Source organism: Brucella ciceri (assembly GCF_041930145.1).
GTDB lineage: Bacteria > Pseudomonadota > Alphaproteobacteria > Rhizobiales > Rhizobiaceae > Brucella > Brucella intermedia.
Window position 1 is genome coordinate 457138 of record NZ_JBHEEV010000001.1, and the last position, 57671, is coordinate 514808.

Sequence of the window (57671 nt, forward strand, 5' to 3'; positions counted from 1 at the left end):
ACTTCCGGACCGCTTGTTTCGCCCTGCACACGCACGGGCCAGACGATGACGTGCAGCGGATAACGGTCTGCAATCCGGTGAATAACGTCGCGAATGACTGCCCCGGTTGGAGAAGTAACCACCCCGATCACACGAGGCATGAAAGGGAGGAGTTGCTTGACGGCGGGATCGAAAAGGCCTTCCGAAGCCAGCCGCCGTTTGCGTTCTTCCAGAAGCGCCATCAAGGCGCCCGCGCCGGCGGGTTCCATCTGTTCGATGACAATCTGATACTTTGAAGAACCCGGATAGGTCGTGAGCTTGCCAGTGGCGATGACCTCCATTCCTTCTTCAGGACGGAAGCGCAGCCGACTCATCGAGCCGCGCCAGATCACGGCCTCAAGACGCGACCGATCATCTTTCAACGCGAAATAGGCATGGCCCGACGAATGCGGACCACGATAGCCGGAAATTTCGCCGCGCACGCGCACATGCCCGAACACATCCTCGACCGTGCGCTTCAACGCGCCGGAAATCTCGGACACGCTATATTCAGCGACATTGGACGATGCGCCGGTAAAACTCGAATCGGAACCCATGCTCATCCCATCATAGGCAACCAGGTGGCATGGCTGGTCAAGAAGCCATGCGGCGATTTACTGCTTCGTCACCAGCCTGGCAGCAATTCGTTGGCTCGCACCCTCCTCGTGCGGACCGCAGGAAACGGCGATATTTCAGCCGAAGCCATCGCGCCCGGTTGCGGTGACGATATATTGTCTAGACTTTCAATGATGTGCTGCGCAAGTGCATCTACGACAGCGTTTTGTTTTGTATGGCCGCGCATGATGCCGATGCCGAATTCCGGCAGCATTCCAAACCCGTCAGCTTCGCCAAGAACACGCATACCCGGGCGGAGCGCGCACTCCGGAAGTACCGAAACCGCAAGCCCGGAAAGAACTGCCGCCGCCAGCACTGTCGCAGACCAACTCGTGATTATGATGCGATAATCACGCCGGGCCGCTTCCAGCACATCGATAGCGGCATGACGCCAGATACAGGTTGGACGCCCGACAGCCAGCGGCAATACGGCTTCTTCGTGCACCGCGTGGTTGGCGGACGTAACCCAAAGCAAGGGCTCCGTGCGAACCACCTCGGACCGGCGTTTGTCATCGCACTGGGTGACTAGGGCAATATCCAGCGTTCCACGACGGATCATTTCGTCCAGATTGACGGTGGGTTCGCACACAACCGACAATTCGACGCGCGGGTTCGATCGTGCAAACCGCGCCATGATTTCCGGCAGAAAGCGATCGGCATAATCGTCCGGTGTGCCGATGCGAACGTGGCCTTCCAGTTGAGTATCGTCGAAGGCCGCGATGGTTTCACCATTGAGCTGCATCATGCGGCGTGCATAGAGCAATAGCCGCTCCCCCTCTTCGGTAAGACGATTGGTCCGTCCGTCGCGTTCGAACAAAGGTTTGCCGATGCGCTCTTCCAGACGGCGCATCTGCATCGAAACGGCTGATTGCGTCTTGAAAACAGCGTCCGCGGCACGCGTAAAACTGCCCATGTCCGCGATGGCTATGAAGGTCTGCAACTGATCGAGATCCAGAGGCGTGCTCATTAGCGTGATCCATCACTATTATTGAAGAATGACATTAAAAACATTCGCTGGAACAATCAATTCGATTGTTGGATAAAGCCGCCATCGTAAAGGAAAAGGAGCCGCGCAAGCGAATGACCCTGACGATGAGGATAACCTAGCCCCGCTAAATCAAAGGAGAGCGGACATGACAGCGACAAGCAAGATAACGACCACGCATTTACCGGCAACGAGCGCCTCGACCTCCACGCTCACGCAAATGGTGAAAGCCGTATTCACGTCGATCATGCGTCGCTGGGCGTTTTCCAAGGGTCGACGGCAATTGCTGAACCTGAGCGACTTTGACGATCACATGCTACGCGATATCGGGCTGCGCCGTGAGGATATCTACACGGCAGTGCATTATCGAGGCATTGAGGATCCTACCCAGGTTCTAAGCGAACTAGCAGACGCACGTCTGCGGATCAAGGCAACACGCCGGATATGCTGAACCGGTAGTCTCTACATCTGGCAGGCGCCACCTTCACATGCCGGGCCCCCTCCCGGCCAGCCTGCCCATTGCCCGGCCGCTCCTCCGCTGGCCGGGCTTTTTTATGTGGCTGCTTGGGAAGGACACTTCTCTGCAAGCCATTTCGCAACGGTCCGAACACTCGAAATAAGCAATCGCTGGATAACTGAAATCGCTTTGATTTTTTTCAAAGAAAAGTGTTGCGTTCGGTGTTTGAGTTCGCTAGATGGGGGCCGTCGCGAACGAGTACACGCTTCTGTCGCGCTTGCGGGCCTCCAAGTTGAAGGCGTATGCAAATCCCTGCTGGGGGATAGTTTAAGGGTAGAACAGCGGACTCTGACTCCGTTAGTCTTGGTTCGAATCCAGGTCCCCCAGCCATTTGCTTTCGAGAAAAAGCTTGGATACTTTTTAGCTTTTTGGCGGCAAGTTCATGTCGCCATTGCCAAAAAAATGCTCCCTCAGTGCTCGGCGTTCGGTGCCTGACCCCAACTATCAGTATCCATTGCACACACTCAGGAATAGGGCCCCTTCGGGCCCGCGATCTCCTTGGCTATTTCGAATTCGAGCAACATTACAAAAAATTCAGTTTCCACTCTTGAACTTGGCCAAACCATACACATTTGAAGAAATGCAGCGCCGGGCCCCTCTGGTCATGGCTACCGCTATGGCGATGTCGGGGCTGCTCCACTTGTTCAAATGGAGATGGTCCGGCGATGGATTCGCTTATTGTAGCCCTATCGGGCGATTTTCTTGGTACACCTGTATATTTTTGGGCGGCATTCATTGTTGTCGTCGTGGGCTTGCTTGTCTTCGACCTCGGCATTCTCCATCGTGACGAACACGAGATCGAAGCCAAGGAAAGCCTCCTGCTTTATGGCTTCTATGTTCTGATCGCATTGGCCTTCGGTGGCTGGGTGTGGTGGCAGCGCGGAGCGGAAGCCGGCCTGGAGTTTTATACCGGTTACTTGATCGAGCAGAGCCTCGCGATGGACAATATGTTTGTCATCGCCACGATCTTCGGCTTTCTCGGCATTCCGCGCCTTTATCAGCACCGCGTGTTGTTCTGGGGTATTCTCGGTGTCATCGCCTTCAGAGCAATCCTGATCGGGCTGGGCGCGGCACTTGTGCACGAGTTCAACTGGATTCTTTTCCTCTTCGGCGCGTTCCTTGTTTTCACCGGCTTCAAGATGTTCGGTCACAAGGACGAGACGCCTGACATCGAACAGAACGCCGTTTTCAAATTTCTGCGCCGTCGGTTCAACATCACCAGCGAGTTGCATGGCCGCAATTTTACGGTCAAGCAACCGCATCCGAAGACCGGCAAGATGGTCACCTGGCTGACACCACTGGCAGTTGCTCTGATCATGGTGGAAACAGTCGACCTCATCTTCGCGGTCGACTCTGTCCCGGCCGTCTTCGCCGTTACCCAGGACACGTTCATTGTCTACACCTCGAACATCTTTGCCGTTCTGGGTTTGCGTGCGCTTTACTTCGCACTCGCCGCTGCGATGAACCGGTTCCGCTATCTGCAGGTCTCGCTTGCAATCATTCTGGTGCTTATCGGCATCAAGATTTTCCTCGTGCCGCTCGGCGTTCACATCAACACGCTGCTGTCGCTTGTCGCGACGCTGGCCATCCTCGCAAGCGGAGTACTGTATTCGCTTTATAAAACCCGCAATGAACCGGACGTGAGCGTTGAGGACCTCGCCAAGCAGCACCATACCGAAAACTGAGCGAAAGCAGTTTTGACCACGGAGAGGCCGGCGCTAATCGCCGGCCTTTCTGTCGATAAAGTCCGGCCCCATACTATCTGAGCATATGAGAATTTATGGGTAGCACCTGCGGGATTGTCCCGATATGAGTGCGCCATGACACGCAAAGGCCAAGGCTATCTATTCACACTTCTCGCGGTTACCATTTTCGCGACGCAGGATGGTATCTCGAAGTACCTTGGTACGCATTATTCGCCCATCCTGATAACGATGATCCGCTATTGGGTTTTTGCAGCTTTCGTTCTTCTGCTTGCCATTCGCTCCGGCGGCATCGCCAAAGCTGCCGCGACGAACCGCCCATTTCTGCAGCTTTTTCGCGGTATTCTGCTTGCCGCCGAAATCGTGACCTTCATCTTCGCGCTCAGCCGTGCAGGCATGGCAACGGCGCAATCGATCTTTCAGGGTGCACCGCTGCTGGTGACCATGCTTTCCGTACCGTTTTTGGGTGAAAAGGTGGGATGGAGGCGCTGGACGGCGATCATCGTTGGACTGATCGGTGTCCTGCTGATCATTAATCCCGTCAATGCCAAGTTCGACGCGTCCCTGCTTCTGCCTGTTGCAGCGATGGTCATGTTCGCCGTCTATGCTGTTGCGACGCGCGCCGTCAGCAAAAGCGACGACGCCATGACCAGCTTCTTCTATACCGGGATGGCTGGTGCTGCGGCCCTTACATTCGTAGGCAGCTTCTATCTGATGCCGATTGCACGGAGCGACTGGTTCTGGATGGCGGCTCTTTGCGCCTGCGGCATCGCGAGTCACTACTTCCTGATCCGTGCCTATGACATTCTGGAGGCTGGAGAAGTGCAGCCCATCACCTATCTTCAACTTGTTATAGGCGCATGTATCGCAGTTACGGTATTCCATGAACAGCTGACATGGAACATTGTCGCCGGTGCGCTTATCGTCGTAGGCGCCGGACTGTTTTCTGTCTTCCGGGAACGTCAGCTCGGTAAAAGCAAGCCGCCCGCTCTCGGCTAGCCCCCCAAAAAACGTGCTGTTTTGAGTTTATAACATTATAGCATTCATTTTCTGCGGCTTCCGGTCGTTGGCTGATAACTTGACAAATAAAACATGATAATTTAATTCATGTTTTGACCTCTTCTGGTCGCGTAGACTTCCAGCCGGCGCTTGACCTACGAGAGCGCCGGTCTTTTTATGTCTTTTGGACCGCACCAGCATGGTTGAGTGGATAAGTCATGACGCAGCCAGTCACATCGCATAGCAACTCCATAAAGACGGACTGCGTGATAGCGGGCGGCGGGCCAGCAGGCTTGATGTTAGGTCTTCTGCTTGCCCGTTCAGGCGTGAGCGTGACGGTTCTCGAGAAGCACCCGGATTTTCTGCGGGATTTCCGTGGCGACACAATTCATCCATCCACTCTTCAGATCATGCATGAGCTTGGCTTGCTGGACGGCCTGCTTGCGTTACCCCATACCAAGGCGTACCGCTTACATGCGGAGATCGGCGGCCAGGACATAACGATAGCGGATTTTTCCAGGATTCCAGCGCGGTGCAGATTCATCGCTTTCATGCCACAATGGGAATTTCTGGATTACATTGCACGCGAAGCTGCGAAGTATCCTAATTTCAAACTCATAATGCCGGCCAACGTAGTGGAACTGATTGAACGGGACGGAAACGTCACCGGTCTAGTTGCGGCAACGCCCGCTGAAACGATCGATATCAGCGCTAAACTCGTAGTGGGTGCCGACGGCAGAAACTCCGTGGTGCGCACAAAAGCCGGTATGGAGATCGAGAGCTTTGGTTCGCCAAGCGAGATACTCTGGATGAAACTGTCTCACCTTCCCGATGACCCGCCCTATACGATGGGTCATGGCGGCCCCAGGCAGGGGTTCGTCATGATCGATCGCGGCGACTCCTGGCAATGCGGTTATGTGCTGCGCAAGCAGACTTTCGCCGAGGTAAAACAGAAAGGGCTCGATGCATTCAGGGAAGCGGTAGCGAAAGTATCCCCATTGCCCCCTGACCGGATGGACGAAATACATACATGGGACGACGTCCATCTGTTGAGTGTGCGCATCGATCGACTGAAGAAGTGGTGGAAACCGGGACTTTTATGCATCGGCGATGCCGCCCATGCCATGTCGCCTATCGGTGGTTTCGGAGTCAATCTTGCCATTCAGGATGCTGTAGCGGCCGCAAATAATCTGGCTGCGCCGCTCAAGAGTAACGACGTCTTGTCCCGCCATCTTGCAGCCGTCGAGGCGCGACGCCGCTTTCCCACAAAGGCGACGCAAAAGCTGCAACTCATGATGCGCAGCGATCGCCGCAAACGCGAGACGAAAAACGGGAGGCCGGATGGACCGCCCGCTTTCATGCGGTATCTCGCCCGCTGGCCAATCCTCGCGCACCTCGCGGGCAGACTGATCGGCGTCGGCTTCCGCCCGGAGCACGTGCGCAGCAACTAAGGGGAGACTTCAGTCTATATCGTCAAGTTCGTCGTGTATCCCGGCAACGATCTCCAGTCGCTGTTGCGCCGATTTCCCTGCAAGCGAAGCATAGGTCAAAGCGAGAAGCCGAATGGCACTGCTGACAGCCGTATAGGATGCCCCCAATGCGAAACTGTCGACATGGCATGGAAGGACGACGCGGGCATATCGCTGCGCCTCTGAAACCGATCCACGGTCCGTAATGGTCACGATATTCAGCCGGCTCGTAGCGGCATATCCCAGAATTTGCTTTAACAGAGCCCGATGCGGTGGCAGCGTGATCAGCAACAGCACGTCTTTCGGGCCGGTCATGGCCAGATCTTCAGCCCATGAACCCTGATTGATGCCAAGGATCATCACGCTGTGCCGCAGCCTGGAAAACAGGAGCCGCGCATAGCGTGCGAACCCTTCCTCATCCCCCATTCCTATCACCCAGACACGCGGCGCGGCCGCGATCAGTTCCGCAGCCTCGCGCATCTTGTCGGAACGCAGCGCCTCGAAGGTTCGCGTGATATTGGCGATCTCCAGATCAAGATGCGCGCTGATGGTACGCACCAGCGGCACTTCTTCATCAATTGTGGCCGAATATTCGTAGGGCTCGGTGCGATTGCGCTCCTCGCGCGCCTGAAGTTTTACTTCGTTGAAATCGGCATAGCCCAGATGTTGAAAGAAACGGGCCGTCGTTGCCTTGGATACACCGGCCATCTCCGCGATTTCAGTGGCGGAGTGAATCAGAATATCGTCCTCGCGCTCAAGTACTAGCTGCGCGATTTTCTGCTCTCCTGCCGTGAGCTTTGCGTAGCGCTCCTGTATGCGCAGTACCAGACGTGAAGCCATGTGCGTTTATTCCGAATCTCTAATGCACCAAAAAAGCTTATCATTGCCTCTTGCAATACTGAAACATTTGTTTCATTGATAGTGAAACGTTGAAATTCATGGAATCTCCATGGCGTATTCCCGCAATACCCGGCAGCGCATCTGGGAGCGACTGAAAGATGTCGCACGTCCTGATGCACGCTTCCACCTCAAATTTTCGGAATTCATTCCGGACTTTGAGGGTGTCGAGGCAGCTACCGATCGTTTGCTGGCGCTTGAAGGGTTTGCAAAGGCCAATCTGGTTTTTGTCACTCCGGATAATTCCATGATCGAGTTGCGCCGTCGCCTGATCAAGTCGGGTACACCATTCATCATGCCGACTTACGGCATGCAGCGCGGCTTTCTCCTACTGCAACCGGGATCCGTTCCCCCGGGGTTGGAGAAAGCCGCAGCCTGGCTTGACGGGATGGAACATTTCGGTCGAGCGGTCAGCCTCGAAGACCTGACCCATATCGGCCGTTTTGATGTCGTGGCGACTGGCGCATCCGCTGTTTCCATTGATGGAGTCCGCTTTGGCAAAGGCCATGCGTTCTTCGATCTGGAATGGGGCATGTTCACCGACCTGGGGCTTGCAGACGAGCAATCCCTGATTGTCGCAGCAGTCCACGACGTGCAGATCGTGGAAGAGCGCCTCAACGTCTCCGAAAGCGATATTGCTCTCGATTTCATTGCCACACCAAGCCGTCTGATTGAAATAACGCGCAATCGTCGCCGACCGCGCGGCGTCCGCTGGAACGAGGTTTCGGCAGAGGAAATACAATCGATTCCACCATTGCGTGAACTCGCCCGCATACGCGGCATAGCCTGAAAATTCAGCACCAAAAGGAAGTTTCGATGAATATTGCCTTGGATCGTCGCCGTTTTCTCGGACTTATGGGAGCTGCTGCCACCTTTCCTGCGATGAGCCGCTTTGCCGATGCCGATACGCCGTTCAACTTTCAAGCGTCCTGGATCAATGACGCGGAATTCTGCGGCTATTTTGTTGCGGCCGACAAGGGTTTTTATCGAGAAGAAGGCCTTGATCTCAATTACATTTCCGGCGGTCCGGATGTCATCCCCGAAAGCGCGATCATTGCGGGCAAGGCTGACCTGACACTCACCACTCCGGACACGACGATCAAGGCTATCGTCGAACAGGGCGCACCTTTCAAGATCATCGGCGCCCAATATCAGAAGAATCCCATCGGCATTGTTTCGCTCGCCAAGAATCCGATCAGGGAACCAAAGGATCTCATCGGCAAGACCCTTGCGGTACCGCCGGTCAATGTCATCTCGGTCGAGGCAATGCTGAAGATTTCGGGGATCGATCCGTCCCAGGTTAACATCGTCCCTTACGCGTATGACCCAACGCCGCTTATCAAGGGTGAAATCGACGCGTCGCTTGATTTTACGACCAACGTTCCCTTCACCATCAAGCAGGCCGGTGAAGAGGCCATATTCTTCCTGCTTTATGACTTCGGCTTCACCATCTTCAACGATACGGTGGTCGTTACGGAAGAAACGCTCAAGACGAAGCGCAAGGATATTGTTGCTTTCCTTCGCGCAAGCCGCAAGGGCTGGGATGAAAACCTCAAGGACCCGGCAGCCTACCCGCCCAAATTTATCGACAGCTGGTTTAAGGGTACGGGCCGGTCAGTGGAAAATGAAGTCTATTTCAACACTGCCCAGAAGCCGCTGATCGAGTCCCCCCATGGCATATTCTCCATGAGCGAGGAAGCCATCGAAAAAACGATCGCGGCTCTCGGTACGATCGGCATCGCCGCCAAGCGCGATCATTTCGACACCACGCTTCTTGAAGAGATTTGATGCCAGAAATGTCCGGGATCAAACTTGAAAACGTGACACGCTCCTTTTCAGGGCGTGGCACGAATGTAATTGCATTATCCGATGTCTCCCTTGAATGCCCGGCCGGGTCGTTCACAGCACTTATCGGGCCATCGGGCTGCGGCAAGTCGACCATGTTGCGGCTGGCACTCGGTCTTGACCGACCCGACAGCGGCGCGATTTCGGTTATGGATAAAAGCCCCGTCAAGGCGGCAAAAGCCGGGCTGACGGGCGTGGCCTTTCAGGACGCGGCGCTCATGCCCTGGCGCAGCGTCGAAGACAATATCGCTTTGCCGCTTGATGTCCTCGGTCTTTCGCGTTCTGCGAAGTCTCACAGAATTGCCGAGCTTATCGCTCTTGTCGGTCTCAAAGGCTTCGAAAAGGCGCTTCCGGGCGAGCTTTCCGGTGGCATGCGCCAGCGCGTCGCAATTGCCCGCTCACTGGTTACCGATCCGCGCGTTCTGTTTCTCGACGAGCCTTTCGGCGCACTCGACCAGATATTGCGCCGCCAGATGAATATTGAGCTTCAACGCATATGGCTGGAAAGCAAGGCGACCACCCTGCTTGTTACCCACGGCATAGACGAGGCGGTTTTCCTCGCCGACCGGATCGTGGTGATGCACAGTCGCCCCGGACGCATCGCGCAGATCATCGATATTCCATTGGAGCGCCCGCGCAGCCCCGAGATTTTCAGCACATCGCAGTTCCACGCGCTGGAGGATGCCATCGCGGAGGCCCTGCATGGCTGACGTGAAGCCGTCCACCCATCTCTCGACCTTGCGCAACTGGATTATCCTTCTTGCGATATGGGAGATATGCGGTCGCTTCTCACTGATCGCAGATGGCGCCCTTCCGGCACCGTCGGCTATACTGGCTCGTCTCTGGATAGATCGGGCCGACTATCCCGCCCATATACTGGCAACACTTGAAGGCGCAGGCGCTGGATTTATCATCGGCAATCTCATCGCCGTGGCAGCAGGCATCCTGTTCGCGCTATTTCCTGCTGCTGCAAAGCTCGGACGTGGCGTCAACATCGCGATTTTCGCACTGCCTCCAATCGCCATATCGCCCATTCTGGTGCTGACCTTTTCGGGCATGACGCCGCGTATTACGCTGGCAGCGCTTGGTTGTTATTTCATCACCATGGCCGCCACCGTAACAGGCATCAGCCAGACGGACCGCCGCATGATCGATATCGTTCGTGCATATGGCGGCAACCGCTGGAAAGTGCTGCGCCTGGCGCAATTGCGATCTGCACTTCCGTCGATTCTCGCGGGTCTACGCATTGCTGCTCCGAATGCGGTTCTGGGTTCCATCCTGGCCGAATTCGGCGGAGGAGGTCGCTTCGGTCTTGGTGCCTATCTGATCGGTTCTCTCGGGAGAGCCGAACCGACCCGGTTATGGGGCATCGGCCTGTGCGCTACCCTGCTCGCGGGGCTGGCCTATGCGCTATTCTCTGTTGTTGCGAAGGTACTGACGGGCAGCACCAAGGCAATCACCGTCCCGGCCAGCGCTCCAGATGTTGTCCAACACCGCTCTCGCGGGCTGAACTATGTTCTCACTGTCTGTTCAGTCGCGCTTCCGTTCCTTTTGTGGTGGCTGTTGCTTGTCGTCATGGGAACGCCAGCCATGATAGCGAAAACACCTGCCGGACTGTTCGATTATCTGTTCCTCGCTCCGTCCGCGACCGCCGCCCAGACCAAACTGCTGACAGCGCTTTTGCAGACTTTGCCGCTCACATTTCTCGGCATGGCCGCCGGCATCCTGTTTGCCTTTGCACTCGCCATTGCGTCCGTCGCCAAACCAGCCATCGTGCGCGGCTTCATGCCTGTCGCCCTCGTCACTCAGACGATGCCTCTGGTTGCACTGACGCCTCTGCTCGTTCTGTTGCTGGGGCGCGGGCCGTCCGTCATCCTCTGGATCACCATTTCGGTCACATTCTTTCCCGCCTTCGTCACCATGGCGCAGGGTATGGCATTGGTTCCCCGGGCTGCGCTGGATGTACCCCGCGCATACGGCGCGAATGTCTGGAAACAGATACGCCTGGTGTCGGTGCCAGCGTCCCTGCCCTATCTCTTCGCGGCCATCCGCCTCGCCGTGCCGCGCGCTCTGCTCGGGGTCATGATCGCCGAATGGCTGGCCACCGGAACAGGCCTTGGAAACCTGCTCAACCAATCGCGCGGATATCTCGACTACGGCATGATCTGGGCCGTCGCCGTGGTCTCCGTCATGCTGTCTGTCTTTTTCTACCAGATCGTAGCCCTCTGCGAGCGCCGTGTGCTCGCCCGCCGGGGTATGAGCCCGGCAGACTAAAATGCAAGGAGTCCCCATGGAAATCACCGATCACAAAGCTTCCGTTCGCGAACGTGTGTGGAGCGAGTTGCGCAAGGTCGCTGTTCCGGATAGCCGTTTCCATTTCGACTTTGGCGAATTCATCGCGGATTTTGAAGGCGGCGAGGAGGCGGTCGCCCGCCTGACCAGCCATCGCTATTATCAGAATGCCGATTTCATCTTCATCACGCCCGACAATTGTCTCGACCGCCTTCGCCTTCAGGCCCTCAAGGACGGCAAGACCGTTCTGATAACCACTTACTCCATCAGGCGCGGCTTCTGGGTTCTCGATCCGAAACTGATTTCGCCGGATCACTACCTCTATGCGTCAACGCTTGACGGCATGGAGCGTGTCGGGCAGCCGGTAACGCTGAAAGACATCTCGGCCCTGCCGGTCATCGACTACATGGTCACGGGCACCGGGGCCATCAATCTGGAAGGGGTCCGTTTCGGCAAGGGGCATGGTTTCTTCGATGCCGAATGGGGCATGCTCTACCGTCTGGGTCGCATCACCGCCGCTACGCCGGCAGCCGCTGTCGTGCATGATTGTCAGGTTCTGTCCGAAAAGCTGACGCCCGATATCTACGACACGGTTGCGGACGTGATTTTCACGCCCACCCGCACCATAGAGGTTAAAGACCCGCATAAGCCGACCTGCGGGATCATCTGGGACCGCCTCGATCCTGTCATGTTCGAGACGATCCCTCCGCTTCAGGAACTCAAGGCAATGGGACTATAGACAACGTCCCACTGAAAACTCAAAAAAGCCGGATGCGTTTATCGCTTCCGGCTTTTTCCTTACATGCCGATCACGAGCTTCAGCGCAATTGACCACATCGTAAGTGCAATCACGCCTTCCAGAATACGCCAGGAAGATGGACGGGCGAAAATCGGGCGCAACCAGCGGGCACCGAAACCGAGCGAAAAGAAGAACACGAAAGACGCAGTGATCGCACCTGCGGCAAACGATGTTTCCAAACCGGGAAACTGCGTGGAGATCGTTCCGAGAAGAACGACCGTGTCCAGATAAACATGCGGATTGAGCCATGTCAGCGCCAGACAGGTTGCCAGCGTCCTCGTCAGGCTTACGGACGCCCCGTTCGCCGTCGCCAGTACGGCAGAGGATGTGAAGGCCGAATGGAGGCTTCGGGCACCATACCAGATCAGAAAAGCCGCTCCGCCGTATCGCATGATGGGATCGAGCGCCGGCATGATGGCAGCGATCTTCTGGAAGCTCGTCACGCCAATAAGGATCAATATGGCATCCGATATGGCGCAAACGAGACTGACAGCAAACACATGCTCATCCCGCAATCCCTGCCGCAACACGAAGGCGTTTTGCGCGCCAATAGCAACAATCAGGCTGAGGCCCATGGTGAGGCCGGTGACGTAGACGGAAGGATTCATGAGTGGTCGCCATCTGGGAGTAAGTTGGCCCTTGGATAGCGGACGGAAGCCCATTAGAATAGTTAAATCTGATAAACTCAGTTTAGGAAACCTAATGATCGACTATTCTGCTCTGAGAGCAGTGGCAATGGTAGTGCAGACAGGCAGCTTTGAAAAAGCCGCACGTGCTTTGAGTGTTACGCCGTCTGCGATCTCCCAGCGCGTCAAACATCTGGAAGAGCGGCTGGGCGCGGTCCTGATTGAGCGGGGAACGCCCTGCACGGCAACTGAAAAGGGTGATTGGCTATGCCGTCACATCGAGCAGGTCGGCATGCTCGAACGAGAGCTTCTGGCGGAATTGCCAGGACTGTCCGGCAGCGAGAATAGTGCTCAGCGCGTTACGCTTCATATAGCCACCAACGCCGATAGCCTTGGCACCTGGTTTCTGAATGCGATTTCGCATTTCAGCACCGCATCGGATTATCTCTTCAACATTGCCGTCGATGACCAGGATCACACCGCCGAATGGCTGCAACGGGGACGCGTCGTCGCCGCTGTCACTTCCCTGCCCAAACCCGTGCAAGGCTGCCGTCTCACCCCGCTTGGTACTCTTCGCTATCGCGCCACAGCATCGCCGGATTTCATCACCCGGTATTTTCCCGACGGAGTAACCCGCGATGCGATTGCCAAGGCCCCCGCGCTGACATTTAACCAAAAGGACAGATTGCAGGATCGCTGGGTCCGTTCTGTTCTCGGAACCGATATGACTTGCCCGACGCATTGGCTTCCCTCGACGCAGGCCTTCGTCGATGCAAGCCTGTCAGGCATGGGATGGGGGATGAACCCGGTGCAATTGGTCGGCGAGCATCTGAAAGCCGGGCGGCTGGTTGAGCTAATCCCCGATACGGCTCTGGATATTCCCTTGTTCTGGCAAGTGAACCGCCTGGCGGCCGACCGACTTGCAGGATTGACGCAGACCGTCCTCACGACAGCGCGCCGGGAACTTGCGCCCCTTCCTCAAAAATGACTGCCATCCAACCGGGCGCGCTGTCGCAAGGCGAGAAACCAGACAAGGCTTTTCCTTACCCTTCGGTCAATCACCATCTGTTTTCTTGAACGTGAACAGCGATTGAGCGATGCATGAAGAATGAAGCTCCTGTTCCTCATCGCGGCGCTGATCGCCCTTGTTTTCCTCGGCTGCTATTTGCAGATGTTCTTTGCCGTGCCGTGAAGGCGCGAATATCCGGCGCGCTCTTCCGGCTGGCTTTCCGAAGAGCTGTCTATCGCCCAAGCGAACAACAAGAAAAAGGCAGGATCAATGATCCTGCCCCGTTTGCGCGACACCTGCTGCCTCTTCACAGACCCTGACGTGCTCTGCCAGTGCCTCGAGCTGCAAGAAAGCGCTTATGCTACAGATATCCCGCTTCTGAAACTTTGGAAGCTCCTGAAGCTCCTTCAATCTGGTGAGAAGTGCACCGCGGTTCATGGTTTTCCCTCCATCTTTCTGGCTATCCGCAAGTTCGGTGTTCGTCAGGCTGCCCGCACCTTCGCTTTCGTCTTCAGTGGAAGCTCGATATCGACTTCCAGCGTCGACATCTGGTCGCCCCGATCCATTTTCACGCTGACCTTGTCACGATCGATCTGGATATGCTTGGCGATGACGGCAAGGATTTCCTCCCGCAATACCGCGACAAGATCGGAATGTTCGTGCGATGCCCTTTCATGGGCGAGCAGAACCTGCAACCGTTCGCGCGCTTGTGGCGCGGAAGCAGGTTTGCTGAAGAAACGAAACAGGCTCATGCCGCTCTCCTTCCGAAAAGTTTACCCAGAAGGCCGCGCTTTTCGGATGGAACAGTCATCGGCACTTCTTCACCGGCAAGGCGGCGGGCTGCGTCGAGGTAAGCCAATGCAGGCGCACTGCGCTGATCGGCAAGCGTCACGGGGGAACCAATATTGGAGGCCCGCAGAACGTCCTGGCTTTCGGGAATGATGCCCAGAAGCGGGATGGACAGGATTTCCAGAACGTCTTCAACCTTCAGCATATCGCCGCGTTCAGCGCGAACCGGGTCGTAACGGGTCAGGAGAAGATGTTTTTCCACACGTTCGCCACGCTCGGCCTTGAGCGTCTTGGCGTCCAGCAGGCCGATAATGCGATCGGAATCACGCACCGACGATACTTCGGGATTTGTGACGACCACCGCCATGTCTGCATGGCGCATTGCCAGCGTGGCACCGCGTTCAATTCCGGCAGGGCTGTCGCAAATGATCCAGTCGAACTCCTTCTTGAGGTCTTCCATGACGCGGTCGACGCCCTCGATGGTCAGATTATCCTTGTCGCGTGTCTGCGAAGCCGGCAGCAGATAGAGCGTCTCAAGACGCTTGTCGCGGATCAAGGCCTGCGGAAGCTTTGCATCGCCCTGAATGACATTGACCAGATCGAACACGACGCGGCGTTCCGCTCCCATGACGAGGTCGAGGTTGCGCAGGCCGACATCGAAATCGATAACGACGGTCTTCTCGCCGCGTTGCGCCAGCGCGGCGCCGATTGCGGCGGTAGATGTCGTTTTGCCAACGCCACCTTTACCGGAAGTTACAACAATCACTTTTGCCATATTTGTCTCCTGTATCTCCCGCGCGCCTCCAGAGCATCCGTTACCCGGGATATGAGATGCTCTGCTTTTCTTTTGCGGCACTCAAACGTGCCTGAAATCAGTTCGGGACCTGCGCTCCCAAAAGGCGTTTCGCCTGTTGGAAACGTGCTAGCCCAGCGTTTCGGCCATCATATAGTCGCCGTCGAGCCACAGCTGGACAGCCTGTCCGCGCAATCTGCTTTCCATGTCTTCCGCCGTCTTGTAGAGGCCGTCGATAGCGACAAGCTCGGCTTCCATCTTGCGGCAGAAAATGCGCGCATCGGCGTTTCCGGCTGTTCCCGCCATCGCGCGGCCGCGCAATGCGCCATAGACGTGGATCGATCCGCCAGCCACCACTTCCGCTCCGGATGCAACAGAACCGACAATCGTCACATCGCCATCTGGAAAATAGATCGACTGCCCCGACCGGACCGGCTCGGTGACGACCATGGATGGTACAGCCTTGACCAGTTGCACCGATGCTGGCGCAGCCGGCGCGCGTTCCTTCGGTTTCGATTCCGCGATCTCCGGATCGAAATCGGCTGCAGGCTGTCCGCCCCGCATCGCCGGCGGCATGCCGGGACCGAGGAGCGAAGGCCGTGCATTTTCGAAACCAGTGATCCAGACGCCGCGGCTAACCAGATCCTCAAGCAATTGCACCAGTTGCGGGCGCTCGATCGTTACATTTTCAAGATCGAGAACGATCGGACGATTGAGAAAGAACCCAACCGAACGCGCTGCAAGATCGTCCAGCTTGTCGAGCCAGCCATCGAGCGGCAATTCAGGCGAAAGGACCAGCGCCAGAAAGGACCTTCCTTTCAGGCGGATTGGACGAGACTGTGTTAGCACTTGATTCATCTTGGTTAAAAAACGGTTTATCCGGTCTATATGCGCAATGGTTAACAGATGGTTAATTTCCGGGGCTTGAACGGTTCCTTGAGTTGGAGAATCCGTTCCTTTCCGACGATCAGAGAATAACTATCCGCAGGGAATCCGCATCAGGCACAGAACGCAACATCATGCCCGCTCGAACAGCCAGAGGCGCCTCAAGAACGAAAGCGACTCAGCCTTCTCCTGATTGTAAACGGATAATTGGGGCGATAATTGACGTTTCTTCGACCGTCCACAGAAGACAATGCAGAAAAATATAAACTTAAATTTCAATCAAAAGTGACGCTACGTAATGTATTATAAATTTATAATATATTTTATTTAGCCAAATGAACAGAAAAACTTGCACACCGACTGAATTGTTGAAACTTCATCCGTCAGTTTTCGAAGTGTATTTTAGTTATTTCACACCACACAAAAGTAAAGAGGTGTTCCTCTCTCAGCAGACCAACTTCAGAATTTCGGAAGCAATACGCAACATAAAGCACGTGCCTCCGTTTTTCCGAGCGATGGAATGCGTGCAGAAATGGGCATGAGCCGCCGGAAAAACGCAGACTTTCGGACGCGGTTTGTCTCAGCCTACTTCAGCTGGAAATAACTTCTTCCAGATGCGCTGGAATATAAAGCTATGAGAAGGTTCCCGCTCAAAGGAACCGCCTCGCGTTTGGGCGGGGGGCTTAGGGGCGCGAGGCGGGCGAGCTCTCAGGAGTGCACGCACCATGAAAATGGAACGTTAGCTGCGATTCTGGAACTAACAATACATTCCAGCCTGAAAAATTACGTGACTAAGATACAGAAAAGCCCGCAAGGCTCGGGAGGAGGTGAGCGTTGCGGGCTTGATCAGTAAGCGCGATTGGGAAGAGGAGTATCGCGCTCGGCCCCGGCTTTTGGGAGGAGGAGCAAGCCAGGACGGATATTCAATAATCCCTTCGCCCCGCCCACTCAATCAACAAGCTTGCATTGCTGATATGCACTTTCCACCCCCCAAACAAAAACCGCCCCGCGGCGACTGAACGCGCTGAGGCGGCGTATCTCCCTCGAAAGCCCCCAATCGAAGAAGATGGTGGAACTTAATCACAGCTTTGAAAAAAATAAATAGGCAATTTGCACCATTGTTAGAAAACCCGTGAACAATATCGCCCGGAGGTTGAGGCCACTTGTCTTTCCGAACAATTCCCTGCGATCGGCCATCCAAGCACATCAACAAGATTCGCATAAAACGCACTGCAATGTCGTTGTGACTGCTTTCCCACCGCTCATTTTGAGTCCCGACCGATTTACTAACCGTACATAATTTTCAGTATTTTCTGAAAATCGTGTAGTTATATTAAGGGGTTGCTTTCTCCATAAGCGGAGTTATTGTTCCTCTCACTTGGAGGAGGGAGTACCGCCCCAGCGCGCTAGACCGCTGCGGGGCGGTTTCTTTTTAGCTACCCAAAAATGCATATCTGCATTGCAAGCTTGCCCCTTGTAACCGGCACGCCGTATTCCTATTTTGGGCTTGTTCGGTTTTACTCCTCCTCCCAAAAACCGGACCCAAAGCGCGATACTCCTCCTCCCAATCGCGCTTTATAGATTCGCCCACTGCACACTCCTCCTCCCAGTGCAGTGGGCGTTCTCATTTCTGGAAGTCTTCTCCCTTTTGAAATCGAGTTGAATCCAACGGCCTCCGGCTGTTTCTGTAGTTTTAAGGGTTTGCGGCTAGTTTTTGCGCATGACGCATGGGGGTGGGGTTTCATGTTCTTCGGCAAGAGCTTCAAAATTGCACGAGCGCCATTGCTGAGCGCGCCGATGTTCTGGCTGGCTTTCACGCTCATACTGCTGGTCGTTCTCTTGTCATTCCGGCTCAATGTCCCTATCGGCCCGATGTACTGGGACAGCTACATCTATTTCGATGCGGCCCAGCGCATAAGGACGGGCCAGGTTCCCAATGTGGACTTCTCCACACCGGTCGGACCGCTTGGCTATTATCTTTTTGCATGGGGACAATCCCTGTTTCCGAAAGCGCAACCGCTGTTGCTCGTTCAGTGGTCCATATTGATCGTCGCAGCGCCGCTAATGTTCGGAGTGCTGGCTGAGCTTCACCCTCGGAATCGAACAACCGGATTTCTTATCCTTGTCCCATTTCTGGTATTCGCCATCTTTCCCGCCAATACACAGAGCTTTTATCCATATCCCGGCCTGGATGGTTTCGGTATTTATAACCGCCACACGTCGCTTCTGCTTTACGTGCTCATGTGCGGGCTGATGTTCATGCGGGATAGTGCGAAGCTTGCGCTCTTTTGCGCAGCGACGATGTCCGCCCTGCTCCTGATGAAAATAACCGGTTTTCTAGCAGGCGGGCTGTTCGGACTCACAGCACTTCTGGCTGGCAGAATTTCGATTCGCCATGTCCTTCTCGCAGCGGCCGTTGCTTCTGCGGCGCTGTCTGTTCTTGAGTTGCATAACGGAATCATCGGCGCATATGTTCGCGATATCGCTACATTGGTGGCGCTGAATGAAGGGGCTCTGCTTCCGCGGTTCCTGACCGTCATATCGTTGAAGCTCGACGTCATTCTACCAGCTTCAATCCTTGTTCTGTTGCTTTTCTGGAACGAGCAGCGCCAGTCCGGTGCTCAGGCCTCCAGCGAACAACCCCACTTCTTCGACCGGAGCTCCGTGTGGCTCGCTGTCGGGCTGATCGGCAGCGTCTTCCTTGAAACCCAGAACACCGGGAGCCAGGAGTTTATTTTTCTTTGGCCTGTTCTGATCATGATCTTTCGGCGAGTGCAGCTTCGCAGTCAGAACTTCAAGATCGCTTTCCTGACACTGGCCGCTTTCTGTTCCATTCCGACTTTCGCCAAGGTTGCGCACACGACCTTGCGGGCCGTCGCTGTAGCGCCAACTTATGTCCAGCCCTCTTTGCCGGAGTTGAAGAATCTGGGTCAGGTGCTGACACGGCCCGATTTCCTGCAGCGGGCAGAGCTTTTCCAATCCCATTATCCGCAGAACAACGCGGCGTATGAAGCACTGGCCAAACAGGGACAACTACCCAGTTGGCAGCTTTACTCGGAAATCGATTTCCAGGTTTTCTGGCTCCTGTCTGCAAACCAGATGGTGACGGACCTGAAATCCTTCGAAACCCGCACCAACATTCGCCTGCAAAGCATCATGACGCTTGATTTCGTCAACCCGTTCGCCTGGATTTTGGACCGTGATGCTACGCGACATATCCAGATCGGCGCCGATCCGTTCCGCACGGTCCCGGTTCTGTCCGAAGAAACGAAAGCCGCCGTGGAAGCAACGGACGGCGTAATGCGCCCGAAATGCCCGACAACGACCAATCGCCTTGCCTTGCAGAAGATATACCTCGAGGCGCTACAGGATCGCACAGTTATCGCTTTGAACCCCTGTTGGGATTTGCTGCTTCGCCCCGGTCTTCTTCCGTAATCGGCCCTTACTTGATCTGAGCCTTGATGAAATCCCGCACAATCCGGATGATCCCGCGTGAAAGCACCTCATCCAGCGCCTGGATGAACGCATCCACATGCTCGCGCCCGCAAATCAGTGGCGGCTCAAGACGAATGACATTTCGATTGTATTCGGTAAAGGCAACCAGAACCCCATGATCGCGCAGCAGATGGCTGCCGATGAAGCCGGGGAGCGAGCCTTTGAGCTTCTCATCCAGCATCCCCAGAACCGGCCGCAACACAGCCGGCATGGTCTGGGAAAAATCATGGAACTCCAGTCCCACCATCATCCCCTGCCCGCGCACATCTTTCAGAAGAGCTGGATAACGGCTCTGCAACTCACGCAGCCTTTCCAGAAGATAATCCCCGACATCGGCAGCGTTATCGATCAGATGTTCATCGTAGAGAACATTCAAGGCTTCGATTGACGTGATGCAGGCTTCGCCAATCCCGCCGAAGGTCGCCATTGCATGGATCATCGCAGTCTTCGGCGTGCCATAGGCTTTCATATAGATGCCACGGCGGGCGATCATCGCGGCCATAGCCGTCTTTCCCCCGCCCAGCGATTTCGCCAGCGCAGTGACGTCCGGTATGACGCCATAATGCTCGAAAGCATAGAATTTCCCGGTCCTGCCCAATCCGCACTGCACTTCATCGGCAACCCAGATCACACCATGCTGGTCACAAAGGCGACGCAGCTTCTGCCAGAACTCTGCGTCCGCCTGAATGATACCGCCGCCGCCCTGCACCGTCTCCAGCACGATCACCCCGATTTCCGGGTCCGAACGAAACGCGTTTTCAACGGCAGCAATGTCACCGAAGGGAACCCGTACAGTGTTGTCGACAAGCTTGAATTCGCCGCGATAAAGCCCGCCATCCGTGACGGACAGAACGCCCTTGGTCTTCCCGTGAAATGAGTTTTCCGCATAGACGATTTTCGGCTTTTCCGGACCGGCGGCGCGCTCGGCAACCTTGATCGCCGCTTCCATCGCCTCGGAACCGGAGGACCCCAGAAACACCATGTCCAGATCGCCTGGCGAGCAGGCCGCAATGTCATAAGCAAGAGCAGTCGCATATTGCGACATGAAGGCGATCGCGATCTCGTGGCGCATCTCTTCCTCAAATTGGCGACGTGCTTCGAGAATACGCGGATGGTTGTGACCAAAAGCAAGCGACCCGAAGCCGCCGAAGAAATCGAGAATCGGGCGCCCGTCCTGATCGTAATAATACATGCCTTCTGCTCGTTCGATCTTCACCTTGTGAAAGCCGAGCAGCTTCATGAAATGAAGCTGGCCCGGATTAAGGTGGGTCGTGAACAGCTCGGTCATGCGTGGCAGATCGAGCGCTTTCGCCTCGCTTACGGTCAGCAGATTCGGCTTTGGCGTTGCGTTGGTCCTGGTCATTTTTTGCCCCTATGCCGTTTCAGAAGCCTGTACACCCGAGGATGCCGCGCCGATTTTCCTGCGATATTCGCTATAGGCTGCGATCAACATGTCCTCGTCCCGATATTGCGGCACCCAGCCAAGCTCGCGCTCGCCCTTTGAAACATCCAGAACACACATTTCATCGGCGATGAGATATTGCTCCGGGTCCATGATCGGCATGTTCATCCAGTCGAGCAGATCCAGTGTCCGCTTTACTGCCCAGGCGGGCGTCGGCAACAGAATGGATTTCGATCCTGCATGACGGATGAGATCACCGAGTAGTTTGCGGACGGGAGGCGGGTTGAGTGATCCGAGATTGTAGGCCTCGTTGGGGATACCCGCTTTGAAAGCGGCGCGTGCCGCCTCCGCACAATCGAACACCGAAACGAACTGGTACGGGTTTCTGCCCGAGCCGATCATCGGCACCGGCAGATTTTTATCTATCAGCTTGAACAGCTTTTCCAGAATGCCGAGACGGCCGGGACCGATGATAAGGCGAGGACGGAACAGGGATATATGCATTCCACGTTCGCGCCATTCAGCGGCGAGTTCTTCGGTTCTCAACTTGGAAAGCCCATACTCGCCGAGCGGCTTGCATGGATGGTCTTCCTTCTGCGGCCAGACATAAGTGTGGCCATACACCATGTCGGTGGTGAAGTGGATCAGCTTGCTCGCACCGGCAACATCCATTGCCTTGATGATGTTCTCCGTCCCGTAATAATTGACGGGAAAGAAGAAATCATGCCGCTTCGCGCGGACCTGTATCGGCGAGAGCATCTTGGCAGAGAGATTGTAGACCACGTCGTCAGCGCGGATACCCAGTCTGCGGATTGCTGCCGGGTCGGTTACATCGGTCGCGAAAAAAACGGCGTCAGCATAATGCGGCAGATCGCTTTTCACGATATCTGCGACAATGACCTCTTGACCGTCGGCGAGCAGTTTGGGCGCGAGATACCGACCGACAAATCCATCTCCACCGAAAATTACGTGTCTCATCATACCGCCCCGTTCAACCTTGCGTCTGCCGGCTCACACCCGTATCCGCCTGCGGTTCGGGCGATTTGCCGCTTTGCGCGATCAACACCGTCCCGATGCAGATGAATGCAATGCCCGCGATCTTGTATGCGCCCAGTTCCTCCTTGAACAAAAGCCAGGCGAACAACGCGACCGCCACATATGCAAGACTGAGGAATGGATAGGCGAAGGAAAGGTCCACCTTCGACAGCACGTAAAGATGCGATGCCATCGAGATCACAAAGGTCAGCAGACCCGCAAAAACCCAGGGGTTGAACACGATCTGGAATATGCGTTGGATCATTGTTTCAGCGGAAAAACTGATCGGGCCGAGCGACAGCATGCCATATTTCAGCATCAACTGCGCGGCAGCGTTGGTCATGACTGTGAACAGGATGAAGGGAATATATTTCATCACGTTTCCTAAACTGCCGCACCGGACGTCAATGCCGTGCGGCGCCAGAAATTGGAATTGAATGCCTTGTCGCGAAAAACCTCGAAGTCGCGCCAGCCTGGAAAGCTTGCAGCGAAAACCTCCGCGCTCATCCGCTGGTCCTTGTACGGATTGACCCGGCCCCCGACGCCCACGACCATCTGGTCCAGACTATCCAACAATTCCAGCGTCTTGCCGCCCCGATTGGGAAAATCCATTGTCAGCGTATATCCAGGCATCGGAAAGGACATGAGACCGGGAGACTTCACCGACCCGAAACGCTTGAGTACCGTCAGGAACGAGACCTGCCCGGCCGCGCGGCTTGCTTCCAGCATTGCGGGAATGACCTTTCGCGCCGCATCGAACGGAACGACGCTTTGATGCTGATAAAGCCCCCTTGGGCCATAAAGCCGGTTCCAGTTTCTGATGCTGTCGAGCGGATAGAAAAAATTTCGATATGGCACCCTGTGTGCCGTTCTGAGCCGTCCCTTGCGCCGAAAATAGGCCGCGTTGAACAATGACAGGCTTGTCCTGTTCAGTACGGAGAACGGCAGTTCAAAAGGCACGCCAAACCGCCCCATTCTCGATGGCTGCGGGCCGCTGGCCTTCCTCACATGATTGCCGACCATCAGCAGGCCCCGCCCATCGGAAAGCTGATCGACCCAGGCAACGGCATATTCATTCTCCCGGTCCGCAACCTCTGCCATATCGAAATATGCATCGAGGCTACCGAATGGCAGGATCTTTTCCTCAATATCGAGGCCGCCCACCCGCATGAGCCGGATCGTTGCACGCAGAATCAATCCGGTCAGCCCCATTCCACCGATCGTGGCCCGGAACAGGTCGATGTTTTCGGCGTCGGAACATTTGTAACGAACACCGTCCGAGCGAAGCAGATCCAGCCCGTCGACGTGACACCCGAACGTTCCCCGCAGATGGTGGTTCTTGCCATGCACGTCATTGGCGATGGCCCCGCCCAATGTGACGAACTGGGTGCCGGGCGTGACGGGCAGGAAATAACCATGCGGCGCGACATGCGCGATGATATCGCTCAGAAGCGTACCGCTTTCAGCCGACAGCAATCCCGTATCGGGATCGAATTGGAGTATCCTCCTTCGGGCCTGCATGGGCGCGAGGAAGCCTGCATCGTTGTGACAGCTGTCACCATAGGAACGACCATTTCCAAACGGCAGCAGGCTCGCACCTTCGTGCAAGGCACCGGCGAAATCGGCCTCCAGCAGATCCAGCGGTAGAAAGCGCCGCTGCCGCCGGTCAACACGCCCGAAACTGTCGAAAGACTGTTCCATCAGCGCAGTCCAGCCACAAGTAGCAGTGCAGCGCCAAACGCGATCACGACCTGACTGCGCCAGTCCTTGGCCATGAAGAGAACCGGATCGTCATCCATGTCCCCCCGGTGCGCCAATATCCATATGCGGACGTTCATGTAGAGGACCATCGGGCCGAGCGGCCATATCAGCCAGGGATAGGTGTAGAGGGTCTTGACCGCATCGCTGTTGATATAAAGGGCCAGAACCAGTGCCGCGGTAAATGCGGCGGCAACCCCGCACTGACCGACGATATCGCGGTCTTCAGGGCGGTAGCCTCGCCCGGCAATCTTGTCCTTTTCCGTCGCCATCGCGCCTTGCAATTCCACATAGCGCTTCGCCAATGCCAGCGAAAGGAAGAAAAACATGGCAAAGGCCATCAGCCAAAAAGACGGCGGAACTTGGGAGGCAGCCGACCCACCCAAAAGACGCAAGCTGTAAAGCCCCGCGAGACAAATCACGTCGCCCAGCAACATGCGCTTCAGGGCAAATGTATAGGCGGTAGTGAAAACCAGATAAGTGACGATCGCAAGTGTGAAAGCGGGCGGCAGGAAGAAACAGACGGCGGCCGTCAACAGCAGCAGCAGAGCCGCGACACCGAGGCCGAAAGGAATGGATATCTGGCCGCTCGCGAAGGGCCGCTGATTTTTTCGCACGTGTCTCCGGTCGACCGGAAGGTCGATAATATCGTTGACGATATAGATTGCAGACGCCGTCGCAGAGAAAGCGACGAATGCCAGACAAACCGCAATGAACACGTCGGGCTTCACTATATCATGAGCCAGAGCAGCAGGAACAAAGACCAGCAGGTTCTTCAGCCATTGATGGACACGCAGCATCCGGGCGTAGGTTCGGATGGTCGGCTTTTCAGCAAGGAAAACCTGGCAGTCCGTTCGTTTCTGGAACTGCGCCGCCGCACGATCAGGCGCGACCAGGATCACCTGTCGGGCCGCATCGAAAACCGGTAGATCGTCGCGATCACTTCCGGCATAATCGAACCTGTGTCGCCCATAGCGCTCCACCAGCAGATCGGCCTTGCTTGCTGCTGAGAGATTCTTCGCTGCAGTTGTCGAATAGACAGCGCTGAAAATACCCAGCTCCGTCGCCACAGCCCGGGCTATCGGTTCAATGGCTGTGGTGATCAGGACCAATATTCGGCCCGATGCATGTTCTCGACGCAGAAAATCCAGAAATTCGGTTCGATAAGGAAGCCGCGAGACATCGAGGGCTACGCGGTCCGCCACCTGTTGCTTGAGATATGCCTTTCCCGAGAACAGCCAGACCGGCAACATGAAGACGAACAGAATGTTCTTCTTCAGAAGAAGAAAAATCCCCTCCCACAGCAGATCGGTCGAAACCAGAGTTCCGTCCAGATCGACTGCAAGCGGCACATCCTTGTTGTTCTGCCCCCGCGTGTCCATTTTTAGCCCTTTACCGCCCGAGCCTCTCTTGTAACGGGACCGCGACAGAAGCCAAATAAAAAATGAACTTTTTCGATGTAGATTGCGCTAAACTCGCCTTTTGAGCGTGGAGCGCCGCGCACCCGCAAGGGCGCACCGCGCTCCCGCTGCAAAACTCGCCCAAGGCCTCGTCAGAAACTCCAGTCCTCATCCTCGGTCGCCACCGCCTTGCCAATGACATAGGACGAGCCGGAACCGGAGAAAAAGTCGTGGTTCTCGTCCGCATTGGGCGAAAGCGCGGACAGGATCGCCGGATTGACCTTGCACGCATCAGCCGGGAACAGTGCCTCATAGCCGAGGTTCATCAGGGCCTTGTTGGCGTTGTAATGCAGGAATTTCTTGACATCTTCCGTCAGTCCCACGCCGTCATAGAGCGCTTCCGTGTAGCGAACTTCGTTGTCGTAGAGCTCCAGAAGAAGTTCGAAGGCAAAATCCTTGATTTCCTGCTTCTGTTCTCCGTTCAAACGTTCCAGCCCGCGTTGGAACTTATAACCGATATAATAGCCATGCACTGCCTCATCGCGGATGATAAGCCGGATGAGATCGGCCGTGTTGGTGAGCTTTGCGCGGCTCGACCAGTACATCGGCAGATAGAAGCCCGAATAGAACAAAAAACTTTCCAGAAAGACGCTGGCAATCTTCTTTTTCAGTGGATCGCCAGCATGATATTGATCGAGAATGAGAACGGACTTGCGCTGTAGAAACTCGTTTTCCTCAGACCAGCGATAGGCATCATCGACATCCGGTGTCAGGCATAGTGTGGAGAAAATCGACGAATAGGACCGCGCATGAACCGCTTCCATGAAGGAGATGTTGGATAGCACCGCTTCTTCATGCGGTGTCACAGCGTCATCCATCAGCTTCACTGCACCAACTGCATTCTGGATCGTGTCGAGAAGCGTCAGCCCGGTGAAGACGCGGATCGTCAGCTGCTTTTCCTCCCGTTTCAGCGTTTCCCATGACTGAATGTCATTGGAAAGCGGCACTTTTTCCGGCAGCCAGAAATTTCCGGTCAGACGGTTCCAGACCTCAAGGTCTTTTTCATCCTCAATCCGGTTCCAGTTGATCGCGCGCACTGCGGCGGGCTTCGGGGTCTTGGTTTTCACTTGGATATTCATTCGTCGTCACCAGGGTCAAAGGGCGCAGGAAACACAGCCCTGCACTTCCGTGCCGGAAAGCGCCATCTGGCGCAGGCGGATGTAGTAGATGGTCTTGATGCCCTTCTTCCATGCGTAGATCTGCGCACGGTTGATGTCGCGGGTGGTTGCGGTATCACGGAAGAACAATGTCAAAGACAGGCCCTGATCGACGTGCTGCGTCGCCGCCGCATAGGTATCGATGATCTTTTCCGGCCCGATCTCATAGGCATCCTGATAATAATCGAGATTGTCATTGGTCATGAAGGCTGCCGGATAATAGACGCGACCGATCTTGCCTTCTTTTCGGATTTCAATCTTCGACACGATCGGATGGATCGATGAGGTCGAATGGTTGATATAGGAGATCGAGCCTGTCGGCGGCACGGCCTGAAGATTCTGGTTATAAAGTCCGCCCTCCATCACCGCTTTCTTCAGGTCACGCCAGTCATCCTGTGTAGGAATGGCAATGCCCGCCTTGTCGAAGATTTCGCGCACCCTTTCGGTCGCCGGTTCCCAAAGCTGCTCGGTATATTTGTCGAAATATTCGCCCGATGCATATTTGGACTTCTCGAACCCTTTGAACGACTTGCCCGCCTCAACCGCAATCAGGTTCGATGCGCGGATCGCGTGATATGTCACGGTATAGAAATAGATATTGGTGAAATCGACGCCCTCCTCCGAGCCATAGTAAATCCGCTCGCGGGCGAGATAACCGTGCAGGTTCATCTGACCGAGGCCGATGGCATGGCTTTCATCATTGCCGCGGGCGACCGACGGCACGGAGCCGATATGGCTCATATCGGAAACGGCAGTCAGGGACCGGATGGAGGTCTCGATGGTCTTGCCGAAATCGGACGAGTCCATTGCTGCTGCAATGTTGAGCGAACCGAGATTGCACGAAATATCCTTGCCGAGATAATCATAGGACAGGTCTTCGCGGAAAACGCTCGCCTCGCTCACCTGAAGGATTTCCGAGCATAGATTGCTCATGGTGATGCGCCCGTCGATCGGGTTGGCGCGGTTCACCGTGTCCTCGAACATGATATAGGGATAACCGGATTCAAACTGGATTTCCGCCAGCACCTGAAAGAACTCGCGGGCATTGATCTTCTTCTTGGCAATGCGTGCATCATCGACCATTTCACGGTATTTTTCGCTGACCGAAATCTCGGTCAGCGGCATGCCGTAAACCCGCTCCACATCATAGGGCGAGAAGAGGTACATATCCTCGTTATTCTTCGCCAGTTCGAAGGTGATGTCCGGAATGACGACGCCGAGCGACAGTGTTTTGATGCGGATTTTCTCGTCGGCATTTTCGCGCTTCGTATCGAGAAACCGCATGATGTCCGGGTGATGCGCATGCAGATAAACCGCGCCCGCGCCCTGCCGTGCGCCAAGCTGGTTGGCGTAGGAAAAGGAATCTTCAAGAAGCTTCATCACCGGAATGATGCCGGATGACTGGTTCTGGATCTGCTTGATGGGTGCCCCCGCCTCGCGAATATTGGTAAGGCTCAGGGCCACTCCCCCGCCCCGCTTCGACAATTGCAAAGCCGAATTGATGGAGCGCCCGATGGACTCCATATTGTCCTCGACCCGCAGCAGAAAACAGGAAACGAGCTCACCGCGCTGCTTCTTGCCTGCATTGAGGAAAGTCGGCGTCGCAGGCTGGTAGCGTCCCGAGATAATCTCCTCCATCAGATCGCGTGCGAGTTGCTCATTGCCACGCGCCAGCGCCAGCGCCACCATGCAGACGCGGTCTTCATAGCGCTCCAGATATCGCTTCCCGTCGAATGTTTTCAGCGTGTAGCTGGTGTAATATTTGAACGCGCCGAGAAATGTCGGGAAGCGAAATTTCTTCGCATAGGCTTCGTCGAAAAGATCGCGCACGAAGTTGAAGGAATACTGATCCAGCACTTCCTGCTCATAATAGCCTTCGCTCACCAGATAATCTAGCTTTTCCCGAAGGTTATGGAAAAAGACCGTGTTCTGGTTCACGTGCTGGAGGAAATATTGGCGCGCCGCCTGCCGGTCGCGGTCAAGCTGGATTTTTCCCTCGTCGTCATAAAGATTCAGCATTGCGTTGAGCGCATGATAATCCAGCCCGTCGGTGGATTTTGACGGTTTGCTGCTGGAGCCCGCCGTTTGCAGTCCATCCTGCACCAAGGGCCGAGCTTCTCGCTCCCGTATCAGGGTTGTGTCTGCCGTGTCCAAAATTGTTCCATCCCGTTTTTGACATTGCCAATGTCCTCGTCGGTTCCCAGAAGCTCGAAGCGGTAGAGGTAGGGAACCCGACATTTGGCGGAGATAATGTTGCCGGCGATACAGAAAGCCTCGCCGAAATTGCTGTTTCCCGCGGCGATCACGCCGCGGATGAAAGAGCGATTGCTCTCGTCGTTGAGAAAGCGGATCACAGGCTTGGGGACAGCGCCCTTGGAACCGCCGCCGCCATATGTGGGCGTGACGAGCACAAAGGGCTCGCGCACCTGCAATCCGCCTGAACCGTCCATCGGGATACGGTTTGACCGCATTCCAAGCCGTTCAACGAACCGGTGCGTATTTTCCGACCGGCTGGAGAAATAGACGATCAGGCTCATGTGACCACAGGCCTCAGGCTAGAGAGCTGATCATATCGGGCCGGAAGCCCGCCCAATGGGATTCGCCTGCCACAACCACCGGCACCTGGCGGTAGCCCATGCCCTTCACGAGATCGAAGGCGTCCGCATCGGCAGAAATATCGATGACTTCATATTCGATGCCCTGACGATCGAGGGCGCGCGTGGTGGCGGTGCACTGGACGCAGGCGGGCTTGCTGTAAACGGTGACGTTCATTTTTTTCTCGCTGGTTAGAGCGCATCCCGAAAAGTGGGAACCCGTTTCGGATGAGATGCGCGACAAGACAAACAGACAGAGCATTTCCAACGGTTCATGAAAAAACAGGGAATGCCCTGGAAGGACGCAAAAAGCCGTTCGCGCATCGCGAAATGCGCGTTGAAAGGCACATGACAGGGGAAAGGCCAGCCGCACCAACAAGCAGCCTGACCGCACAAACTATCCCTGGAAGGGAGGACCGGAACTGAAACTGAATAGACTGAACATGGACTTCACCCCGAAGCTAAATCCCAGCAAAAGTGCAAAGCGGTTTTGCCGGGGAATGCGTAAAAACAAAGCGGGAAGTTCGAGGCAGCAACCGGCAAGGCAAAGCTTGCCATACAAGATTGCGCGCCAACCGGACACCCCGCCCGTGGACGTACTCGTTCAAGGCAGGTCTCCTGGCTCACGGATCAACATTCTGCCCGCCTTCCCAGCCTGAGCCAGTGACGTGATGGACAGAACTCTCCGCTTACAGTTGCGGGGGCAGCTCCGGCATTGTCGCATCCATCATGGATGAAACGCACCGGATTCCCGTCTTAGCTTTCGATCCGACGAATCGAAAGAACCTAGAACACTATATATAGTAGTCGAAGTTAAAAACTCGTCAACGGATAGTTGGTGACAAGGCATGAAAATTAGCGGGGTCGTTCGAGCGCGCCCCTCAATAGCGGGCATTGTCGCTGCCTATTTAGCGGGCGTGATCGGTTTCGGCCTGAATTCCGGCTTGATAGCCTTGAGCGCCATGCGGTCCACCAGAGCGGGAGCTATAAGCTTCAACCACCGCCCCAGCCGCATCTGCCTGGTCATCAACACTTCGCGTTTGCGCGCCTGGACACCCGCCAGCATCAGCCGCACGGCTTCCTCGACCGGCATCATGTCATCCTCGCGCACGCCGCTCGTTCCAAGAGCGGCACCGCTTGCGCCATAGCCTACTTTGCGAATGTCGGTTTTGACGACACCCGGATAGACGATTGTCACGGAAATGCCGCTGGGGGTCAGTTCGGCGCGAAGCGCCTCGCAGAAGCCTGAGAGGGCGAACTTCGTTCCGCTATAGGCCGTACGCCCCGGCACGCCGATGAATCCGGCCACGGATGAGACAGCGACGATCCGCCCCCTGCTGGCAGCGAGATATGGAAGTGCGGCATGGATAGGCCAGACGCTGCCCCAATAGTTCAACTCCATCAGGTCATGCATCCAATCGAGATCATCCGGCTTGATTTCGGCGAAATTGGCATGGGCCGACATGCCCGCATTCACGATCAGCGTATCGATGCGGCCATAGGCGGAAACCGCCTTGTCGATCAGGGCGATGCAGGCAGCGCGATCCTTAACGTCGGTGGGTATCACAAGGGCCGAGCTGCCCAGTTGCCGCAATTCGGCGGCAAGCCTCTCCAGCTTGTCCACATTGCGCGCAGCGAGCACCAGAGCAGCACTGGCACGGTCGCGCTGGGCGATCTGCCGCGCGGTTTCAGCGCCGATACCATCCGATGCTCCCGTTATGATCGTCACGTCCATGCCAGGCCCTCCCCTGCCTATCGATCCGACGACAGGCAAGGTACAGGCAGGGCAATCAGTGCGTCCAGTGGTTTAGACCTTGCGCGATAGAATTGCAGCGAGAGCGAGACCGCCGATCAGCGATATGTGCTCCAGCGCCACCGTCATATCCCGGAAAGCTTCTTCTCCTTCCTTCGCCCAGAACGGGTGGGCAACGGGAATGGTCAGGATCGTAAAGACGGCAAGCGCGCCACAAGCCAGCCAGGTTCCGCGATTGAAGATGATCATCAGCGATCCGCCAATCTGCAAAAGCAGAGTTGCGCTGTTGAACAGCCAGCCCGGATGAAGACCAAAGCTTTCCATTTCCGCAGCATTGGCGCCGAAGTCGAAGAGCTTGGCCAGCCCACTCGACCAGAAAACGAAGGTAAGGACCACCCGCGCCAGCAAAAGGCTGGCACGGGAATCGAGGATGTTGGCGATGAAACGCGGCATCGGTCAGCCCTTTCCGCCCGTGATACGGATAACCTTGAATGCGACTGCCACGGCAATTGCTGGCGCGAGCGCGAATATCACCGACAGCCAGAGCGAGGCATTTGCCGCGCCCTCCACACCTCCCGGCACGGCAATACCGGCAAAATTGGCAACCATCCCCGCGCACGCCGTTCCGAAGGCTATGGCGAAGAGCTGTACGGTCGTCATTCCACCCGCTGCGAGATCCTGCTCGGTCAGGGGAGCGCTCTGATAGACGCGGGTAACGAGGCTGGGCCAGGCAAGGCCAATCCCGAAACCGATCAGGATGAGCCCAAGGCAGACGGGCGCGAGCAGCGACCAGTTGCCGTTGCCATGGATCGGGAGAAATATGGCGAGCAGGACAAGACCGGCAAGCGCGAGAACGGGTCCGGCAACGACAAGCCTGTCGCCCCCCTTCTCCTGCCATCTGGAACTGAGGAAGGATGCCACCGTCCAGCCGATTGCCATAAGTGCCGCCAGATATCCTGCCCAGAGCGGAGACTGGCCATGCAGGTGCTGCAGCAGATAAGGCACGTATATTTCGGGCTGCATGCTGAGCATCAGAAGCGCGATCGTAAGGTAAAGAGCGCCGAGCGGTGTCGACAGGCTGAACGAGCGGCGCGGCAGGAGACGTGCCTTGGCGTCGCGGTCCACGACTGCGATGATGGCGATCATGAATATCGCAGCACCCAGACCGACGATCTTCCATAGCGTTTCCTCTGACAGGCTCCCCGCTGAAACCGCAAGGACAGCGCCGGTGAGGAGGATGAGTTGAAGAACCGGAATGGAAACGCGCTCGTTTCTATCCCAGCTCGAGCGTGGCAAAGTCGCGAATGCCACCACAGCGAAAAGACCCGATACCGGCAGCAAGGACCAGAAAGCAGCGCGCCATGCGCCATATTCGGCAAAGATGCCGCCAATCGCCGGACCGATGAGCGTCGCCACGCCGAACATAGCGGAAATAAGACCGATGGCCCGGCCCCACAGGCGCTCCGGCAACACGACACGGGTGAGACCATAGGCGAGCGCGTAAAGAAATCCGCCGCCGAGGCCTTGCACGCTCCGCCCCGCCAGCATGACCGGCATGTTGATGGCCAGAGATGAGATCAGTGTGCCGGCTGCGAACAGCAGGGTCGCCACGACATAGGCGCCTCTTGGACCGGCACTTTTCAGCAGCCGCGCGGTGAGTGCAGCCCCCAGAATGGAGGCAACGACGAACAAGGTCGTCGCCCAGGCATAGAAATCCATGCCGCCAATGTCCTGCACCACGCTCGGCATGACTGTAGTCGCGATATACATATTGACCGCATGGAGAGTGACACCTCCGGCCAAAGCCAGGGCATAGAGGCCATTTTTACCGCTTAGAAGCTCCCCCCAGCCAGCAGGCGCATGTCCCGCAATTCCCGCTGGTGTTGTTTCTTCGATCGAACTTTGCACTGTCGGCCTCCGTGAACTGAATTGTTGCCGACAGGTTTATAGGACCTCAACTTTGGTTGAGGTCAATAGGCTATTTCCACTGGAAACGAAGGCTTTTGACTGTTGCAAAATGTGGCATGGAACGCCGCAAGATCGCCGCCGCGAATGAGCCGCAGCAGCGTCGGAAAGGTTCGTCCCAGATGCAGGGAAGTCAGATGAGATTGCCGGGCTTGACCATCAATCTTCGGGGACCGGCGCCTTGCTGACCGAGGATGTCGTCGGGATTTCGCAACGGGCATTCGGACAGCGAGAGACAACCGCAGCCGATGCAACTCGTTATCTGGTCACGAAGCTGCATCAGACTGTCGATGCGTTCCTGAAGCATGTCTTTCCAGGCTTCCGAAAAACGTCTCCAGTCCTCCGCCGTCGGCACGTGGTCGTGGGGAAGGTCTTCCAGCGCTTCATGAATGATCGCAAGCGGAATGCCCGCGCGTTGCGCGATCTTGATAATGGCAATGCGGCGCAGCACGGCGCGGTGATAGCGGCGCTGGTTGCCCTCTGTGCGCCAGCCCTCGATGAGCCCCTTGGTTTCATAGAAATGGACCGTAGAGACCGCCACACCGGCGCGCCGGGAAACGTCACCAACCGTCAGGCTTTTCTTGAGACCTGAATGTTCCATATCGTCAAACTCGATCATGCCGAATGTGTAGGCCGCAGCCCCGCATAATTGCAAGACGCGTCATAAATCCGCGTCATGTCTCAACGCGCGATAATTGCGGCGTGCCCATAGCAACGGGCGCGAATGCAGCGGCAGATCGGTATTTGTTACCAGCCCGGCAAAAAGCGTGTGATCCGCCATTGGAACGCTGCCCGCCAGTTCGCAGTCAATGGCGGCCGAAGCCCCGAAAAGACGCGGCCTGCCAGACGGCCATTCGCTCCACACACCAATGAGAAATCTCTGCGCGTGGGGAACCTTTCCCGCGAAGGCATCGCCGATCATCTCCTGCCCTTCCGCGAGCATGGCGAGCGAGAAGCCGCCATCAGAGAGGATCGCCGTTGCCAGCGCGCTGTCGCTTTTCACCGAAACCAAAACCATGGGCGGCTCGGCGGAAAGCGACAACACCGCTGTCACCGTGCGACCGTGGGCTTCACCGGCATCGCATGCGGTCACCACGGACACTGTTGCGGCCATCCGCGACATCGCATCCGCGAACTCTCGCTTCGAAACGGCGCCGATTGCGTCGCGGTCTATATGCAGCACGTTTCTGTTCATCATGTCAGGCAACCTTCGGCTTCTGTCCCTGATAGCGCCGGTCGGAAAACGCCCCGCAGCGCTTCCGACCGGCCATGGCCTCACGTCGGGATGTCCGTTCGGCCATATCGGTTCCAAACAGCTATTCGGAATGCTGTTTCAGATAGGCGATCATGTTTTCGAGGTCTTTTTCCCTGGTCAGTCCGGCAAAAGCCATCCAGGTGCCCTTCACCACGGCCTGCGGCTTCCTGAGAAAAGCCTTCAACTCCTCGTCGTTCCAGACCAACCCCTCGGCAGCCGCCTTGCGCATCGCATCCGAATAGGGATAGCCCGGATAGGAGGCGGCCTTGCGGCCCACCACGCTTTTCAGTGATGGGCCGCGTTTGCTTTCGTCGGCATCCGCCGTGTGGCAGACGGAGCATCGCTTGAAGAGTTTTTCCCCGGCCGCAGCATCTGCCCCTTCACCAGAGGCGGCTGTCGAAACAAGAAGGACAGTGGAAAAAGCAAGGGGAACAAGAAGAAGCGACAAGCGCATGGACGATACTCCAGATGATCGGCCATGCTTCTCTAGTTCCTCAACCTTGGTTGAGGTCAAGAGCAAATCTCGTCTGCTTCCTCATTTTTTAGACATCGCTCGTGGAAAAATTCGCGGCAGCGCTCAACACAGCCCGTATCGACGCGGTTGCGATATCGTCGTCGATCCCGACGCCGAAAACTTTCCGTCCATCATGCGTACGGCATTCGATATAAGCCGCAGCCTTCGCGTAAGTGCCCTTTTTCAATGAATGTTCGTGATAGTCGACGATTTCCAGATCGATATCGCAACCGGCCTGCAATGCCGAGACCGCACTTGATATCAAACCATTGCCGCGCCCGGTTATGGCGATTTCCTGCCCGCGATGCCGAATGCGCCCGGCGAAGACACGCGCCTCTCCGCTCCGTGCGGGCCTGCTTTCCCTGTAGTTCAGCAGCTCGAAATCAGCATTCTCTTCCAGATGATAGACATCGCGGAACAGCGACCAGATCATTTCGGCGGTCGTTTCCTTGCCGGTATCGTCGGCGAATGCCTGCACGCGACGGCTGAAATCGATTTGCAGCGGGCGCGGCAGTTTCAGCCCCCGGTCCTGCTCCAGCACCCATGCCACGCCGCCCTTGCCTGACTGGCTGTTGACGCGGATGACGGCTTCATAGCTTTCACCGATATCTTTCGGATCAATGGGCAGATAGGGCATTTCCCATATGCCGTCATTGCGGCTTTGATGCGCGGCAAAACCCTTGCGGATCGCATCCTGATGCGAGCCGGAAAAAGCAGTATGGACCAGTTCGCCCGCATAGGGGTGGCGCGGATGAACCGGCAAGTCATTGCAATGTTCGACCGTTCGCACCACGGAGCGCATCTCCGGGAAATAAAGCTTCGGGTCGATGCCCTGCGTATAGAAATTGAGCGCCAGCGTAACGAGATCGACATTGCCGGTGCGCTCGCCATTGCCGAACAGGCAACCCTCGACGCGATCAGCGCCTGCCAGCAAGGCCTGTTCCGTGGCGGCCACCGCCGTCCCCCGGTCATTGTGCGGATGCACGCTTATAATGACGCTGTCGCGGCGCGACAGGTTGCGGCAGAACCATTCGATCTGGTCCGCATAGACATTCGGCATTGCCACCTCGACCGTAGCCGGCAGGTTGAGGATCGCCTTGTTTTCGGGCGTTGGCTGCCAGACATCCAGAACACGTTCGCAGATTTCCAGCGCGAAATCAGGCTCGGTAAAACAGAAGGTTTCCGGCGAATATTCGAAAGTCCAGCGTGTCTCTGGTTGTTTCCGGCTTTCTTCCAGCATGGCGGTTATTCCACTGACCGCCAGATCGACGATCTCGTCCTTTTCCATGTTGAACACCACACGACGAAACAGCGGCGCGGTTGCATTATAAAGATGAACGATGGCCTGACGTGCACCGCGCAGGGATTCGAAAGTGCGTGCGATGAGGTCAGCGCGCGACTGGGTGAGCACCTGAATGGTCACATCGTCAGGTATCAGTTCCTCTTCGATCAGCCGACGAACAAAGTTGAACTCCGTTTGCGAAGCGGAAGGAAACGCAACCTCGATTTCCTTGAAACCGATTTCCAGAAGCATGCGATAGAAACGCATCTTCTTTTCGCCGTCCATCGGGTCGGCGAGCGCCTGATTGCCATCGCGCAGGTCCGTCGAGACCCAGCGCGGCGGCTGCGCCAGCCGCCGGTTCGGCCACTCGCGATCCGGCAATTCGATCGGAGATATGAAAGGACGATATTTGCTATCCGGGTTTGGCATCATGACAATAGTTCCTTCGGCTGCGAGAGCAGCGGCTTCGACAATTGGGAAATGGGATTGACGGCAGGTTACGACCGCCGGGATGCCATCAGGCCCAACGGTCGCCGGTAAGTCGAAGGAGAAGAAGCGAAAAAGCGAAGCGTGCGCAGCCAGCCGGAGCGTTCAACTCCGTTGAAACAAGTGTCTTGTGGCTGGCGCAAGCGGACACTGCGGGGCTTTCTTAAAAATGGCTTCTCCACTCCATCATATGTCAATGGATATTGGCATTCCTGCGCTTTAAGGCCATTATTGAGCGCAAAAGGGTCAATCCATGTCACTGAATTATCCAGCGCCCCTTGCACTCGCCATATCCACCATCGCGCAGGACGATGCATCCTTTGCAGGGCCGCCGCACCGTCACCGCGATGCGCAATTGATCTATGCGCGGTCCGGCGTGGTAACCGTTGCAACCGAAAACGGTAGCTGGGTCGTTCCTCCCAATCGCGCCGTGTGGGTGCCGCCGATGGTGGAGCACGCAACCCGCAGCCACGGACCTGTTCAGTTTCGTACGATCTTTATCCATCCGGATGCCGCGCGATCCCTCCCCTCATCCTGCGGCGTGGTGGAAGTTTCTTCCTTGCTGCGCGAACTGATCCTGCGTCTTGTGGAATTGCAGGACCGGCCAGCTACACCCTTCGCTCACCGCGTCTGCGAATTGCTGTTGGAGGAACTCACTTTTCTGCCCGCCGAACCCCTCAGTCTGTCCATGCCATCGGATCACCGGCTACGCACCCTTTGCCAGACGCTGCAAGCGGAGCCCGATACGGAGTTATCGCTCGATGCTGCCGCCTCGCGGACTGGCATGAGCAGGCGCAGTTTCATGCGTCATTTCGAGCGTGAAACCGGCATGACCTACGGTCGCTGGCGGCAGCAGGCCCGCTTGCTTGCTGCCTTGCCTGCGCTTGCCGCAGGCGTGCCTGTCGTGACCGTGGCGCTTGATTGCGGATACCAAAGCGCAAGCGCTTTCGCCGCAACGTTCAAGCGCAGCCTCGGACGAAGCCCCGCAAGTTATTTCGAGTGAAATATTCACCGAACGGCCTGATGGCACTCGCCAAGAACGAGAACATTTTCAATCGTTTATTGCTCTGGGGGCATGCACCGATGAACTTTCCAGCAGGGATTTCAGCGTCTTGGGCGAAGGGAGAAATTGACAGTCCGGCTTCTTATCCTGTATCGATCATTCAGTTTTGAACATTGTTCAATATATTGAACAAGCGAAGAGTTTCTCCCAAGGCTTTTCTTTCAGAACTGCCGGTGCATCGGCTGCATCGGAGAATTACCGGACGCCTCCTTCCCAAGACAGGAGCGTTTCCGGGATAGCCCAGCGTTGTGCGCCGGTGAGGAAATGAGAGACCTCGGCGCTGGTGAAAGTGAAAAGGGTGGAATGATGACAACAGAGATCAAGCCATTTTCGTTCGACACCGTCGGCTCGATGCTCGTCGAATGGAGCGCTGCGAAGCGCCTCGGCGAAATCCTCGGCGAACGGTTTTCGGAACGCAGGATTCTGATCGTGACGGACAAGGGCCTGCACAAGGCCGGCGTCCTCAACCATGCGCTGGCCTCGCTCGAAAAGGCGGGATTCGGTATCAGCGTGTTCGACGACGTGGTAGCCGATCCGCCGGAATCCGTATTGTTTGCCTGCGTCGAGCAGGCAAAGGCTGCCGGTTGCGATATCGTGCTTGGTCTGGGCGGCGGCTCCTCCATGGATATCGCCAAGCTCGCCGCCGTGCTGATTGTTTCCGAACAGGAGCTTTCCGAGCTCTACGGTATCGGCAAGGTACAGGGCGGACGTCTGCCGCTGATCCAGATTCCGACCACCGCCGGAACGGGTTCGGAAGTCACGAACATCACCATTCTGACGACGGGCGAAACCACGAAGATGGGCGTCGTCGCTCGCCAGCTTTACGCTGATTTCGTAATCCTCGATGCAGAACTGACCTGCGGTCTTCCCGCGCTTCATACGGCTGCGACCGGCATTGATGCCATGGTTCATGCGATCGAAGCCTATACGAGCCGGATCAAGAAGAACCCGCTCTCCGATGCGTTCGCCCGCGAGGCGCTGAAGCTTCTTTCAGCGAACCTGATTGCGGCCTGCGAAAATGGCAATGATCGTCATGCCCGCGAGGCCATGCTGCTCGGCGCCAATTATGCCGGTCAGGCCTTTTCCAACTCGCCTGTCGGCGCTGTTCACGCGCTGGCTTACCCGCTTGGCGGCCACTACCATGTGCCGCACGGCCTTTCCAATGCGCTGATGCTGGGGCCGGTGCTTCGCTACAATATGGCAGGCGCAGCCGCGCTTTACGCCGAACTTGCCGATCTGCTGCTGGAGAAATCCGAAGGCACGACGGAAGAGCGTTCAGCGGCTTTCGTAACCTATATGGAAGAGCTGATGAACAAGTCGGGCGCGCCGCGCCGCCTGCGTGATGTCGGCGTGACGGAAGACAGCCTCGAAACGCTGGCACGCGATGCGATGCTGCAGACACGGCTTCTGGGCAACAACCCGGTCGACGTGACCGAGGCCGACGCCCTGGCGCTTTACCGCGAAGCTTTTTGAGCGCGAGCATCTCCAGCAAAAATGCGACGCGCTTTTTTCTGGAAATGCGACACAGCAAATCTTTAGTGCGGTTCCGACAGCTCTGCGTTAACCGGAACCGCTCTGCCACAACGACCTGAAGGTTGAGGACCGCAGAAGCGTGCTGATAGCCGCTTCCGCGCAACCTTTCCTATGTCCCGGAGAATAAATTGAGCACTGAACGTATCGACGGTCAGGAGCAGCCCTATTGGCCTGCCGGACCGTTCAAAATTCGCTTGCCTTTTGTCCATTACAAATTCGAGTGGCCTGACTATTGCCAGGGGCTTCTCATGTGCGCCGTCGACCTGTCGGCGATCCCGCTCATGGCGGAGCTTCTTGGAATGCCCTTCGAAGTGGCGCTTGCCGTGGTGGTGCTGAACGGGCTTTTCTATCTAACCCACCATCTGCTCGGCGACCCGGTCGTTCCCGGCTGGATCACGCCTGCCGTCCCCCTCATCATGGCCTATTGCTCGACCTTCCCTGAAGGCCCGGAACGCATACACGCGCTTGTGTCCTTCCAGATGATGCTGGGGCTCTTGTCCATCTTCATCGGCGCGACCGGCATCGCAAACAGAGTGATCGCCGCGATCCCGCAAGCGATTAAATCCGGCATCATCATCGGCGCCGGTTTTTCGGCTGTCATTTCGGTATTCAAGATCGGCGGAAATTTCGACACGTTTCCGTTCACGATCTCGATTGCCATCGGCCTTTGCTTTTACCTGATGTTCTCGCCGCAGTTTAACCGCCTGTCGCGCAATGGCGGCTTTTTCGGCCTTATCGGAAAGCTCGGCGTACTGCCATGCATCCTGCTTGCCGTGGTGATTGCCCCGCTATTCGGGGAGGCCAAATGGCCGGAATTCCAGTGGACGATCTCGTCTCCGGATTTCGCGACACTGTGGCGCGAATATACGATCTTCGGCCTCGGCATGCCGCCGCTTTCCATGTTCCTCACGGCTCTGCCAACGGTGCTTGCAACTTATATTGTCCTGTTCGGCGATGTTCTGAAAACCAAGTCGATTATCGGGGAAGCCCAGCAGCACCGCCCCGACGAGAAGATCGACTACAATCCCAACCGCGCGCACCTCGTTTTCGGCATGCGCAATACGGGAATGTCGATCCTAGGTCCCGATGTGACGATGTGCGGCCCGGTATGGGCGGCAATGCAGGTGGTTATCTGCGAGCGCTTTTCCAAGGGCAAGAAGTCGATGCACTCGATCTTCGGCGGCGCGGGTTCGTTCCGCTGGGGCACCAATACCGGCCTGTTCCTGATGCCGATCGTGACACTTGTCCAGCCGATCCTCGGCGTGGCGCTGACGCTCACTCTGCTGATCCAGGGCTATGTCTCGGTGCGTATCGGTGTCATGGAAGCCCGCTCGCAGCGCGACCTCGGCATCGCAGGCATTACAGGCGCGGTACTGGCAACGCGCGGTGCCGGATGGGCTTTCGCCACCGGCGTCATCCTCTGCCTGCTGATCTATGGCCGCGAATTCTTCCGCGGCGAAGTGGACCAAACCTTCGTGAAGGACCAGCAGTCCTGATGCATAAACCCTCCCGCATCTTGCGGGAGGGTTTCATTTCCTGGAGATGTTAACCGGCAACAACCTCCGGCAACGGCCTGTCCACGATCATCGCATGATCGAGCACACGTTGCAGATTGGCCGCATGGCGGAAACCCGGTTCCAGTTGCGCCCCGTCGGCCACCGCGCGGGCAAACCGCTGGTAATTCGTCTCCACCGTTCCCGCATCAATGTCCCGCCATACCGGGGTTTCGATATCCTCGCCGATGGAACCACGCAGGCTCGAGCCGGTCGGTGTGTGAAGAATTTCCAGCGCGCCCTTGTCGCCGTGGATACGCAGCCGCAGCTCGTTGAGATGACCTGTCGCCCAGCGGCTGGCGTGAATGACACCCAGCGCGCCATTGGCATATTCGGCCATCATGACAAAGCTGTCATTGGCATCCAACACATATTCGCCGATATGGTTGTTGTCCGCCTTCTCGAAAGTCTTGAGACGCGCCGAAGCCCGCTCCACATCGCTGCCGATCGCATAGGTCGCGAAGTCGAGAATATGAATGCCGACATCGCCCAGAACGCCGTTGGAACCGTGCCGGGTTGAAAGCCGCCAGAGCCACTTGCTCTCGGTTTTCCAGTCGCCCCACGCCTTGGAGACCAGCCAGCTTTGCAGGTAGGACGCCTCGAAGTGGCGCACCTGTCCGATCTCGCCCGCCAGCACCATTTCGCGCGCCTTCTGCAGCGGCGCTACATTGCGATAGGTGAGGTTGACCATGTTGACGACGCCCGCCTGCTCGGCGGCGTCGGCCATTTCGGCGGCTTTCTCGTAGCTTTCAGCCAGCGGCTTTTCGCAGAAGACATGCTTGCCTGCCCCGACCAGCGCAAGCGTGGTCGGGTGGTGAATGGCGTCCGGCGTCACATTGGCAACCGCGTCGAAGCGGTTCCATTCCAGCGCATCCTCAAGCCGCGTGAAGCGGTTGTGAATGCCATGGTTTTCCGAAAACGCATCGACACGCACCGCCGAAACATCGCAAGCCGCGACAACCTCCACACCGTTGATGGCCTTGAAGGCTTCGACATGGTTCTTCGCCATGCCGCCTGTTCCAAGAATAAGAAGACGCATGATGCACCTCAGCGATAGCCGGCTTCGCCCGGCTTGTGCAATTTCGGACCACGCTCCACGATCGGCTCCGGCGCCTGGTCCACCGGGACATTCGGCGCGGTATGGATGCCCGCCCATGCCGGTTGCGGATTATAGGCCCATTTCACCGAATTGCGCAGGACTGTCCGCACATTCGCATCGTGATAGGTAGGATAGGTCTCGTGACCGGGACGGAAATAGAACACATTGCCTGCACCGCGCCGCCAGGTCATCCCCGACCGGAAGACTTCACCGCCGGCGAACCACGAGATTAAAACCGTTTCGAGCGGTTCCGGCACGGAGAACTGCTCCCCGTACATTTCCTCGTTCTCCAGCACGAAATTCTCATCCAGCCCCTGTGTGATCGGATGGCCGCGATTGACTACCCAGAGCCGCTCGCGCTCACCCGCCTCGCGCCATTTCAGCGCGCAGGGCGTTCCCATCAGCCGCTTGAATATCTTGGAGAAATGCCCTGAATGGAGCACGATCAGGCCCATGCCTTCAAAGACGCGCCTTGCCACGCGCTCCACAACCTCGTCGCTGACGCCGCCATGGTCCTTGTGCCCCCACCAGACCAGCACGTCCGTTTCGGCAAGACGCTCTTCGGTCAGGCCGTGCTCAGGCTCCTGCAAGGTGGCGGTCGTCGCTTCGATGGCACTGTCCTCATTCAGCGCGCCTGCGATGGTGTTGTGCATACCGTCCGGATAAACCGAACGCACGGTTTCATTGATCTGCTCGTGAATGTTTTCACCCCAGACGATTGTACGAATAGGCACGAATATTCTCCTTGCTGCGGGCGTCACCGCCCATTTGTCTCATGTGTCGTTGAGCTTGGGAGGTCGGCGTCAGACGGCGCGGCCCTTTTCATCGAAGCGATGAATGTCGTCCCCCAAGGGGGAAACCGAGAGCGTCTCGCCTGATTTACGCGCTGCCACGCCGCTTTCGCGGACCACCAGCGGCTCCTCCAGGCCGAGATCGATATAGACATAGGTATCGGAACCGAGGATTTCGCTATGAATCACCCGACCGGTCCAGTGGCCTCCCTCGGCAACGATGGCGAGGTGTTCGGGGCGCAGACCCACCGTATGCGCCCCGAAAGGCTCACTATAGCTGCCGGTCAGGAAGTTCATTTTCGGCGACCCGATGAACCCGGCGACGAAAAGCGAATTCGGCTTTTCGTAAAGCTCAAGCGGCGTTCCGATCTGCTCCACGCGTCCATCGCGCAGCACGCAGATGCGGTCAGCCAGGGTCATCGCCTCCACCTGATCGTGCGTCACATAGATCATGGTGGTGTCTTCCATGCTCTCGTGGAGCTTGGCGATCTCAAGCCTTGTAGCCACACGTAGTGCCGCATCGAGGTTGGACAAGGGTTCGTCGAAGAGGAAAACCTTCGGATCGCGCACAATGGCGCGGCCAATCGCGACACGCTGGCGCTGGCCGCCCGAAAGCTGACGCGGCAGGCGCTCCAGATAAGGTGTGAGTTGCAGCATCTCCGCGGCGGCCTGAATCCGGGCCTTGCATTCCTGCTTGTCCTTGCCCGCAAGCTGCATGCCGAAGGCCATGTTTTCATAGACCGTCATATGCGGATAAAGCGCATAGGACTGGAACACCATGGCGATACCGCGCTTCGACGGCGCAAAGCTGTTGACCACCGTTCCGTCAATGGAAAGACTGCCCGAGGAGATTTCCTCCAGCCCGGCAATGAGGCGCAGCAGCGTGGACTTGCCGCAGCCGGAAGGGCCGACGAAAACCATGAACTCGCCGGGCCGGATATCCATGTCCACGCCCCGGATGACCTCGAAATTGCCGAAAGATTTGCGCACATCGCGCAATTGAAGCTCTGCCATGGTTGTACCTAACCCTTTACGCCGCCTGCCGTCAGACCGGACACGATCCGCCGCTGGAAGATGAGCACGAGGATGACGAGGGGAACCGTCACGATGACGGAAGCCGCCATGATGTTGCCCCATGGGATTTCAAATTGACTGCCGCCGGACAGAAGCGCGATGGCCACCGGCACGGTGCGCTGGCTGCCCGAGGAGGTGAAGGTGAGCGCAAACAGGAACTCGTTCCACGCCGAGATGAAGGCGAGCAGCCCGGTCGTCACCAGCGCGGGCCACATGAGCGGCATGAAAACCCGCGTGATGATGACCCATGGTGATGCGCCGTCCACGATGGCGGCTTCTTCGATCTCGACCGGCAGGTCGCGCATGAAGGTGGTGAGAACCCAGACCGTGAACGGCAGTGTGAAGATCATATAGGAGAAGATCAGCGCCAGCGGCGTGTTGAAGATGCCGAGGAAGCGGATCAACTCGAACAGCCCTGCCAGAACGGCGATCTGCGGGAACATGGACACCGAAAGGATGGTAAGAAGCAGCAGCCCTCGCCCGCGAAAACTTACACGGGCCAGTGCATAGGCCGCTGTCACCGCCAGCAACAGCGAGATTGCCACCACCACGGTCGCCACCATGAGCGAGTTGCCGAGGCTGCGCAGGAAGCTGCCCTGGGTCAGCACGCTGGCATAGTTTTCAATCGAGAAACTGGTCGGCCAGTAATCGACCTGAAACAGCGCCGTTCCGGATTTCACACTGGTGATGATCGCATAGTAGAACGGGAACACTGCGATCAGGATGATGAGTGCCACCAGCAGATAAAAGCCCAGGGTTTTTACATAATGCATCATGCTAGTCCCCCCTGCCGACGTTGACGCGCCCGAAGAACATGTAGAGCACGGTGATGGCCGCGATGATGAGGAACAACATCGTCGATGCCGCCGCACCATAGGCGAACTTGTCGAAATCGAAGAGATTTTCGCGCGCGAAGACCGACATGGTTTTCGTCTGCGCATTGTTGGGCGTCAGCACATAGATGAGATCGAATATGCGCAGGGCATCCAGCATCCGGAAGATGATGGCCACCATCAGCGCCGGACGGATCAGCGGCAGCGTCACCCGCCAGAACACCTTCAGCGGGTGCACGCCATCTATCCTGGCTGCCTCGTAAATATCCGTTGGCACCATCTGTAAACCGGCCAGAATGAGCAGCGCCATGAAGGGCGTCGTCTTCCAGACATCGACGATCAGAACCGCAATCATTGCGGTGTCCGGATTGGCGGTCCATGCGATCTTCTGGCTTATGAGCCCCAGATTGAGCAGAATATGATTGAGAATGCCGAACTGATCGTTGAGCATCCAGTGCCAGATCTTGGCCGAAACGATGGTCGGGATGGCCCAGGGGATCAGGATTGCGGCGCGCACAAGCCCGCGCCCCCGGAAGTTCGCGTTGAGCACCAGTGCGACGATCAATCCGAAGACAGTTTCCAGACTGACCGACAGAACGGTGAACCGGATCGTATTCCAGACCGCGCCCCACCAGGCGGGGTCAGCCAGCAGACCACGATAGACGGTGCGCCCGCTTTTCAGCGTCACCCATGACAGATAATTGTTGAAGCCGACGAATTCCGCCGTGCCAAGGCTCGTCAGGGATGCATTGGTGAAACTGAAATAGACAGTCCGAAGCAGCGGCCAGCCTGCCACCAGCGCCAGTACCGCCAGCGTGGGCGCAAGAAACAGCCAGGCTGACCTGATACGCTGCGCGCGCAGATCGGAATGAACCCGGCTGTTCGTGGCCGAATTCCCCGAAATATCGAGAGAAGTCTCCGTCATGATCCCACTCTTGGTCGTGCTCAGGGAGATTGGAGCGTTCGGACTGCCCTAAAGGGGCTTGGGAGGCCGCCCGAACGCGGCTTGACGGGGCTACCAGCCGGAGCCTTCCAGCTCGGTCAGCTCGACCTCAAGCATTTCGAGATTCTCCGCAGCCGTGCCGTTGCCCGAAAGCGTCTTGTGCACCGCCGTCCAGAATTTCGATGAGACTTCATTGTATTTTACTTTTGTCGCAGCAGACGGGCGCGGCACGGCATTCTGGAAAATCGGCTTCCAGTTGGCCATGAAAGGCTGGGCTGCAATGACATCCTTGTCATCATAAAGCGCTTCGATGGTCGGCAGGCGCGAAATCTCTATCGCCTGCACCTTCTGCACTTCCGGCGAGGCCAGATATTTGACCAGCGCGATGGCTGCATCCTGCTTGGTGGAATATTTTGAAACGGCAAGGTTCCAGCCGCCCAGCGTCGAGGAAGGTGCATCGCCCTCCGCCCCGGCAGGCAATGGCGCCACGTCGAACTTGCCTTTCACGCCGCTATCGGCACTGTTGCCGAGCGCATAGGCATAAGGCCAGTTGCGCATGAACACGGCATTGCCGGTCTGCCAGACACCGCGCGATTCCTCTTCCTGATAGGCAAGCGCGCCCTGCGGCGAAATTGAGCCGATCCAGCCCTTGGCGCGGTCGATGGCCGCCGCCGCCTTTTCATTGTTGATGGAAATGGTGCCATCGGCTTCGACAATCTGGCCGCCGCCCGACGACTTGACCCACTCGAGCGCGTTGCAGGTCAGGCCTTCATAGGCATTACCCTGAAATACAAAGCCCCAGAGGTCGGACTTTCCTTCCGCTCGCTCCTTGTCCATGATTTCCTTGGCGGTTGCCGTCATTTCGTCCCAGGTCTTTGGAACCTGCTTATTGTATTTTTCGAGCAGATCCTTGCGATAGAAAAGCGCTGGCGCGTCGGTATAGAATGGCAGCGCAACCAGCTTGCCGTTCACCGTCTGCGAGGCGATGATGGAAGGAAAGTGAGCGCCGGTCACGTCCTTGGTCGCCTCTGTCAGATCGACAAACTGGTCCGACAGTTGCGGCGCCCAGACCACGTCGGTCTGGTAAACGTCGATATCAGCGTTACCGGCTGCCAGCCAAAGGCGATACTGGCTGAACTGCTCGCTGCTCGACGGCGGCATCGAGACGATATTGACCTTGTTGCCGGTATCTTTCTCGAACTTGACGATCTGCTCCTGCAGAAACTTGATGTTGTTGCCCGTCGAATTGGCGGCGATGGAAATCTCCACCGCATGGGCGCTCACCGTCGCCAGACCAAGCGCCACGCCCGCTGCGAGCACACCTTGAAAAACCTTCATAGTTCCCTCCTCCCATCCATTCTGTAAGCGGTTTGATAAAATCGAAAACGGTTTGGATGACGAAAAGGTTGCAGAGGACCGCATTTCTGTCAAGCAGCAGAATCCGGAGCGGACCCTATTTACGCATTTCCGAACGTCTGAGCACGATAATTCAAAGGGTTATGGATTCATTTCGTTGTTGATCAGCATTTCGGGCTCGGTTTCGTTGCAGCATGCAGGAGTAAGAATTCAAACAAACTTGAAATCGGTTTGGTTTTCGTGCACCCTATATCTTGCAGCGTATCAAAGAACTCAGCCGACCAATTGTTAATCGCAGGGAAGCGGCTATAATCCGCCGCCTTGCCTGCCTGTATAATTCGAAAGCCAAATGAAGCTCCGTGAATTCGCCAAACATCTGGGCCTTTCGGCCACGACCGTCAGCCGGGCGTTGAGCGGCTATCCCGAAGTGGCGGAAAGCACGCGCAAGCGGGTGATGGACGAGGCTGTGCGCCTTGGTTACCGCCCCAACGTCAACGCGGTCAGGCTGGTGACCGGTCGCGCCGGTGCAATCGGTGTCGTGATGGGACGCAACAGCGAGTTTCATTTCGCCGAGTTCATGCGGGGCATGGCGGAACGGCTTTGCCAGGATGAAGTCGATATTCTTGTCAGCCCGATTGCCAACAACGGAACCGATGACGAAGTGCAACTGTGCAGACGGCTCGCCACCAGCCATCGCGTCGATGCTATCATCGTGACCTCTCCCAAGCCAAACGACGAGCGCATCCGCATGCTGCATGAACTGGGCATGCCTTTTCTCGTGCACGGACGTTCCGAAACCGGCATTCCGCACGCCTGGCTCGACATCGACAATGAAGGGGCGGTCTATCGCTCGACTGCCCATCTGCTCGATCTCGGCCATCGGCGCATCGCCATGATCAATGGCCGCTACGGCTTCACCTTCTCGCTTCACCGTGACGAAGGCTACCGCAAAGCCCTCGAAAGCAGAGGCATCGCCTTCGACCCAGATCTCGTCCAGCACGGCGATTTCACCGATGAAATCGGCTATCGTCTCGCCCGCAAGCTGTTGGAGCGCGACCCCCGCCCGACTGCATTCGTTGCCGGTTCCATGATGACCGCGCTTGGCATATACCGGGCGGCGCGCTCCTTCGGCCTGACCATCGGCAAGGATATTTCCGTCATCGCCCACGATGACGTCATCTCGTTTCTGAGCGCCGACAATATGGTCCCCTCGCTGACCGCGACACGCTCGTCCATGCGCGCAGCCGGCAAACGTTGCGCCGACCTCCTGATGGACATACTCGACGGACGCGCCGCATCCGATATCCATGAATTATGGCCGGTCGAGCTCATCCTGCGGGAATCGGCCACCCGCGTACCGGAATGGGCCTGAAAATATCGAATAGCTGACACGATTTGCCAGTTTCACGCTGCCGGTGTAGATTTGCCGTGCAACGCGGAATTGGCTCGGCGCTTGAAGAAGCGCACTCCGAAGCCAAACCGCGTTGCATGTGGTTTAAATCGGAGTACAAATTGCGCAGTGAACAATCTATTCTTCAACTATCAATAGCGGTTACTATTCTGGTTGCTGGTTTCGGCGTCGTCTTCGGCCTGTTATCCGGCTCATTTTCTATAGTATTCGACGGCGTTTACATGCTTGCCGACGCAGCCATGAGCGGACTTGCCCTTCTCGTCTCGCGTCTCATCGCACTCTCGGCCCTGCCGGAACAACCCCGCGGAAAACTGCGTGATCGCTTCACGATGGGTTTCTGGCATCTGGAACCAATGGTGCTTGGCCTCAACGGCATGATGCTGACCGGCGTCGCAATCTACGCCCTCATAAACGCTGTCGGCAGCCTGATGGATGGCGGACGCGACCTCGAATTCAGCTATGCGATCTTCTATGCCGTCGTGGCCCTGATCGCGTGCCTCGGCATGGCCTTGCTAGAAACACGCGCAAACCGGACCCTGAAATCGGATTTCGTCGCGCTCGACGCCAAAGCCTGGATCATGTCGGGCGGCATTACGGCAGCGCTTTTGATCGCTTTTTCGGTCGGCTATGTCATCGACGGAACAGAACTCGGCTGGCTGACGCCTTATATCGATCCCGCGGTTCTGGCGGTCGTCTGTCTTGTCATCATTCCGATGCCGATCGGGACGATCAGACAGGCATTGGCTGACATATTCCTCGTGACGCCTCTGGACCTCAAAAAGCACGTCGATGCCATTGCGGAACAGTTCGTCAGGCAGCACGGCTTTCTCTCATACCGCGCTTATGTCGCCAAGGTCGGCCGCGGCAAGCAGATCGAACTCTATTTCATCGTTCCGCCCAATCTTCCGCCCCGAAAGCTTGAGGAATGGGATGCATTGCGTGATGAAATCGGCGATGCGCTCGGGGGCGAAGGGCCGGACCGGTGGCTGACCATCGCTTTCACCACCGATGTGGAATGGGCAGACTGATCGGGAACCTTATTCGTTCGTCAGCGACAATTGTCGGCGCAGGCGCATCGTGCGGCTGTCGCCCGGCTGGCGAGGCAACCGGCTGAAGGCATTCAGGTAATTGGTCTTGGTGCGCATGATATGCGCTTCCAGAATTTCCCTCAGTTCCCCGGGCTTATCGGCCTCGGCGAGTTCGATGATGACGGCGTGGTCAGCAAAGGAGCGGGCGGGTTCGCCTTCGGCACCGATTGCCAGATGTGTCCGCAAGGCTGCGACACGTCCCAGAATGCTGTCATAGGCGCGCGCGAGATAACGATTGCCGCAGACCCGGAAGAACGCCAGATGGAACTCGGTGTCACAGCGCCCATAGGCGCGCAGATCGTCGTCGTCTATGGCCGCACGCATGAGATCGTACTGCTTCTTCAATTGTGAAACGAGTTTCTTGCGATTGCAGACCAGCGCCAGGCGCATGGCCTGATCTTCGAGGCCGACGCGAAAATCACACAGTTCGGCTATGTCTTCCTGCGTGGGCGTGAAAACATAGGTGCCGGACTTGGGAACGATGTGGACCAGTTCCTGCATCTGCAAAATGTTGAGCGCCTCGCGCACCGGCGTACGGCTGACATCGAAAGCCGCAGCGAGCATATCTTCGGAGAGGTTTTCACCGAATAGAAACTCCGCATCGACGATCGCACCGCGAATCCGTTCCGCGATGCTGCTTGCCAGCGACTTCTTGCTCTTGCCTCGAATCTCTCTCATGTCCGAATCTTACAGACGCCTTCTTGCGACGTATAGAGCGGTTGAAACCGCACTCGAATTACACTCGTGACGATAACGGGCCTGATCGAAGAACAGGCCCGTCACCCGGATCAGTCCCGTTTGGCTTTCAGGCTCATGCAGAGGAAGAAGCCGATTATCGGGAATATGGACAGGGCCAGCAGCGACAGCGAAAAGCTGTCGGTCGTGGATTTGACCCAGCCGACGAGATAAGGCCCAGTGAAGCCGCCAAGCTGCGCGAAGCCGTTGATGGCGGCAAGTCCGCCTGCGGCAGCCGCGCCCGACAGGAACTGGGTCGGCAGCGTCCAGAACACGCCCAGATAGGACCAGAGGAAGAAGGCGCAGACCGACAGGAGCACGAGGCTCAGGACCGGTGATGGAGACAGCGCACTGGCGGCAAGGAACACGCCGCCGAACAGACCCGCAATCGCCGTATGTATCTTGCGTTCACCGGTACGGTCCGAACTGCGCGAGATCACCACAAGCCCGATGGCTGCGAACACGAACGGAATGGCGGAAATAAGCCCCGTCTGGGCCGCGCTGTAATCGCCAAGGCTCTTGACGATCTGCGGCAGCCACATGATGACGCCATAAACAGCAATGCCGTTGAACATATAGACGAGCGTCAGAAGCCAGACGCGGTAGTCGCTGAAAACTTCCTTCAGCGAATGCCTTGTATCGGGTTGCTTGCCCTGATTTTCCCTGGCAAGTTCAGCCATCAGCCAGGCGCGTTCATCCGGGTTCAGCCAGTGCTTGTCCTTTTCCGGACTATCGACCAGATAGAAGAACGTCACGACGCCGAGGATCACGGCGGGAAGCCCTTCAAGAATGAACATTGCCTGCCAGCCATGCAGGCCGAAAAGCCCCTCGCCGGCATCCATCAGCCAGCCGGAGAATGGCGCGCCGACGACGATGGAAAGTACGGTTGCCGTCATGAACAGCGCCGTTGCGCGGCCGCGTTCCTTGGCCGGGAACCAATAGGTGAGATAAAGCAGAACGCCCGGCGCGAAACCGGCCTCCGCAACGCCCAGCAGGAAGCGCAGGATGTAGAACGAAACCGGCCCCTGCACGAAAGCCATGGCGCAGGACACGAGCCCCCACGTGACCATGATGCGCGCTATCCAGACGCGCGAGCCGAGCTTGTGCAGCATCATGTTGCTCGGCACTTCGAACAGCATGTAGCCGATGAAGAAGATGCCCGCGCCGACGCCGAACATATAGGGTGTCAGGCCGATATCGTTGTTCATGTGAAGCGCGGCATAGCCGATATTCACCCGATCGAGATAGTTGACGATGAAGCAGATGAAGCAGAACAGAACGATCCGCAGATTGAGCTTGCGAATGGTGCTGTCGCGCAGGTCGGGCGTTGCGCCGACCGCGCTCACAGTGGAATTGACCACGATATCCTCCCAGATCTCCGCCCATGTCCCAGCATGAGCGGCATGCAATAATCGTTGCGGAAGCTGTCACGCGGTAGTGCGCGCCTCCCGTTTGGAGCTTCGGCGGAAAGTTGACCGGACCAGTCGGACAGGGTTTCCCGAACGGACAACCCCGCACGGATGCCCATCGGCGCAATTCCGGTCATTGTCGCCTCGCTCCATTGCAATGATTAGCCCGGCAACAATCACTTTACAAGTAGCATACAAAATCTTGTACCTCAGATTGACAGATTGCCGCTCACATGGCTTTTAAAGTCACCGTCGCCATATGGTCGAGTCCCAGGGATTCTCATCGGCGATCCATGAGCGCGCTGCGGCGTTCGTTTTCGAGGAGGAGATAATTCATGACCGCATACAACGCCCCGCCAGCGTTCCCGACCGATTTCTTCGTGGACCGCGTGGTGCTCGTCACCGGCGGCGCATCCGGCATCGGCAAGGCGATTGCCGAAAAGCTCATCCCGCTCAAGGCGCGGGTCGTGCTTTGGGACGTGAACGGCGCGCGCCTTGAGGAAATGGCGGAAAGGCACGGCGAGCAGGTTCTGACGGCCCTTGTGGATGTTTCGGACAAGGCCGCGGTTGACCGCGCAGCGCAAGACATCGGCACCAGATGGGGCGGCATCGACCATCTGGTCAATAATGCAGGCATCATCGGCCAGCGCATGACCGTGAAGGATTTCGATGCGGACGAGCTGGACAGGGTTCTGGCCGTCAACCTGAAAAGCGTGTTCTACGTTTCCAGTGCTTTCCTCAACAATCCGGGAGCCAAGCCGAACAAATCCGTGGTGGGCCTTTCCTCCATCGCCGGGCGCACCGGCGGCATGGTCGGCAACATCGCCTATGCCACGACCAAGGGCGCTATCGCGTCCTATACCTATGCGCTTGCCAAGGAACTCGCGCCGGAAATCCGCGTCAACGCTCTCGCCCCCGGCGTGATCGACACGGAAATCCAGAAAGACGTGTTCGCAGATCCGGCCAACATCGCAAAGATGGCCGACCTCATTCCGCTGAAACGGCTTGGAACCGCCGATGAAGTTGCCGACGCGGCCATCTGGCTGCTGTCGCCGGGCGCGGCCTATATCACCGGCGTCGTGCTTGATGTTTCAGGCGGACGATAGAGCGGTTGCTGTTTTAACAGGATCGCCGGAGCCACTCTCACTATTTGTTTTGTCGCATTATCCAGCGCAAAACCGTTTCTCATTTTTTGCTGGAAATGTTCTAGGAGACGACGATGACACAGGCCAGGGCCCTGAAAAACCTCATCGAAACCGGCCGCATCGTTCAGGCGCCGGGAGCGCCTGATCCGCTGACCGCCCGCCTCGTGCAGCAGGCGGGATTTCCTGCCATCTACATGACCGGGTTCGGCGCGACGGCAAACCGTCTCGGCACGCCCGATCTTGGCCTTCTCACCCAGACCGAGATGACGACCCATGCACGGGATATGACCCGCGTGGTGGATATTCCCGTCATCGCCGATGCGGATACGGGCTATGGAGGCCCGGCCAATATCGTTCGCACGGTGGAGGAATATATCCAGTCCGGTGTGGCAGCCATTCATCTTGAAGACCAGATGGCGCCGAAGCGCTGCGGCCAGCTTGCCGGTATCCGGCTGATCCCGGCGGAAGAAAATGTGCGTCGTCTCAAATGCGCCATCGCGGCGCGGGCCGACAAGGACCTTCTCCTCATCGCCCGCACCGACGCCATGCCTGCGGCCGGAGCGGAAGAAGCCATTCGCCGCGCGAAAATGTATCAGGATACGGGTGTCGATCTTGTTTTCGTCGATGGCATCAAGACCATCGCGGAAATCGAAACCGTCGCCCGGCACGTCGAAGGACCGAAGGTCGTCAGCATTGTCGATGGCAACGAAACCGTGGCCCTGACAGCCGCCAATCTCGAACAGATGGGTTTCAATGTTGTGTTCTATGCGCTGTCCACGCTGTTTTCGGCAGTGAAGGCGGTGAGCGACACGCTGTCGGTGCTGAAACGTGACGGGACGCCGAAGGCCCGCGCGGGCGACATGATTACCTATCAGCAATATTGCGACATCGTTGACCTGAAAAAATTTCAGGATCTCGATGAGGAATATGGCTGGTCATAGCGCGATGAACGAGGCAGGCGACGCCTGCCTCCTCAGGCACTCAGTTTTTTCGCCAGAATGCGGTTGGATGCCCTTTCGACCGTGATTTCATAGTGATCGCTCTGCGTAACATCCGCGATCCTGCTCGGGCGAAAAGCAACAGCATTGATGCCGCCTTGGTGGCGCAGGCTGTCGAACAAAATCCCGAACTCGCCGCCCTTGCGCATTTCCTCGCCGAACTTCTGCGACGCGGCATAATCTGCCGGGTCGTAGACGGCAGGCAGCGCTGCCTGCTCACCACATATATCGACGAAATCCTCTTCCAGCTTGGCAGTATAGACCCGGAAGGTGCGGGCGAGACCGTCCTGCTGTGTCGCAACCGCTTCGCGACGCATGTGATGCGCAACCTCGATGACGGATGTGGTAAGCCGCGCTGCCGCATACCATGCGCCTAGCTCCGGCCCGTTGAAGCGCATGCCGCCTGGCGCGACATGGAGGAAAGTTGCCATGACGATGCTGGAATTGGGCCTGCCGAACACCCACTCCTCGCGGGGAAGGCGCTGCAATCGCTCGGCCAGAAGGCGATCATTCGTCCATCCCGCCAGCTCCATCACCGCTTCCAGATCGGCAGCCGTGGCAACCGTATCGAAGAGGCCGATGGGCGGAAAGCGCGACGGGATCAGGCGATAGCTCGGCTGCGGTGCAGGACTGCGCTTCACGAAAACACCACATCTTCATCGCGATAGGGCTTGAACGCGCGATCCAGTTCATTCGGCTCCATATAAAGCCCGCCGCGCGCCGCATCCAGAAAGCGGCGGACCGTCAGCAACCCGTCCTGAAGCCCGCTCGTCACCAGTTGCAATGGTGGATGTCCGCCAAAGACGCCAGCCTGGTTGGGTGTGTGCAGCCAGCGAATACCGGCCCTTTCATCGGGATAAAGCACCCCCAGCGCCTGATGTATGCCGAGCACTGCGGACAGGCGCATCAGCACATCAACATCGAGCGTGATATCGCGGCGCTCGCGTACCGCCTTCACCCAATTGTAATAGGTCGACCGGGAAGGCAGGCCCAGAACCATCAGTCGCTGCTGTTCGTCCAGCCCCCACAAATCGGCGATGGTCAGGAAGGTGCGGAGGCCCGGCCCGCTCAACCGCTTGCGCGAGTGAGGAGCAAAGCGGGCGGCATCGAGAATATCCGGTCCCTTGCCTATTTTGGTTTCCAGCATTGCCTTGTTTCGCGCCATGATTGCCTCCGATCGTCCAGATCAGAATATAGTCCAAATTTGGACTAATGCAACCTTACGCTGTTTTGCCCGGAGCGAAAGGCTCTATTCGGCGGCGATGAGAGCGGTTTCGGCAGCGATATCCGGCAGCGTATCGAAATGAACGGGACGCAGCGAGACATAGCCGTTGCGGATATCCAGGACGTGCGAATAGACATTCTGGCCGTTTTCCAGCAGCGGCAGCTTGTCCTCATGCATGATGCTGATGACGATGGCCTGCGGGCAGCGCGTCTTCAGCGCCTCATGGAACCGCGTCTTCGCAGCGGGATCGAGCGCCCCGGTCGCTTCATCGAGGAAGATGATCGACGGCTTGTGCAGGAGAATGCGCGCCAGCACGATTTTCTGCTTCTGGCCGCCAGAGAGGATCATGTCCCACGGCGCGCCATCGGCGTCCGCATCGTTCATGCGTTCGATGAATTCGCCCAGTCCCGCCTCGTGCAGGACGGCCGCGACAGCAAGGTCGCTGAAACGGTCTTCATCGGCAGGCAGGGCGACAAGCTGTTTCAGCGTTACGGAAGGGAACTTGGCCTCCTGCGTCGCATAAAGCGAGGTCGCGTTCTGCGGGTAGATGATATCGCCGGTCCCATAGGGCCACAGGCCGTTGAGCGCCTTCATGAATGAAGTTTTGCCGGAACCGGATTCGCCACGCATGTAAACCCAGTCGCCCGCGCGAATATTGATCACGCCGGAGCGCAGGAACGGTGCTTCACTGTCCGGCCCTTGCATAAGCGTGAGATTGCGCACGGACAGTCCGAAGCGCGGATGCTGTTGCGCGAAGGCGAAACGATTGATGCCCGACCGGCTGTAGAACTCCGCAGGCTCCTGAACATTCTCGATGGCCTGCGCGAGACCGGTCACACGGCCCGCATTGGCGCGGAGATTGGCAATCGCAGGCATGACCTGAATGAACCATGAGCAGTCATTGATCATCGCCGCGACAAGTTCAGCGCCGGTTACATAATTACGGAAACTGACGGAGCCGCTCATATAGGGCAGAAGGCCCGGAATATAGGCAACGATGCGGTTCGAGAGAAAGCCATAGGCCTGCGAGAAGGCGAGATAGGCGGCATCGAAGCGGTTGAGCCGGTTCCAAGTGCCGTCGACATCCTTGTACAGACGGTCGTTGACAGAGCGCTGCACTGCCTCACCGCCGGATGCAGAAATCTGGAAACTGCGGCGCAGCAGCGTCGTCCACTCACCACGATAGGAGCCTTCGGCTTTCTGGATGCCGAGATTGAGACGCTCCAGTCGCTTGCCGATCTTGATGGCGACCAGCGTGCCGAGCGGGACATAGACGACGATTGCCGCAAAGGCCAGAACGGCGCTGCCGTAGCTGCCAAGGAAATCCAGCCCCTCCACGTGGGTAGACATCTCGATCAGCTTCTGTCCGATGAAGAAAGCCGACAGGAACACGCCGACAATCCCCATGACGAGGCCAATGGCGCCGCCGGTCATTCCCTTGATCGACTCCTGCAGGCGCTGATCGATGTTGTCGGGCTGGTCCTTGCCCCTGCCCTGCTGCAAATGGAAATGCGTGTGCCTGCCGTTCAACAGCGCGGTGGAGAACTGGTCGTTCAGCCATTTGCGCCATTTGCGATGCAGCGTGGTGGACAGGAAATGGCGGGAGCCGACCAGCATCACGTCCTTTGCCAGCATCAGCAGAACAAGAATGCCCGCATTGGCGGCTATCGTCATGAGAGGGTGCTGCACAGGCGCAGTGTTGACATTGACGATGGAATTCATGAGGAGGCCCGAAGCCTCGGCCACCCACACGGTAGTCTTGCTCACGAAAGCCGTCATCAGAAAGATCGCGAGAGTAAGAACCCAGGCTTCCTTCCAGCGATCGGAGATCCAGTAGGCGCGCATCAGCCCCCAGAACGACGTCATGTCGGCTACGGCAGACCTCTCCCTTGCCTGCAAGGTTAGCTGTCTGGTCTGCCGCTTTTTGTCCAATCCACACCTCGTTCTGAAAACAGGATGATAACGCTTTGTAACATATTGCAACAAACTGTGGTTAACGGAATGTTAATAGTCAACACAAAAGCGGAGCACCTCATCGTGAACACGCGGGCGCGCCACAGCAACAAGCTGAAATCGTTAAGCTATCGGAAACCAAAATAATTTCGGAAAAGCGCCCGTCTCGCCCCGGAAATCCGGCATTTCCGAGGGATCACCGCTGATGATTCGACAGACGCGCCTATTGCGCCGCGAGATAGGCCTGCAGGCGCGGCACGACATAATCAAGGAAAACGCGGACCCGTTGCGGCAGCCGGGCGCCGCCCAGAAACACCGCGTGAACTTCCTCCGTGTCGTTCTCCACAGCCTCCGAGAGAACTTCCACCAATGCGCCGGAAGCAAGGTCGTTCCGCGCGTGATAGTCGCCGATCCGGGCGAGCCCCAAACCTGCGACCGCCATGCGCCGGACCGTTTCCCCGTTATTGGCCAACAGAGAACCATAGACCGCACGATCCACGATGCGGCCGCTTTCCTTCAGCGGCCAGACGGGCGCGGCGCGGCGAAAATTGAAACCGATGCAATTGTGCTCGGCAAGATCATCGACAGTCATGGGCGTGCCGCGGCGCTCCAGATAGGCGGGAGCCGCCACGATCTTGCGCCGGGCCGTGCCGAGCTTGCGCGCCATCATGCTGGAATTGGGCAGGGTGCCGATGCGGAAAGCCACATCGGTGCGGTCGAGATAAAGGTCGACCAGTTCGTCCGACAGGGAGAGGTCGATGACGATATTCGGATAAGCCGCGAGAAATTCCGGCAATAGCGGCTCCAGCGCCAGCGTACCCAGCGCCACCGAAGCATTGACGCGCACCGTTCCGCCGGTGCTTGCCGAACCCTGGGAAAGCTCGCGTTCGACCTCCTCGAAATCGCGCAGCAATCCCTGGCTGCGTTCGTAGTAAATCTGCCCCTCGCTCGTCAGCGACAGGCGTCGGGACGAACGTTCCAGAAGCCGCACGCTGAGCCGCGCCTCGATACGGGATATGAGCTTGCTGATGGTCGAAGGGTTCATGCGCAGGAGCCGGGCGGCCT

General features: G+C 57.2%; 53 protein-coding genes, 1 tRNA gene and 1 riboswitch (2 of these 55 only partly in view). Of the genes, 19 read left to right on the plus strand and 35 right to left on the minus strand.

Annotated elements, in window-relative coordinates:
• Positions 1-575, minus strand: partial view of an exodeoxyribonuclease VII large subunit gene (xseA, locus tag JNC63_RS02065; protein WP_025092081.1) — the beginning only. The gene continues 1009 nt to the left of window position 1, outside the view; 575 of the gene's 1584 nt are visible here — the first part of the coding sequence; the start codon lies at positions 573-575; the stop codon falls past the left edge of the window.
• Between the two features lie 68 nt (positions 576-643).
• Complete coding sequence (locus JNC63_RS02070) at positions 644-1600, minus strand: LysR substrate-binding domain-containing protein (RefSeq protein WP_006468463.1); 957 nt, start codon at positions 1598-1600, stop codon at positions 644-646.
• A 166-nt stretch (positions 1601-1766) separates the two neighbouring features.
• Between JNC63_RS02070 and JNC63_RS02075 the strand changes: the two genes are divergently transcribed.
• The 5 genes from JNC63_RS02075 to JNC63_RS02095 all read left to right on the plus strand — a co-directional run bounded on the left by JNC63_RS02075 (position 1767) and on the right by JNC63_RS02095 (position 6288).
• Positions 1767-2069, plus strand: coding sequence for a DUF1127 domain-containing protein (locus JNC63_RS02075; protein WP_006468462.1), 303 nt, complete (start codon positions 1767-1769; stop codon positions 2067-2069).
• Positions 2070-2391: 322 nt separating this feature from the next.
• A tRNA-Gln gene (locus JNC63_RS02080) sits at positions 2392-2465 on the plus strand.
• Positions 2466-2800: 335 nt separating this feature from the next.
• Positions 2801-3820, plus strand: a complete 1020-nt coding sequence (locus tag JNC63_RS02085; RefSeq protein ID WP_006472487.1) for a TerC family protein — start codon at positions 2801-2803, stop codon at positions 3818-3820.
• Between the two features lie 135 nt (positions 3821-3955).
• Complete coding sequence (locus tag JNC63_RS02090) at positions 3956-4837, plus strand: DMT family transporter (protein ID WP_006472486.1); 882 nt, start codon at positions 3956-3958, stop codon at positions 4835-4837.
• A gap of 218 nt (positions 4838-5055) precedes the next feature.
• A complete protein-coding gene (locus tag JNC63_RS02095; protein ID WP_006468459.1) occupies positions 5056-6288 on the plus strand; it encodes an FAD-dependent oxidoreductase in 1233 nt (410 codons plus the stop codon).
• Between the two features lie 9 nt (positions 6289-6297).
• Here JNC63_RS02095 and JNC63_RS02100 read toward each other — a convergent pair whose 3' ends face one another.
• Positions 6298-7146 (minus strand): MurR/RpiR family transcriptional regulator, encoded by an 849-nt coding sequence (locus tag JNC63_RS02100; protein WP_006468458.1) that lies wholly within the window; start codon positions 7144-7146, stop codon positions 6298-6300.
• Between the two features lie 109 nt (positions 7147-7255).
• Here JNC63_RS02100 and JNC63_RS02105 point away from each other — a divergent pair, with 109 nt between their 5' ends.
• The 5 genes from JNC63_RS02105 to JNC63_RS02125 are packed head-to-tail and all read left to right on the plus strand — an operon-like array spanning position 7256 to position 12079.
• On the plus strand, positions 7256-7993 hold the full coding sequence (locus JNC63_RS02105; RefSeq protein WP_025092082.1) for a 5-formyltetrahydrofolate cyclo-ligase: 738 nt from the start codon (positions 7256-7258) through the stop codon (positions 7991-7993).
• Positions 7994-8019: 26 nt separating this feature from the next.
• Complete coding sequence (locus JNC63_RS02110) at positions 8020-8991, plus strand: ABC transporter substrate-binding protein (RefSeq protein ID WP_006468456.1); 972 nt, start codon at positions 8020-8022, stop codon at positions 8989-8991.
• Positions 8991-9758 carry an ABC transporter ATP-binding protein gene (locus JNC63_RS02115; protein WP_006472485.1) on the plus strand — a complete coding sequence of 256 codons (768 nt, stop codon included), beginning with the start codon at positions 8991-8993 and terminating at the stop codon, positions 9756-9758. Before JNC63_RS02110 ends, JNC63_RS02115 begins: the two co-directional genes overlap by 1 nt.
• Entirely contained in the window at positions 9751-11322 is a 1572-nt protein-coding gene (locus JNC63_RS02120) for an ABC transporter permease (protein WP_006472484.1), read from the plus strand. The genes JNC63_RS02115 and JNC63_RS02120 overlap by 8 nt, the downstream gene beginning before the upstream one ends.
• A 16-nt stretch (positions 11323-11338) precedes the next feature.
• Positions 11339-12079 (plus strand): 5-formyltetrahydrofolate cyclo-ligase, encoded by a 741-nt coding sequence (locus tag JNC63_RS02125; RefSeq protein ID WP_006472483.1) that lies wholly within the window; start codon positions 11339-11341, stop codon positions 12077-12079.
• A 59-nt stretch (positions 12080-12138) separates the two neighbouring features.
• On the opposite strand, the gene JNC63_RS02130 is transcribed toward JNC63_RS02125, so the two are convergent.
• Positions 12139-12747, minus strand: a complete 609-nt coding sequence (locus JNC63_RS02130; RefSeq protein WP_006472482.1) for a LysE/ArgO family amino acid transporter — start codon at positions 12745-12747, stop codon at positions 12139-12141.
• 94 nt (positions 12748-12841) lie between these two features.
• Here JNC63_RS02130 and JNC63_RS02135 point away from each other — a divergent pair, with 94 nt between their 5' ends.
• On the plus strand, positions 12842-13753 hold the full coding sequence (locus JNC63_RS02135) for a LysR family transcriptional regulator ArgP (RefSeq protein WP_036565607.1): 912 nt from the start codon (positions 12842-12844) through the stop codon (positions 13751-13753).
• Between the two features lie 503 nt (positions 13754-14256).
• Here the strand turns inward: JNC63_RS02135 and minE are convergent.
• From minE to minC, 3 genes are all read right to left on the minus strand, one after another.
• Positions 14257-14526 (minus strand): cell division topological specificity factor MinE, encoded by a 270-nt coding sequence (gene minE / locus JNC63_RS02140; protein WP_006468449.1) that lies wholly within the window; start codon positions 14524-14526, stop codon positions 14257-14259.
• Entirely contained in the window at positions 14523-15338 is an 816-nt protein-coding gene (minD, locus tag JNC63_RS02145; protein ID WP_006472480.1) for a septum site-determining protein MinD, read from the minus strand. Before minD ends, minE begins: the two co-directional genes overlap by 4 nt.
• A 147-nt stretch (positions 15339-15485) precedes the next feature.
• On the minus strand, positions 15486-16214 hold the full coding sequence (gene minC, locus JNC63_RS02150) for a septum site-determining protein MinC (RefSeq protein WP_006468447.1): 729 nt from the start codon (positions 16212-16214) through the stop codon (positions 15486-15488).
• Between the two features lie 1770 nt (positions 16215-17984).
• Between minC and JNC63_RS02155 the strand changes: the two genes are divergently transcribed.
• The gene (locus tag JNC63_RS02155; RefSeq protein ID WP_006472479.1) at positions 17985-19676 is read left to right on the plus strand and encodes a hypothetical protein; all 1692 of its coding nucleotides are present in this window, start codon (positions 17985-17987) and stop codon (positions 19674-19676) included.
• Between the two features lie 7 nt (positions 19677-19683).
• Here the strand turns inward: JNC63_RS02155 and JNC63_RS02160 are convergent, their stop codons facing one another.
• The 16 genes from JNC63_RS02160 to leuA all read right to left on the minus strand — a co-directional run bounded on the left by JNC63_RS02160 (position 19684) and on the right by leuA (position 36343).
• Entirely contained in the window at positions 19684-21099 is a 1416-nt protein-coding gene (locus JNC63_RS02160; protein ID WP_006468444.1) for an aspartate aminotransferase family protein, read from the minus strand.
• A gap of 9 nt (positions 21100-21108) precedes the next feature.
• Positions 21109-22116, minus strand: a complete 1008-nt coding sequence (locus tag JNC63_RS02165) for an NAD-dependent epimerase/dehydratase family protein (RefSeq protein WP_006472476.1) — start codon at positions 22114-22116, stop codon at positions 21109-21111.
• Between the two features lie 13 nt (positions 22117-22129).
• Positions 22130-22549, minus strand: a complete 420-nt coding sequence (locus tag JNC63_RS02170; protein WP_006472475.1) for an EamA family transporter — start codon at positions 22547-22549, stop codon at positions 22130-22132.
• Positions 22550-22557: 8 nt separating this feature from the next.
• Positions 22558-23874 (minus strand): FAD-binding oxidoreductase, encoded by a 1317-nt coding sequence (locus tag JNC63_RS02175; protein WP_006472474.1) that lies wholly within the window; start codon positions 23872-23874, stop codon positions 22558-22560.
• Positions 23874-25313, minus strand: coding sequence for a UbiA family prenyltransferase (locus JNC63_RS02180; RefSeq protein WP_006468440.1), 1440 nt, complete (start codon positions 25311-25313; stop codon positions 23874-23876). The genes JNC63_RS02175 and JNC63_RS02180 overlap by 1 nt, the downstream gene beginning before the upstream one ends.
• 170 nt (positions 25314-25483) lie before the next feature.
• Positions 25484-26470, minus strand: a complete 987-nt coding sequence (nrdF, locus tag JNC63_RS02185) for a class 1b ribonucleoside-diphosphate reductase subunit beta (protein WP_006468439.1) — start codon at positions 26468-26470, stop codon at positions 25484-25486.
• Between the two features lie 15 nt (positions 26471-26485).
• On the minus strand, positions 26486-28702 hold the full coding sequence (gene nrdE, locus JNC63_RS02190) for a class 1b ribonucleoside-diphosphate reductase subunit alpha (RefSeq protein ID WP_036565605.1): 2217 nt from the start codon (positions 28700-28702) through the stop codon (positions 26486-26488).
• The gene (gene nrdI, locus JNC63_RS02195) at positions 28678-29085 is read right to left on the minus strand and encodes a class Ib ribonucleoside-diphosphate reductase assembly flavoprotein NrdI (protein ID WP_075041574.1); all 408 of its coding nucleotides are present in this window, start codon (positions 29083-29085) and stop codon (positions 28678-28680) included. Before nrdI ends, nrdE begins: the two co-directional genes overlap by 25 nt.
• Positions 29086-29098: 13 nt before the next feature.
• Positions 29099-29320, minus strand: coding sequence for a glutaredoxin-like protein NrdH (gene nrdH, locus JNC63_RS02200; protein WP_006472472.1), 222 nt, complete (start codon positions 29318-29320; stop codon positions 29099-29101).
• A 413-nt stretch (positions 29321-29733) separates the two neighbouring features.
• Positions 29734-29947, minus strand: a riboswitch (cobalamin riboswitch).
• Positions 29948-30046: 99 nt separating this feature from the next.
• Complete coding sequence (locus tag JNC63_RS02205; protein WP_006472471.1) at positions 30047-30877, minus strand: SDR family oxidoreductase; 831 nt, start codon at positions 30875-30877, stop codon at positions 30047-30049.
• A gap of 72 nt (positions 30878-30949) precedes the next feature.
• Positions 30950-31348, minus strand: coding sequence for a DoxX family protein (locus JNC63_RS02210; protein WP_006468433.1), 399 nt, complete (start codon positions 31346-31348; stop codon positions 30950-30952).
• A 3-nt stretch (positions 31349-31351) separates the two neighbouring features.
• Complete coding sequence (locus tag JNC63_RS02215; protein WP_006468432.1) at positions 31352-32803, minus strand: MFS transporter; 1452 nt, start codon at positions 32801-32803, stop codon at positions 31352-31354.
• A gap of 190 nt (positions 32804-32993) precedes the next feature.
• Complete coding sequence (gene soxR, locus JNC63_RS02220; RefSeq protein ID WP_025092092.1) at positions 32994-33461, minus strand: redox-sensitive transcriptional activator SoxR; 468 nt, start codon at positions 33459-33461, stop codon at positions 32994-32996.
• Positions 33462-33521: 60 nt separating this feature from the next.
• Positions 33522-34058: a flavin reductase family protein gene (locus JNC63_RS02225; RefSeq protein WP_006472468.1), complete on the minus strand. Its 537-nt coding sequence runs from the start codon at positions 34056-34058 to the stop codon at positions 33522-33524.
• 118 nt (positions 34059-34176) lie between these two features.
• Positions 34177-34569, minus strand: coding sequence for a c-type cytochrome (locus tag JNC63_RS02230; protein WP_006472467.1), 393 nt, complete (start codon positions 34567-34569; stop codon positions 34177-34179).
• Between the two features lie 88 nt (positions 34570-34657).
• Positions 34658-36343: a 2-isopropylmalate synthase gene (gene leuA / locus JNC63_RS02235; protein WP_006468428.1), complete on the minus strand. Its 1686-nt coding sequence runs from the start codon at positions 36341-36343 to the stop codon at positions 34658-34660.
• Between the two features lie 307 nt (positions 36344-36650).
• Between leuA and JNC63_RS02240 the strand changes: the two genes are divergently transcribed.
• The 3 genes from JNC63_RS02240 (at position 36651) to JNC63_RS02250 (ending at position 40489) form a co-directional block, all read left to right on the plus strand.
• Positions 36651-37400 carry an AraC family transcriptional regulator gene (locus JNC63_RS02240; RefSeq protein ID WP_006468426.1) on the plus strand — a complete coding sequence of 250 codons (750 nt, stop codon included), beginning with the start codon at positions 36651-36653 and terminating at the stop codon, positions 37398-37400.
• A gap of 363 nt (positions 37401-37763) precedes the next feature.
• Positions 37764-38933, plus strand: coding sequence for an iron-containing alcohol dehydrogenase (locus JNC63_RS02245; RefSeq protein ID WP_006472466.1), 1170 nt, complete (start codon positions 37764-37766; stop codon positions 38931-38933).
• Positions 38934-39121: 188 nt separating this feature from the next.
• On the plus strand, positions 39122-40489 hold the full coding sequence (locus JNC63_RS02250) for a hypothetical protein (RefSeq protein WP_006468422.1): 1368 nt from the start codon (positions 39122-39124) through the stop codon (positions 40487-40489).
• A 49-nt stretch (positions 40490-40538) separates the two neighbouring features.
• Here the strand turns inward: JNC63_RS02250 and JNC63_RS02255 are convergent, their stop codons facing one another.
• The 6 genes from JNC63_RS02255 to JNC63_RS02280 all read right to left on the minus strand — a co-directional run bounded on the left by JNC63_RS02255 (position 40539) and on the right by JNC63_RS02280 (position 46624).
• A complete protein-coding gene (locus JNC63_RS02255; RefSeq protein ID WP_006468421.1) occupies positions 40539-41585 on the minus strand; it encodes a Gfo/Idh/MocA family protein in 1047 nt (348 codons plus the stop codon).
• 8 nt (positions 41586-41593) lie between these two features.
• Positions 41594-42379: a ThuA domain-containing protein gene (locus tag JNC63_RS02260; RefSeq protein WP_006472465.1), complete on the minus strand. Its 786-nt coding sequence runs from the start codon at positions 42377-42379 to the stop codon at positions 41594-41596.
• A 69-nt stretch (positions 42380-42448) separates the two neighbouring features.
• Entirely contained in the window at positions 42449-43450 is a 1002-nt protein-coding gene (locus tag JNC63_RS02265; RefSeq protein WP_006468419.1) for an ABC transporter ATP-binding protein, read from the minus strand.
• An 8-nt stretch (positions 43451-43458) separates the two neighbouring features.
• Entirely contained in the window at positions 43459-44286 is an 828-nt protein-coding gene (locus tag JNC63_RS02270; RefSeq protein WP_006472464.1) for a carbohydrate ABC transporter permease, read from the minus strand.
• A 1-nt stretch (position 44287) separates the two neighbouring features.
• Complete coding sequence (locus JNC63_RS02275) at positions 44288-45268, minus strand: carbohydrate ABC transporter permease (RefSeq protein WP_006468417.1); 981 nt, start codon at positions 45266-45268, stop codon at positions 44288-44290.
• A 90-nt stretch (positions 45269-45358) separates the two neighbouring features.
• On the minus strand, positions 45359-46624 hold the full coding sequence (locus JNC63_RS02280) for an ABC transporter substrate-binding protein (RefSeq protein ID WP_006472462.1): 1266 nt from the start codon (positions 46622-46624) through the stop codon (positions 45359-45361).
• A 367-nt stretch (positions 46625-46991) separates the two neighbouring features.
• Between JNC63_RS02280 and JNC63_RS02285 the strand changes: the two genes are divergently transcribed.
• Together JNC63_RS02285 and JNC63_RS02290 are read left to right on the plus strand one after the other, a co-directional pair.
• A complete protein-coding gene (locus tag JNC63_RS02285; protein ID WP_006468415.1) occupies positions 46992-48014 on the plus strand; it encodes a substrate-binding domain-containing protein in 1023 nt (340 codons plus the stop codon).
• A gap of 140 nt (positions 48015-48154) precedes the next feature.
• On the plus strand, positions 48155-49081 hold the full coding sequence (locus JNC63_RS02290; RefSeq protein WP_025092094.1) for a cation diffusion facilitator family transporter: 927 nt from the start codon (positions 48155-48157) through the stop codon (positions 49079-49081).
• Positions 49082-49090: 9 nt separating this feature from the next.
• Here JNC63_RS02290 and JNC63_RS02295 read toward each other — a convergent pair whose 3' ends face one another.
• Both JNC63_RS02295 and JNC63_RS02300 read right to left on the minus strand, forming a co-directional pair.
• Positions 49091-49819 carry a GntR family transcriptional regulator gene (locus tag JNC63_RS02295; protein ID WP_006468413.1) on the minus strand — a complete coding sequence of 243 codons (729 nt, stop codon included), beginning with the start codon at positions 49817-49819 and terminating at the stop codon, positions 49091-49093.
• A gap of 110 nt (positions 49820-49929) precedes the next feature.
• A complete protein-coding gene (locus tag JNC63_RS02300; RefSeq protein WP_006472460.1) occupies positions 49930-51237 on the minus strand; it encodes an MFS transporter in 1308 nt (435 codons plus the stop codon).
• A 383-nt stretch (positions 51238-51620) separates the two neighbouring features.
• Between JNC63_RS02300 and JNC63_RS02305 the strand changes: the two genes are divergently transcribed.
• Entirely contained in the window at positions 51621-52391 is a 771-nt protein-coding gene (locus JNC63_RS02305) for an SDR family NAD(P)-dependent oxidoreductase (protein ID WP_006468411.1), read from the plus strand.
• A 113-nt stretch (positions 52392-52504) separates the two neighbouring features.
• Entirely contained in the window at positions 52505-53371 is an 867-nt protein-coding gene (locus JNC63_RS02310) for an isocitrate lyase/PEP mutase family protein (protein ID WP_006468410.1), read from the plus strand.
• A 32-nt stretch (positions 53372-53403) separates the two neighbouring features.
• On the opposite strand, the gene JNC63_RS02315 is transcribed toward JNC63_RS02310, so the two are convergent.
• The 4 genes from JNC63_RS02315 to JNC63_RS02330 all read right to left on the minus strand — a co-directional run.
• Positions 53404-54069, minus strand: a complete 666-nt coding sequence (locus tag JNC63_RS02315) for an RES family NAD+ phosphorylase (RefSeq protein ID WP_006468409.1) — start codon at positions 54067-54069, stop codon at positions 53404-53406.
• Positions 54066-54593, minus strand: a complete 528-nt coding sequence (locus tag JNC63_RS02320; RefSeq protein WP_006468408.1) for an MbcA/ParS/Xre antitoxin family protein — start codon at positions 54591-54593, stop codon at positions 54066-54068. The genes JNC63_RS02315 and JNC63_RS02320 overlap by 4 nt, the downstream gene beginning before the upstream one ends.
• Before the next feature lie 84 nt (positions 54594-54677).
• Entirely contained in the window at positions 54678-56585 is a 1908-nt protein-coding gene (locus tag JNC63_RS02325) for an ABC transporter ATP-binding protein/permease (RefSeq protein WP_006472459.1), read from the minus strand.
• 244 nt (positions 56586-56829) lie between these two features.
• Positions 56830-57671, minus strand: the 3' portion of a protein-coding gene (locus JNC63_RS02330) for a LysR family transcriptional regulator (RefSeq protein WP_006472458.1). Its footprint extends 64 nt past the window's final position; the window shows 842 of its 906 coding nt (coding positions 65-906); its start codon lies off the right edge, out of view; its stop codon occupies positions 56830-56832.

Bases quoted from the DNA above. Each gene is read 5' to 3' on its own strand.
- JNC63_RS02070 (WP_006468463.1), bottom strand. From the start codon at position 1,600: ATGAGCACGCCTCTGGATCTCGATCAGTTGCAGACCTTCATAGCCATC.
- JNC63_RS02075 (WP_006468462.1), top strand. From the start codon at position 1,767: ATGACAGCGACAAGCAAGATAACGACCACGCATTTACCGGCAACGAGC.
- JNC63_RS02085 (WP_006472487.1), top strand. From the start codon at position 2,801: ATGGATTCGCTTATTGTAGCCCTATCGGGCGATTTTCTTGGTACACCT.
- JNC63_RS02090 (WP_006472486.1), top strand. From the start codon at position 3,956: ATGACACGCAAAGGCCAAGGCTATCTATTCACACTTCTCGCGGTTACC.
- JNC63_RS02095 (WP_006468459.1), top strand. From the start codon at position 5,056: ATGACGCAGCCAGTCACATCGCATAGCAACTCCATAAAGACGGACTGC.
- JNC63_RS02100 (WP_006468458.1), bottom strand. From the start codon at position 7,146: ATGGCTTCACGTCTGGTACTGCGCATACAGGAGCGCTACGCAAAGCTC.
- JNC63_RS02105 (WP_025092082.1), top strand. From the start codon at position 7,256: ATGGCGTATTCCCGCAATACCCGGCAGCGCATCTGGGAGCGACTGAAA.
- JNC63_RS02110 (WP_006468456.1), top strand. From the start codon at position 8,020: ATGAATATTGCCTTGGATCGTCGCCGTTTTCTCGGACTTATGGGAGCT.
- JNC63_RS02115 (WP_006472485.1), top strand. From the start codon at position 8,991: ATGCCAGAAATGTCCGGGATCAAACTTGAAAACGTGACACGCTCCTTT.
- JNC63_RS02120 (WP_006472484.1), top strand. From the start codon at position 9,751: ATGGCTGACGTGAAGCCGTCCACCCATCTCTCGACCTTGCGCAACTGG.
- JNC63_RS02125 (WP_006472483.1), top strand. From the start codon at position 11,339: ATGGAAATCACCGATCACAAAGCTTCCGTTCGCGAACGTGTGTGGAGC.
- JNC63_RS02130 (WP_006472482.1), bottom strand. From the start codon at position 12,747: ATGAATCCTTCCGTCTACGTCACCGGCCTCACCATGGGCCTCAGCCTG.
- JNC63_RS02135 (WP_036565607.1), top strand. From the start codon at position 12,842: ATGATCGACTATTCTGCTCTGAGAGCAGTGGCAATGGTAGTGCAGACA.
- minE (WP_006468449.1), bottom strand. From the start codon at position 14,526: ATGAGCCTGTTTCGTTTCTTCAGCAAACCTGCTTCCGCGCCACAAGCG.
- minD (WP_006472480.1), bottom strand. From the start codon at position 15,338: ATGGCAAAAGTGATTGTTGTAACTTCCGGTAAAGGTGGCGTTGGCAAA.
- minC (WP_006468447.1), bottom strand. From the start codon at position 16,214: ATGAATCAAGTGCTAACACAGTCTCGTCCAATCCGCCTGAAAGGAAGG.
- JNC63_RS02155 (WP_006472479.1), top strand. From the start codon at position 17,985: ATGTTCTTCGGCAAGAGCTTCAAAATTGCACGAGCGCCATTGCTGAGC.
- JNC63_RS02160 (WP_006468444.1), bottom strand. From the start codon at position 21,099: ATGACCAGGACCAACGCAACGCCAAAGCCGAATCTGCTGACCGTAAGC.
- JNC63_RS02165 (WP_006472476.1), bottom strand. From the start codon at position 22,116: ATGAGACACGTAATTTTCGGTGGAGATGGATTTGTCGGTCGGTATCTC.
- JNC63_RS02170 (WP_006472475.1), bottom strand. From the start codon at position 22,549: ATGAAATATATTCCCTTCATCCTGTTCACAGTCATGACCAACGCTGCC.
- JNC63_RS02175 (WP_006472474.1), bottom strand. From the start codon at position 23,874: ATGGAACAGTCTTTCGACAGTTTCGGGCGTGTTGACCGGCGGCAGCGG.
- JNC63_RS02180 (WP_006468440.1), bottom strand. From the start codon at position 25,313: ATGGACACGCGGGGGCAGAACAACAAGGATGTGCCGCTTGCAGTCGAT.
- nrdF (WP_006468439.1), bottom strand. From the start codon at position 26,470: ATGAATATCCAAGTGAAAACCAAGACCCCGAAGCCCGCCGCAGTGCGC.
- nrdI (WP_075041574.1), bottom strand. From the start codon at position 29,085: ATGAGCCTGATCGTCTATTTCTCCAGCCGGTCGGAAAATACGCACCGG.
- nrdH (WP_006472472.1), bottom strand. From the start codon at position 29,320: ATGAACGTCACCGTTTACAGCAAGCCCGCCTGCGTCCAGTGCACCGCC.
- JNC63_RS02205 (WP_006472471.1), bottom strand. From the start codon at position 30,877: ATGGACGTGACGATCATAACGGGAGCATCGGATGGTATCGGCGCTGAA.
- JNC63_RS02210 (WP_006468433.1), bottom strand. From the start codon at position 31,348: ATGCCGCGTTTCATCGCCAACATCCTCGATTCCCGTGCCAGCCTTTTG.
- soxR (WP_025092092.1), bottom strand. From the start codon at position 33,461: ATGGAACATTCAGGTCTCAAGAAAAGCCTGACGGTTGGTGACGTTTCC.
- JNC63_RS02225 (WP_006472468.1), bottom strand. From the start codon at position 34,058: ATGATGAACAGAAACGTGCTGCATATAGACCGCGACGCAATCGGCGCC.
- JNC63_RS02230 (WP_006472467.1), bottom strand. From the start codon at position 34,569: ATGCGCTTGTCGCTTCTTCTTGTTCCCCTTGCTTTTTCCACTGTCCTT.
- leuA (WP_006468428.1), bottom strand. From the start codon at position 36,343: ATGATGCCAAACCCGGATAGCAAATATCGTCCTTTCATATCTCCGATC.
- JNC63_RS02240 (WP_006468426.1), top strand. From the start codon at position 36,651: ATGTCACTGAATTATCCAGCGCCCCTTGCACTCGCCATATCCACCATC.
- JNC63_RS02245 (WP_006472466.1), top strand. From the start codon at position 37,764: ATGATGACAACAGAGATCAAGCCATTTTCGTTCGACACCGTCGGCTCG.
- JNC63_RS02255 (WP_006468421.1), bottom strand. From the start codon at position 41,585: ATGCGTCTTCTTATTCTTGGAACAGGCGGCATGGCGAAGAACCATGTC.
- JNC63_RS02265 (WP_006468419.1), bottom strand. From the start codon at position 43,450: ATGGCAGAGCTTCAATTGCGCGATGTGCGCAAATCTTTCGGCAATTTC.
- JNC63_RS02270 (WP_006472464.1), bottom strand. From the start codon at position 44,286: ATGATGCATTATGTAAAAACCCTGGGCTTTTATCTGCTGGTGGCACTC.
- JNC63_RS02275 (WP_006468417.1), bottom strand. From the start codon at position 45,268: ATGACGGAGACTTCTCTCGATATTTCGGGGAATTCGGCCACGAACAGC.
- JNC63_RS02280 (WP_006472462.1), bottom strand. From the start codon at position 46,624: ATGAAGGTTTTTCAAGGTGTGCTCGCAGCGGGCGTGGCGCTTGGTCTG.
- JNC63_RS02285 (WP_006468415.1), top strand. From the start codon at position 46,992: ATGAAGCTCCGTGAATTCGCCAAACATCTGGGCCTTTCGGCCACGACC.
- JNC63_RS02295 (WP_006468413.1), bottom strand. From the start codon at position 49,819: ATGAGAGAGATTCGAGGCAAGAGCAAGAAGTCGCTGGCAAGCAGCATC.
- JNC63_RS02305 (WP_006468411.1), top strand. From the start codon at position 51,621: ATGACCGCATACAACGCCCCGCCAGCGTTCCCGACCGATTTCTTCGTG.
- JNC63_RS02310 (WP_006468410.1), top strand. From the start codon at position 52,505: ATGACACAGGCCAGGGCCCTGAAAAACCTCATCGAAACCGGCCGCATC.
- JNC63_RS02320 (WP_006468408.1), bottom strand. From the start codon at position 54,593: ATGGCGCGAAACAAGGCAATGCTGGAAACCAAAATAGGCAAGGGACCG.